The 56,332-nt window shown below is 68.0% G+C and carries 50 protein-coding genes and 10 pseudogenes; 25 read left to right on the forward strand and 35 right to left on the reverse strand.

Going from position 1 to position 56,332, the window contains the following annotated elements:
- Positions 1–232: 232 nt before the first annotated feature.
- Positions 233–509, forward strand: a pseudogene (locus ACZ7M2_RS50115) (heterodisulfide reductase-related iron-sulfur binding cluster); the annotation flags it as partial.
- 121 nt (positions 510–630) lie between these two features.
- On the opposite strand, the gene ACZ7M2_RS50120 reads toward ACZ7M2_RS50115, so the two are convergent.
- From ACZ7M2_RS50120 to ACZ7M2_RS50130, 3 genes are all read right to left on the reverse strand, one after another.
- The gene (locus ACZ7M2_RS50120; protein ID WP_471600995.1) at positions 631–2,046 is read right to left on the reverse strand and encodes an amidase; all 1,416 of its coding nucleotides are present in this window, start codon (positions 2,044–2,046) and stop codon (positions 631–633) included.
- 126 nt (positions 2,047–2,172) lie between these two features.
- Positions 2,173–3,891: a CocE/NonD family hydrolase gene (locus ACZ7M2_RS50125; protein ID WP_471600996.1), complete on the reverse strand. Its 1,719-nt coding sequence runs from the start codon at positions 3,889–3,891 to the stop codon at positions 2,173–2,175.
- 101 nt (positions 3,892–3,992) lie between these two features.
- Positions 3,993–5,687: a CocE/NonD family hydrolase gene (locus ACZ7M2_RS50130; RefSeq protein ID WP_471600997.1), complete on the reverse strand. Its 1,695-nt coding sequence runs from the start codon at positions 5,685–5,687 to the stop codon at positions 3,993–3,995.
- A 92-nt stretch (positions 5,688–5,779) separates the two neighbouring features.
- On the opposite strand from ACZ7M2_RS50130, the gene ACZ7M2_RS50135 reads away from it, so the two are divergent.
- Complete coding sequence (locus ACZ7M2_RS50135) at positions 5,780–6,403, forward strand: TetR/AcrR family transcriptional regulator (RefSeq protein WP_471600998.1); 624 nt, start codon at positions 5,780–5,782, stop codon at positions 6,401–6,403.
- A gap of 25 nt (positions 6,404–6,428) precedes the next feature.
- Here ACZ7M2_RS50135 and ACZ7M2_RS50140 read toward each other — a convergent pair whose 3' ends face one another.
- The 12 genes from ACZ7M2_RS50140 to ACZ7M2_RS50195 form a co-directional block, all read right to left on the reverse strand.
- On the reverse strand, positions 6,429–7,988 hold the full coding sequence (locus tag ACZ7M2_RS50140) for a class I adenylate-forming enzyme family protein (RefSeq protein WP_471600999.1): 1,560 nt from the start codon (positions 7,986–7,988) through the stop codon (positions 6,429–6,431).
- Between the two features lie 23 nt (positions 7,989–8,011).
- Positions 8,012–8,488 (reverse strand): hotdog family protein, encoded by a 477-nt coding sequence (locus ACZ7M2_RS50145; protein ID WP_471601000.1) that lies wholly within the window; start codon positions 8,486–8,488, stop codon positions 8,012–8,014.
- A 73-nt stretch (positions 8,489–8,561) separates the two neighbouring features.
- A complete protein-coding gene (locus tag ACZ7M2_RS50150; RefSeq protein WP_471601001.1) occupies positions 8,562–9,365 on the reverse strand; it encodes an ABC transporter ATP-binding protein in 804 nt (267 codons plus the stop codon).
- Positions 9,362–10,357: an ABC transporter ATP-binding protein gene (locus ACZ7M2_RS50155; protein ID WP_471601002.1), complete on the reverse strand. Its 996-nt coding sequence runs from the start codon at positions 10,355–10,357 to the stop codon at positions 9,362–9,364. The genes ACZ7M2_RS50150 and ACZ7M2_RS50155 overlap by 4 nt, the downstream gene beginning before the upstream one ends.
- A complete protein-coding gene (locus tag ACZ7M2_RS50160; RefSeq protein WP_471601003.1) occupies positions 10,354–11,208 on the reverse strand; it encodes an ABC transporter permease in 855 nt (284 codons plus the stop codon). Before ACZ7M2_RS50160 ends, ACZ7M2_RS50155 begins: the two co-directional genes overlap by 4 nt.
- A gap of 3 nt (positions 11,209–11,211) precedes the next feature.
- Positions 11,212–12,207, reverse strand: coding sequence for an ABC transporter permease (locus ACZ7M2_RS50165; protein ID WP_471601004.1), 996 nt, complete (start codon positions 12,205–12,207; stop codon positions 11,212–11,214).
- A gap of 9 nt (positions 12,208–12,216) precedes the next feature.
- A complete protein-coding gene (locus ACZ7M2_RS50170; protein WP_471601005.1) occupies positions 12,217–13,851 on the reverse strand; it encodes an ABC transporter substrate-binding protein in 1,635 nt (544 codons plus the stop codon).
- 1,217 nt (positions 13,852–15,068) lie between these two features.
- Positions 15,069–15,650: a hypothetical protein gene (locus ACZ7M2_RS50175; protein ID WP_471601006.1), complete on the reverse strand. Its 582-nt coding sequence runs from the start codon at positions 15,648–15,650 to the stop codon at positions 15,069–15,071.
- A 129-nt stretch (positions 15,651–15,779) separates the two neighbouring features.
- On the reverse strand, positions 15,780–16,559 hold the full coding sequence (locus ACZ7M2_RS50180) for an oxidoreductase (RefSeq protein ID WP_471601007.1): 780 nt from the start codon (positions 16,557–16,559) through the stop codon (positions 15,780–15,782).
- Between the two features lie 267 nt (positions 16,560–16,826).
- Positions 16,827–17,606, reverse strand: a complete 780-nt coding sequence (locus ACZ7M2_RS50185) for an SDR family oxidoreductase (RefSeq protein WP_471601008.1) — start codon at positions 17,604–17,606, stop codon at positions 16,827–16,829.
- Positions 17,607–17,712: 106 nt separating this feature from the next.
- On the reverse strand, positions 17,713–18,720 hold the full coding sequence (locus ACZ7M2_RS50190; protein ID WP_471601009.1) for an aldo/keto reductase: 1,008 nt from the start codon (positions 18,718–18,720) through the stop codon (positions 17,713–17,715).
- 197 nt (positions 18,721–18,917) lie between these two features.
- Positions 18,918–19,688 carry an SDR family NAD(P)-dependent oxidoreductase gene (locus ACZ7M2_RS50195; protein ID WP_471601010.1) on the reverse strand — a complete coding sequence of 257 codons (771 nt, stop codon included), beginning with the start codon at positions 19,686–19,688 and terminating at the stop codon, positions 18,918–18,920.
- Positions 19,689–19,872: 184 nt separating this feature from the next.
- Here ACZ7M2_RS50195 and ACZ7M2_RS50200 point away from each other — a divergent pair, with 184 nt between their 5' ends.
- On the forward strand, positions 19,873–20,517 hold the full coding sequence (locus tag ACZ7M2_RS50200; RefSeq protein ID WP_471601011.1) for a TetR/AcrR family transcriptional regulator: 645 nt from the start codon (positions 19,873–19,875) through the stop codon (positions 20,515–20,517).
- A gap of 456 nt (positions 20,518–20,973) precedes the next feature.
- Positions 20,974–21,309, forward strand: a complete 336-nt coding sequence (locus tag ACZ7M2_RS50205) for a hypothetical protein (protein ID WP_471601012.1) — start codon at positions 20,974–20,976, stop codon at positions 21,307–21,309.
- Between the two features lie 34 nt (positions 21,310–21,343).
- On the opposite strand, the gene ACZ7M2_RS50210 is transcribed toward ACZ7M2_RS50205, so the two are convergent.
- The 3 genes from ACZ7M2_RS50210 to ACZ7M2_RS50220 all read right to left on the reverse strand — a co-directional run bounded on the left by ACZ7M2_RS50210 (position 21,344) and on the right by ACZ7M2_RS50220 (position 23,069).
- The gene (locus ACZ7M2_RS50210) at positions 21,344–22,306 is read right to left on the reverse strand and encodes a hypothetical protein (protein ID WP_471601013.1); all 963 of its coding nucleotides are present in this window, start codon (positions 22,304–22,306) and stop codon (positions 21,344–21,346) included.
- A complete protein-coding gene (locus ACZ7M2_RS50215; protein WP_471601014.1) occupies positions 22,307–22,483 on the reverse strand; it encodes a hypothetical protein in 177 nt (58 codons plus the stop codon). It abuts the gene before it with no gap.
- Positions 22,484–22,568: 85 nt separating this feature from the next.
- Positions 22,569–23,069 (reverse strand): hypothetical protein, encoded by a 501-nt coding sequence (locus ACZ7M2_RS50220; RefSeq protein ID WP_471601015.1) that lies wholly within the window; start codon positions 23,067–23,069, stop codon positions 22,569–22,571.
- Between the two features lie 45 nt (positions 23,070–23,114).
- Here ACZ7M2_RS50220 and ACZ7M2_RS50225 point away from each other — a divergent pair, with 45 nt between their 5' ends.
- The 4 genes from ACZ7M2_RS50225 to ACZ7M2_RS50240 all read left to right on the forward strand — a co-directional run bounded on the left by ACZ7M2_RS50225 (position 23,115) and on the right by ACZ7M2_RS50240 (position 26,042).
- On the forward strand, positions 23,115–23,630 hold the full coding sequence (locus tag ACZ7M2_RS50225; protein ID WP_471601016.1) for a hypothetical protein: 516 nt from the start codon (positions 23,115–23,117) through the stop codon (positions 23,628–23,630).
- Between the two features lie 4 nt (positions 23,631–23,634).
- On the forward strand, positions 23,635–24,654 hold the full coding sequence (locus tag ACZ7M2_RS50230; protein WP_471601017.1) for a COG1470 family protein: 1,020 nt from the start codon (positions 23,635–23,637) through the stop codon (positions 24,652–24,654).
- 350 nt (positions 24,655–25,004) lie between these two features.
- Entirely contained in the window at positions 25,005–25,733 is a 729-nt protein-coding gene (locus tag ACZ7M2_RS50235) for a hypothetical protein (protein ID WP_471601018.1), read from the forward strand.
- A gap of 102 nt (positions 25,734–25,835) precedes the next feature.
- The gene (locus ACZ7M2_RS50240) at positions 25,836–26,042 is read left to right on the forward strand and encodes a hypothetical protein (protein WP_471601019.1); all 207 of its coding nucleotides are present in this window, start codon (positions 25,836–25,838) and stop codon (positions 26,040–26,042) included.
- A gap of 289 nt (positions 26,043–26,331) precedes the next feature.
- On the opposite strand, the gene ACZ7M2_RS50245 is transcribed toward ACZ7M2_RS50240, so the two are convergent.
- Complete coding sequence (locus tag ACZ7M2_RS50245; protein ID WP_471601020.1) at positions 26,332–27,546, reverse strand: PP2C family protein-serine/threonine phosphatase; 1,215 nt, start codon at positions 27,544–27,546, stop codon at positions 26,332–26,334.
- A 202-nt stretch (positions 27,547–27,748) separates the two neighbouring features.
- Between ACZ7M2_RS50245 and ACZ7M2_RS50250 the strand changes: the two genes are divergently transcribed.
- A complete protein-coding gene (locus tag ACZ7M2_RS50250; RefSeq protein WP_471601021.1) occupies positions 27,749–27,889 on the forward strand; it encodes a hypothetical protein in 141 nt (46 codons plus the stop codon).
- A gap of 187 nt (positions 27,890–28,076) precedes the next feature.
- Here the strand turns inward: ACZ7M2_RS50250 and ACZ7M2_RS50255 are convergent, their stop codons facing one another.
- Positions 28,077–28,448, reverse strand: a complete 372-nt coding sequence (locus ACZ7M2_RS50255) for a hypothetical protein (RefSeq protein WP_471601022.1) — start codon at positions 28,446–28,448, stop codon at positions 28,077–28,079.
- Between the two features lie 372 nt (positions 28,449–28,820).
- Here ACZ7M2_RS50255 and ACZ7M2_RS50260 point away from each other — a divergent pair.
- Positions 28,821–29,919 (forward strand): annotated as a pseudogene (locus tag ACZ7M2_RS50260) (integrase core domain-containing protein).
- A gap of 98 nt (positions 29,920–30,017) precedes the next feature.
- Positions 30,018–30,722 carry a TetR/AcrR family transcriptional regulator gene (locus tag ACZ7M2_RS50265; protein ID WP_471601023.1) on the forward strand — a complete coding sequence of 235 codons (705 nt, stop codon included), beginning with the start codon at positions 30,018–30,020 and terminating at the stop codon, positions 30,720–30,722.
- Positions 30,723–30,863: 141 nt separating this feature from the next.
- Here ACZ7M2_RS50265 and ACZ7M2_RS50270 read toward each other — a convergent pair whose 3' ends face one another.
- Both ACZ7M2_RS50270 and ACZ7M2_RS50275 read right to left on the reverse strand, forming a co-directional pair.
- Positions 30,864–31,268 carry an SsgA family sporulation/cell division regulator gene (locus tag ACZ7M2_RS50270; RefSeq protein WP_471601024.1) on the reverse strand — a complete coding sequence of 135 codons (405 nt, stop codon included), beginning with the start codon at positions 31,266–31,268 and terminating at the stop codon, positions 30,864–30,866.
- A 298-nt stretch (positions 31,269–31,566) separates the two neighbouring features.
- Positions 31,567–32,058: a hypothetical protein gene (locus tag ACZ7M2_RS50275; protein WP_471601025.1), complete on the reverse strand. Its 492-nt coding sequence runs from the start codon at positions 32,056–32,058 to the stop codon at positions 31,567–31,569.
- Positions 32,059–32,473: 415 nt separating this feature from the next.
- On the opposite strand from ACZ7M2_RS50275, the pseudogene ACZ7M2_RS50280 reads away from it, so the two are divergent.
- Positions 32,474–33,571, forward strand: a pseudogene (locus tag ACZ7M2_RS50280) (integrase core domain-containing protein).
- Between the two features lie 481 nt (positions 33,572–34,052).
- Here the strand turns inward: ACZ7M2_RS50280 and ACZ7M2_RS50285 are convergent.
- Complete coding sequence (locus ACZ7M2_RS50285) at positions 34,053–34,901, reverse strand: hypothetical protein (protein WP_471601026.1); 849 nt, start codon at positions 34,899–34,901, stop codon at positions 34,053–34,055.
- A 266-nt stretch (positions 34,902–35,167) separates the two neighbouring features.
- Here ACZ7M2_RS50285 and ACZ7M2_RS50290 point away from each other — a divergent pair, with 266 nt between their 5' ends.
- The 3 genes and pseudogenes from ACZ7M2_RS50290 to ACZ7M2_RS50300 form a co-directional block, all read left to right on the forward strand.
- On the forward strand, positions 35,168–36,610 hold the full coding sequence (locus tag ACZ7M2_RS50290; RefSeq protein ID WP_471601043.1) for an NF041680 family putative transposase: 1,443 nt from the start codon (positions 35,168–35,170) through the stop codon (positions 36,608–36,610).
- A gap of 148 nt (positions 36,611–36,758) precedes the next feature.
- Positions 36,759–38,234: pseudogene (locus ACZ7M2_RS50295) on the forward strand (NF041680 family putative transposase).
- 246 nt (positions 38,235–38,480) lie between these two features.
- Positions 38,481–38,701: pseudogene (locus tag ACZ7M2_RS50300) on the forward strand (transposase); the annotation flags it as partial.
- 8 nt (positions 38,702–38,709) lie between these two features.
- On the opposite strand, the gene ACZ7M2_RS50305 reads toward ACZ7M2_RS50300, so the two are convergent.
- The 6 genes and pseudogenes from ACZ7M2_RS50305 to ACZ7M2_RS50330 all read right to left on the reverse strand — a co-directional run bounded on the left by ACZ7M2_RS50305 (position 38,710) and on the right by ACZ7M2_RS50330 (position 42,604).
- Positions 38,710–39,198, reverse strand: coding sequence for a hypothetical protein (locus ACZ7M2_RS50305; RefSeq protein ID WP_471601027.1), 489 nt, complete (start codon positions 39,196–39,198; stop codon positions 38,710–38,712).
- A gap of 58 nt (positions 39,199–39,256) precedes the next feature.
- Complete coding sequence (locus tag ACZ7M2_RS50310) at positions 39,257–39,451, reverse strand: hypothetical protein (protein WP_471601028.1); 195 nt, start codon at positions 39,449–39,451, stop codon at positions 39,257–39,259.
- 45 nt (positions 39,452–39,496) lie between these two features.
- Positions 39,497–39,691, reverse strand: coding sequence for a hypothetical protein (locus tag ACZ7M2_RS50315; RefSeq protein WP_471601029.1), 195 nt, complete (start codon positions 39,689–39,691; stop codon positions 39,497–39,499).
- A 47-nt stretch (positions 39,692–39,738) separates the two neighbouring features.
- Positions 39,739–40,263, reverse strand: a pseudogene (locus ACZ7M2_RS50320) (transposase family protein); the annotation flags it as partial.
- A 221-nt stretch (positions 40,264–40,484) separates the two neighbouring features.
- The gene (locus tag ACZ7M2_RS50325; RefSeq protein ID WP_471601030.1) at positions 40,485–41,336 is read right to left on the reverse strand and encodes a class I SAM-dependent methyltransferase; all 852 of its coding nucleotides are present in this window, start codon (positions 41,334–41,336) and stop codon (positions 40,485–40,487) included.
- A 374-nt stretch (positions 41,337–41,710) separates the two neighbouring features.
- Positions 41,711–42,604, reverse strand: coding sequence for a LysR family transcriptional regulator (locus tag ACZ7M2_RS50330; RefSeq protein WP_471601031.1), 894 nt, complete (start codon positions 42,602–42,604; stop codon positions 41,711–41,713).
- A 102-nt stretch (positions 42,605–42,706) separates the two neighbouring features.
- Here ACZ7M2_RS50330 and ACZ7M2_RS50335 point away from each other — a divergent pair, with 102 nt between their 5' ends.
- Positions 42,707–43,795 carry an alcohol dehydrogenase catalytic domain-containing protein gene (locus tag ACZ7M2_RS50335; RefSeq protein ID WP_471601032.1) on the forward strand — a complete coding sequence of 363 codons (1,089 nt, stop codon included), beginning with the start codon at positions 42,707–42,709 and terminating at the stop codon, positions 43,793–43,795.
- A gap of 1,055 nt (positions 43,796–44,850) precedes the next feature.
- Here ACZ7M2_RS50335 and ACZ7M2_RS50340 read toward each other — a convergent pair.
- Positions 44,851–45,459, reverse strand: a complete 609-nt coding sequence (locus tag ACZ7M2_RS50340) for a hypothetical protein (protein WP_471601033.1) — start codon at positions 45,457–45,459, stop codon at positions 44,851–44,853.
- An 831-nt stretch (positions 45,460–46,290) separates the two neighbouring features.
- On the opposite strand from ACZ7M2_RS50340, the gene ACZ7M2_RS50345 reads away from it, so the two are divergent.
- Complete coding sequence (locus ACZ7M2_RS50345) at positions 46,291–46,863, forward strand: DUF4097 family beta strand repeat-containing protein (protein ID WP_471601034.1); 573 nt, start codon at positions 46,291–46,293, stop codon at positions 46,861–46,863.
- Positions 46,864–46,936: 73 nt separating this feature from the next.
- Positions 46,937–47,325: pseudogene (locus tag ACZ7M2_RS50350) on the forward strand (transposase); the annotation flags it as partial.
- A gap of 141 nt (positions 47,326–47,466) precedes the next feature.
- Here the strand turns inward: ACZ7M2_RS50350 and ACZ7M2_RS50355 are convergent.
- The 4 genes from ACZ7M2_RS50355 to ACZ7M2_RS50370 all read right to left on the reverse strand — a co-directional run bounded on the left by ACZ7M2_RS50355 (position 47,467) and on the right by ACZ7M2_RS50370 (position 49,743).
- Positions 47,467–47,832 carry a nitrile hydratase accessory protein gene (locus ACZ7M2_RS50355; RefSeq protein ID WP_471601035.1) on the reverse strand — a complete coding sequence of 122 codons (366 nt, stop codon included), beginning with the start codon at positions 47,830–47,832 and terminating at the stop codon, positions 47,467–47,469.
- Positions 47,829–48,428, reverse strand: a complete 600-nt coding sequence (nthA, locus tag ACZ7M2_RS50360) for a nitrile hydratase subunit alpha (RefSeq protein ID WP_471601036.1) — start codon at positions 48,426–48,428, stop codon at positions 47,829–47,831. The genes ACZ7M2_RS50355 and nthA overlap by 4 nt, the downstream gene beginning before the upstream one ends.
- On the reverse strand, positions 48,425–49,090 hold the full coding sequence (gene nthB, locus ACZ7M2_RS50365) for a nitrile hydratase subunit beta (RefSeq protein WP_471601037.1): 666 nt from the start codon (positions 49,088–49,090) through the stop codon (positions 48,425–48,427). The genes nthA and nthB overlap by 4 nt, the downstream gene beginning before the upstream one ends.
- Positions 49,091–49,422: 332 nt before the next feature.
- Complete coding sequence (locus ACZ7M2_RS50370) at positions 49,423–49,743, reverse strand: hypothetical protein (protein WP_471601038.1); 321 nt, start codon at positions 49,741–49,743, stop codon at positions 49,423–49,425.
- Between ACZ7M2_RS50370 and ACZ7M2_RS50375 the strand changes: the two genes are divergently transcribed.
- The 6 genes and pseudogenes from ACZ7M2_RS50375 to ACZ7M2_RS50400 all read left to right on the forward strand — a co-directional run.
- A complete protein-coding gene (locus ACZ7M2_RS50375; protein WP_471601039.1) occupies positions 49,700–50,227 on the forward strand; it encodes a WD40 repeat domain-containing protein in 528 nt (175 codons plus the stop codon). The two genes, ACZ7M2_RS50370 and ACZ7M2_RS50375, sit on opposite strands and share 44 nt — an antisense overlap.
- Positions 50,228–50,255: 28 nt before the next feature.
- A pseudogene (locus ACZ7M2_RS50380) lies at positions 50,256–50,464 on the forward strand (transposase); the annotation flags it as partial.
- A 21-nt stretch (positions 50,465–50,485) separates the two neighbouring features.
- A complete protein-coding gene (locus ACZ7M2_RS50385; RefSeq protein WP_471601040.1) occupies positions 50,486–50,923 on the forward strand; it encodes a cytidine/deoxycytidylate deaminase family protein in 438 nt (145 codons plus the stop codon).
- 91 nt (positions 50,924–51,014) lie between these two features.
- Positions 51,015–52,928: a hypothetical protein gene (locus tag ACZ7M2_RS50390; RefSeq protein WP_471601041.1), complete on the forward strand. Its 1,914-nt coding sequence runs from the start codon at positions 51,015–51,017 to the stop codon at positions 52,926–52,928.
- A gap of 382 nt (positions 52,929–53,310) precedes the next feature.
- The gene (locus ACZ7M2_RS50395) at positions 53,311–53,529 is read left to right on the forward strand and encodes a hypothetical protein (RefSeq protein ID WP_471601042.1); all 219 of its coding nucleotides are present in this window, start codon (positions 53,311–53,313) and stop codon (positions 53,527–53,529) included.
- 32 nt (positions 53,530–53,561) lie between these two features.
- A pseudogene (locus ACZ7M2_RS50400) lies at positions 53,562–54,401 on the forward strand (IS5 family transposase); the annotation flags it as partial.
- Positions 54,402–54,533: 132 nt separating this feature from the next.
- Here ACZ7M2_RS50400 and ACZ7M2_RS50405 read toward each other — a convergent pair.
- On the reverse strand, positions 54,534–54,806 hold the full coding sequence (locus ACZ7M2_RS50405; RefSeq protein ID WP_352053710.1) for a hypothetical protein: 273 nt from the start codon (positions 54,804–54,806) through the stop codon (positions 54,534–54,536).
- Between the two features lie 858 nt (positions 54,807–55,664).
- On the opposite strand from ACZ7M2_RS50405, the pseudogene ACZ7M2_RS50410 reads away from it, so the two are divergent.
- Positions 55,665–55,832: pseudogene (locus tag ACZ7M2_RS50410) on the forward strand (IS5/IS1182 family transposase); the annotation flags it as partial.
- Positions 55,833–56,332: the final 500 nt, after the last annotated feature.

The following is a 56,332-nucleotide window of genomic DNA, read 5'->3' on the forward strand; positions in this document are numbered from 1 at the left end:
CCGAATACCGAGCCGAGATGACCGTCCGCTTCATGATCTGGGAACAGGTCACCGGAGTCGCCGGCCTGCCCACCAAGGCCTGAACATCGCCCGGAACCGGACTTCACCACGCCCCGATGCACCGTCAGACACCCAACACCCAACAACGTGACAACGCCCGCCAGAAGGCTGGCGATCGAGGGCGCCGTGTCGGCGAGCGCCGTTCATCCGGCCGGCGGCGCCGACGGCGCCCCGGATGTGGATGGAGGAGCGCATCGGCAAGCGCATCAACAACAAGCGCGTCGACGAGGCCCTCTCCCTCAACCCGGACATCGTCTCCACCGCCTGCCCGTTCTGCCTCGTCATGCTCACCGACGCCGTGAACGGCAAGAAGAACGACGGCAAGGCCAAGGAGTCCATCCAGGTCGTGGACGTCGCCCAACTCCTCCTCGACTCGGTGAAGACCCCGGTCGACCCGGCCGGCGAAACGGAGAGCGGAGAGCGAACCGGAGGCGGAATCAGTCAACTAACCCGGACATAGGCTCACTTGAGCCGGAAGCGAGCACGCCGAGCTACCAAGGATGGACACAGTGGCCCGCCGAACGGATGGGCGGGCCACTGGAGCGCCGAAATCGGCGGGGAAGGCGGGACTCACAGTTCAGGGTGTCGGGTGTGCCAGTCGGTCGCGCGCTGGTAGCGGGCGGCTACCGAAATCACGTCGGCGTCGGCCCACAGGTGGCCGATGAACTGGAGGCCGATCGGCAGCCCCTGGGTATCGAAGCCCCCGGGCACGGTGATCGCGGGGAGCCCCGCGTGGCTGGGAGGCTCGGTCATCTGGTGGATCAGCAAGCCCAGCGGCAGGGTCGCCTGGCCGTCGACCAGGCGGGTAGGCCCGTAGTCGCCGCCGTGCGGGAACGCCGGGACGGGGGTGGTCGGGGTCACTAGCACGTCAGCGCCGGTCATCGCTGCGCGGAAGGCGTTGTAGATGTCGGTCTTCCCCTGCCGGAAGGCGGCGCTGACCTGCCGCCCGGTGACGCTCTTGGCGCGTTCGGCCAGCTCCAGGACCATAGGCCACAGCTCCACGCCCCCGGCCTGCATCTCCTCGGCGAACTCCAGGTACTCGCATGCGTTCAGGTGGTCGAAGAACAGCATCGTGTCCGGCAGCTGGATGTCGACCTCCTCGACAGTGGCGCCGGCGGCGCGCATGTCGTCCAAGGCCTGGGCGAAGAGCCTGCGCACATCGGGGTCGAGGACCTTCTGCCCCAGGTCGTAGCACGCGGCGACGCGCACCCCGGTCAGGTCTCCTGGCGTGAGAGCCGCCTCGATGTAGCTACCGGCGTCCCGAGGCACCGAGAACCGGTCCGAGGGGTGGTGGCCTGCGGTCGCCTCGAACACCATCGCCGCGTCCAGCACCGTGCGGGCGACCGGGCCGTCGGTGGAGTCACCGTCGGTGCTGGTGGCGGTGGGGATCCGGCCGATGGACGGCTTGATCCCCACTGCGCCGCACAGCGATGACGGCACGCGGATGGAGCCGCCGCCGTCGGAGCCCCAGGCGACCGGACCGACTCCCGCGACGACGGCAGCGGCTGCGCCGCCGCTGGAGCCGCCCGCGTTGTAGCCCGGCCGCCAGGGAGTGCTGGTTGAGCCGGTGAGCTTGCTCTCTGTGACTCCGATCAGTCCGAACTCGGGCGTGGTCGTCTTTCCCAGCAGGATGACGCCCTGCTCCTTGAGCCGCGCCCAGCCGATCGCGTCCACCTCCGGCACGTTCTCAGCGAAGGCCGTGCATCCGTAGGTGGTCCGCACCCCGGCGGTCTCGGCGAGGTCCTTCACCGTCATCGGGACCCCGAACAGCGGCGGTAGTTCCCCTCCTGCCCGCAGGCGCCGCTCGGCCTCTTTGGCATCCGCCCGTGCCTGGTCGGCGGTCACGGTGACCATGATGTTCAGAGCCGGATCCACCTGGTCCATCCGGTCGAGTGCGGCGTCGACCGCCTCGACCGGGGAGAGCTCGCGGCGCCGATACAGCTCGCCGAGTTCTGCGGCCGTCTTCCAGTAAAGGTCGTCCGACATGTTGCCTCCTGGGCGGTAAACAAGTTTTTCCTGGCAGGGCTGCGCTGCTCTGCTAGCGGCTTGCTGAGAATCAACGTGCAGGTCGCCGAAGATCTAGCTCAAGGGGCTGACCCAGGTCGCCACTGATCACGACTCGATGCGCGCCCCAGGTGCGATCGCCCTACTGACGTCGGTCGTCTCGCTGCCGTGCAGCACTGTGAGCGTGAGCTGTGCCGGTGTCGCGGGCGAGGTGTGCAGGGTCTGCGTGGAGTGGTTGCGTTCGGCCGCGGTCCAGGGGTTGCGGTCGTCGCCGGTGCTGGGGACGTACTCCGGGTAGTCGCTGCTTGCCAGCTGCAGGCGCAGGCGGTGGCCGCGCTGGAGTCGCAGGCCGATGTGGCCCATCTCGATGCGGACCTCGGCGTCCGGTGCGGGGCACAGCAGGGTTCCCTGTCCGCGGACGATCTGGGTGGCCCGGCCGTCGGGGGCGACGTCGAGGAACTTGGCGAAGACGTCGGTCCGTTCGGCGGTGGAGTCCACCGCCACCCACAGGTCGACGGGCCCGGCGAGGTCCATTTCCTGGTCCACTGGGGGCAGGTCGAAGCGCAGGACGTCGGGCCGCTCTCCCACCGGGGCCTCATCAGGGCTGACTCCAAGGAGTGACCAGGAGTCGACGTCGCCCGAGGGTACGAGGTCCTCGGGATCGTATGCCCAGCTGACGTGCTGATCAGCAGCCGGAACGACGTAGGTGAGGATGCCACCCTCTTCCGCGGCACGGTCAAGGGCGTCCAGATAGAGCTTGGTCGTGCGGGCCTGCTCCGGCGGCCAGGTGGCGGCGGTGCGGTAGCCGTCGTGGCCGTGATGCCATCGGACGCGGGGGTGCTGCTGCGCGTCGGAGGATTCCCGGACGAACACGTCGAAGAAGTCGATGGCCGGCTCGATGTACCGGTCAAGGAGGGTGTCCATGACCTTCGGGTCCATCGTGGCGTGATCGTTCTCGGACCGTGAGCTGACGTGATCCAGGTGGTAGTTCTCGTGGTCGATCGAGTCGGCGAACAGATATTGCAGCGGACCCCAGGCGGGGTCGGCGGCGAACCGGGCGTAGGACCGCAGGGAAGCGATGGCGAGGTTGTCGTACCACCCGACGGTGTGCAGGACGGGGATCGGGCGGGCGTCGATCGGGTCACCGAACGGGAAGACCGGGGCCCTCAGCGGCCCGTGGACGAACTGGTCGAACCAAGGTGAGCGGGCGCCGAGTTCCTGGAAGACGGCTTCGAAGGCATCGGCGAGTGGGCGGTCCCCGAAGTCGATGGTCCGCTCGTTGAGGCCGCCGTCCACCCAGCACTGCTGGAGGTAGGTGCCGAAGGTGAGCCACGGCGGGTCGACGACGGTCGGTTCGGGCTGGTGGGGGAGGCCGGCGAAGTCGTGGGTCGTGACCCGGGGCACGATCGCGCGCAGGGCGGGGTGGGAGGTGCTGGCAGCGGCCCACTGCGTGAACCCGTAGTAAGAGTCTCCGAACATGCCGACGCGCCCGTCCGACCAGGGCTGCCCGATGATCCAATCGAGGGTGTCGTTGCCGTCGGATGCCTCGCTGAGCAGGCCGAAGGTCTCGCCTTCGGAGTCGAACTTGCCGCGGACGTCCTGCACGACGCACGCGTAGCCGCGGGCCACCAGCCGATGGGCGATCAGGCCCGGGAAGCAGTAGTCGCTGGTCTTCCCGTACGGCAGCCGGATCAGGATCGAGGGAAGGGCACCGTCATGTGCTTCCGGAAGGTAGATGTCGGTGGCGAGGCAGACTCCATCCCGCATCGTCACGTGCTGGGTTCGAGCGTCGTGCGGTACGGCGCGAATGGTCCCGGTCCAGGCCATGGTCGGCTTGTTCCTTTCAGGAGAGGAGGGTGGGATCACGGTGGGCGGTGACGTGCTTCCTCACCGGCGTGTTCTGCGACCTCAGCGACACACTCGGCGGTTTACTGAGCCCCCTCGTCCGGGTGCTCGGCAATGGTGATGGCCGGGAGGACGAGCTGCGCACCGTAGACGCCCCCGACGACGAGGCTCTGTGTGCTCGGGAGCCGCCTCGTCGTGAGCCACGGGTTCTCGGCGGTGCCCGGATGGACGGCGGAGTGAGGGAAGTCGCTGGACTGGATCTGCAACTGCAGGCAGTGGCCCCTGCGCAGCCGGTACGCGTTGTCGTCCAGGGTCAGTGTGACGGCGTCTCCCGCCTGCTCGGACAGGACGGCGCGGCCCCATGAGATCGGGTGGGTCGTGCCGTCGGGGTAGACGTCCTGCAGTTTGGCGAAGACGTGTGTGGAGGGGGCCGAGAACGAGATGCGCCCCATGAGGACCGGTTGTCCCGCGAAGTCGACGTGCTCGCTCAGTGGTTCGGTTCGGAAGGTCAGCACGTCGGCCCTCTCCGCGAGGTCACGCTCGTCGGGGTACGCCGCCAGCAGGTACCAGATCGCCTCGATGTCGGTGCTCGACGGGACGGGGTGTTCCGGGTCGTGCGTCCACCTCAGCGACGTCGTCTCCTCGTCCCGGTCGCGGCTCAGGCCGTACACCTCCGAGCCATGGGCCGAGAGGTGGAAGGTCAGGGGTTCGCTCGGCGGCGGGTACTCGTGCGAGAACTGCCACCCGACGTGTCCGACGTGCCAGCGAGCTCTCGGGCGGGACTTCACCGGCCGTACCCCGTTGAGGTGTTCGTCGAAGAAGTCCGCCACCTCGCCGCACTCGGTCTCGATCTTTTTGGCGAGGGCGGCTTCGCTGAGGTACGGGTTGCGCTCGTCGCCGAACCCCACGTCCTGCAGCAGGTAACCCGAGTGGTCGGCCGATCCGACATGGAGGAAGTGCAGGTCGCGTTGGCCTGCCAGGGACCGAAAGTGGCGCCAGTCGCGCAGCCCGAGGGGAGCCAGGCCGGGGTCGTACCAGTTCTGCCAGTGCAGGATCGGGATGGACGTGGTGTGGTACGGGTGCCGGTCGCCGTACGGGTTGTACCAGCCCTGGTCCACGGAGCGCCCCAGCATGTCCGTGGCCGCCCGGCACTCACCGATCCGTGTGCGGGCCGCGGCGATGATGTTCTCGACGGAGTCCGCGCTCCAGTCGATCTCGGCGAGGTAGCCGTTGTTGTCGGTCCAGATCTGCAGGAGGTCGTTGAGTCCCGCGAGGTACGGGACCTGCTGGCTCCACTGTGCTCCCACGTGCCCGGCGCCCATGTCGATGCCTGTCACCTGCGGGACGGCCGCCCTGATGGCAGGGTGGCCGCTCGCCACGGCGGCCCAGGTCGTGAAGCCGTAGTACGACTGTCCGGTCACGCCGACGCGGCCGTTGGACCACGGCTGCCGCGTGATCCAGTCGACCGTGTCGTAGCCGTCGGCGACGTCGTAGGCGTAGGGGAGCGTCTCGCCGCCCGACCGGAACTTGCCCCGCACGTCCTGGGTCACGAACGCGAAGCCGCGTGAGCGGTAGTACTCGGCCTCGAACGTCAGGGCGGTGTACCGGCTCGACTTGTCGTAGCAGGTCCGCGCGAGAATGGCGGAGTGCGCGGTCGCGTCGTCCGGCAGATAGACGTCCGTGGCGAGTTCGACACCGTCGCGCATCGCGACCATGCGTTCCCGGGCGTGTTCGGATGGTGGCTCGGGCGTCATGATTTCGGCGATGGTGAAACTCATGGCTTGCCTCCGAGATATATTACGCTCGTTATATAACGGCATAGGGAAGTCGTGCCAGGCAACGGCCGGGCGCGAAGGGCAAGGAGGTCGCGGTGCCGCGGTATGTGGATCCGGAAGAGCGTGTTCGCGACATCGTCATGGCCTCGTTGCAGGCTTTGAGCGAGGGGGGACTCGCCGAGCTGACGCTGCGGAAGATCGCGAAGCGGATGGGCGGGTCCATCACGCTGATCACGCACTACTTCGCCAACCGCGAGGCCCTGTTCGACGCTGTCCTGGAGCATGTGCTGGCCGATGCCGACGCCGCCCTCGACGAACTGGAGCAGATTCCGGACCCCGAAGAACGGCTGCGGATCGCCCTGGGATGGTTCCTGCCGGACACCGAGGAGGCGCTGACGCAGGAGCGCGCGCGGGTGGCGTTGCTGACGCACCAGGGTGCGGAGCCCGTCATCCGCCGGCACCTGCAGCGCATGGAGCCGGCGATGCGAGCGATCCTGGCACGGGCCGTCCGGGACCTGGTCCCGGCCGAGGAGTTGGACGGGACGGTCGACATGGTGCGTGTCTGGGTGTCCGGCATAGCGCTGTCCGTGGTCGAGCACCCGGAGATCTGGACGCCCGAGCGTCAGCGGGCCGCGCTGGATCGCTTCCTCGACGTGTTGTTCGCAGCGGGACTCTCGTCCGGCCGACCGGAAGGAGTGAGGGAGCGGACCGGCCGGTGACTGCCGGTCGATCCGCTGCCCCGGTTCAGGAAGCACGAAGGTCCACGACGCGGTCACTGTGCGGTTCCGCACGGAGTTCCGCCTTCGCGATCTTGCCGCTTGCGGTGTACGGCAGGCTGTCGCGGAACTCGACGTAGCGAGGCACCTTGAAGCGGGCGAGCCCCTGAAGGCACCACGCCTCGATCTCCTGGGCGGTCAGGCTCGCCCCCGGCTTGAGCACGACGACCGCCTTGACCTCTTCGTCGCGCTCGGGGTCGGGGACCGGTATGACGCCGACCTCGTCCACCTCCGGCAGGGCCATGATCTGCAGTTCGACCTCGGCGGCGGCGATGTTCTCGCCGCTGCGGCGGATGACGTCGCGGACACGGCCCTCGTAGTAGTGCTGTCCGTCGGCGTCCTTGCGGACGATGTCGCCGGTGCGGAACCAGCCGCCCGGCAGGAAGAGTTCGGCGTTGGCTTCGGGGCGGTTGTGGTAGCCGAGCATCATGCCGGGGCCCCGCAGGCACAGTTCGCCGGAACGGCCCGGCTCGACCTCGTCGCCGCTCCCGTCGATGACCTTCGATTCGCGCTGCGGGAAGCACCAGCCCATGGAGCCGGTGCCGACGGTGTCGGTGCGGTCGTAGGGGACGTAGGTGCCGTTACCGACCTCCGTGCTGGCGTACACCTCGCGGGCCCGCAGGCCGAAGCGCCGCTCCAGGGGCTTGTGCAGGGAGGGCGGCAGGGCGGCCACCGGTGCTTTCTTCAGGGCGAGTTGCCGGTCGGCCTCGCTCTCGGGAAGGTCGAGCATGCCCTCGTCGATCCACGCCATGTCGATGCGGTGGTCGACCAGCCAGTTCATGAACTTGCGTCGGCTCAGCCCAGCGGTGACGTAAATGCCTCCTCCGCCGGCCAGTGCCATCATCAGATAGGCCTGGTTCTGCATGTAGTAGAAGGGATGGTCCGCCAGGATCCGCTGCGTGTCGCCGATCGCCGAGCCGTAGACGCCGATCTGGATCCAGTAGGTGTGGGTGAGCAGGCATCCCTTGGGCAGTCCGGTGGTGCCGGACGTGAACTGGATGTTGACCACCTCCGCGGGATCGGCCCGGTGGGTGCGCGGCGTCGGCTCCTGTGCGGTGAGCGTCGCGAAGTCGTGCACGCCCTCGACCGGTTCGCCGACCGCGATGATCCGCTCGCTCGGCACGGGGCCGACGCGCCCCTCGCCGAGTGCACCGGTGACGACCTCGTCGGCGGCGACGAGCCAGCGGGCGCCCGCGTCGCTCAGGACGAAGTCGATCTCCCGTGGCGTGTACTTGGGGTTCATCGGCACGGCGACCGCGCCCGCCTCGATGACCGCGAGCCAGGTCAGCGGGAATTCCACCTGGTTGCGCAGCATGATGCCGACCTTCTCGCCCGGCACGACGCCGAGGCGTTCGAGCCCGGTGCGCACCCGGCTGATCCGCTCGCGCAGGTCCGCCCACGTCAGCGTGGGGCCTCCGCCCTCGATGTGGGTGAGCGCGACGTTGTCCGGCCACTGCTCGGCGGCGTAGTCCAGTGCCTCGGGGATGGTCTTGTCCCCGAGGTGCTGCTGGTGTGCGTTCAGTTCCATGCTTTCTGCCTCTCTACGGCAATTCAGACGGTGGACCACAGGGCGCGCTGCGTGGCGACGAAACCGGGCCGCTCCCGGCCCCTGACCTCAGCGCGCAGGTCGGTGACGACGAGGTGGCCCTGTTCCCCGCGGTCGATGACCTCGCGGACGTGGCCGTGGACACGGAAGGGGTCGGTGGTGCGGATCACCGAGACGAAGCGGATGTTGTCCAGCCCGTAGTTCCAGGCGATCCACGGGCCTTCGGACCACACGGAGTGGTTGCACAGCACGTCCAGCAGGCTGAGCAGGTGGAAGCCCTCCACCAGGTCCTCGCCGTACCCGGCCTCGCCCTCGTAGGCGTGCGGGTACTCGTCGTGGTACGACGCCTTCTCGAAGTCCTTCGTGCGGTCGTCGTCGACGACGAACCAGGGTGTGGTGAACGTCCCGTCCAGCAGGGCCGGTGCCTGGGAGGGATGGGGGACGGTCAGGGTTGTGGCTCCCTCGGTGGAGAGGATGCCCATGATCGGCTCCTTTGTGTAGCGGATGCTTTATTACGAGGGCGTGCGTCCGCCCGGTGCGGGCGGACCGTGGATGTCAGGCGCTTCGGCGCCGGGGCTGCCAGCCGGGCCTGGGAACGGCCTCCAGCAGTCCCCGGGTATACGGGTCCTGGGGGTGGTCCAGCACGTCGGCGGTGCGCCCCCGTTCGACCACACGGCCGTTGCGCATGACCAGGCAGTGGTCGGTGACCTGGCGGACCACCGCCAGGTCGTGCGAGACGAACAGGAATGCCACCGAGGTGCGTTCGCGGATGTCGCAGAGCAGATTCAGCACCTGTGCCTGCACGCTGACGTCCAGGGCGGCGACCGCCTCGTCGAGGATGAGGATCTCCGGTTCCAGGGCCAGGGCCCGGGCGATGGCCACGCGTTGCCGCTGCCCGCCGGACAGGTCGCGCGGAAGCCGCTGCGCGTGCTGCTCGTCGAGCCCGACCTCGGTCAGCAGACCCACCGCCCGTTCCAGGGCCGCGGCGCGCCCGAGACCGAAGCGCACGCGCAGCAGTTCCGTCAGACCGGCGCCGATGCGCTGGCGCGGATCGAGGGAGGCGAAGGGATCCTGGAAGACCATCTGCACGGGGCGTGTGCTGCCCTTCCCGCCGCCGGCGACGGTGACGGTCCCGCTGGTGGCCCGCTCCAGCCCGGCGACGATGCGCGCGGTGGTGGTCTTACCCGAGCCGGACTCGCCCACGACGGCCAGCGAGCCACCGCGTTCCAGAGAGAAACCGACGTCGTCGACGGCGACGAGAGCCTCGCCGTCACGGGAGCGGACGGGGAACTCCTTGCGCAGGTGCTCCACGACGAGCGCGGGGCCGGTGTCCCGGTTCGGGACGGCTTCCAGGGTCATGAGAGCACCGCCTGGGGAAGCTCGGCGCCGATCTCTTCCACTCGGTGACAGGCGACCAACCGGTCCTCCACGGTGCGCAGTTGTGGCCGGTCCTGCCGGCATTCCTCAGCGGCGAAACGGCAGCGCGCGGCGAACGCGCACCCCGATCCCGCCTCGTACGCCGAGATCGGCCGCCCCGGGATCGGCTCCAGCCGTGTCACGGCGGTGGCGCTGGGACGACAGGCGAGCAGGCCTGCCGTGTACGGGTGCAGGGGGCGGGAGTGGACCTTTGCCGTGGCTCCCCGTTCGACGACCGTCCCGGCGTACATGACGGCCAGGGAGTCGGTCACGGCGGCGGCCAGGTCCAGGTCGTGGGAGATGAACAGCAGCCCGAGGTTACGATCCCGGATCTGTTCCTGGAGGATCGCCATGACCTCCGACTGCACGGTCACGTCCAGGGCCGTGGTGGGCTCGTCCGCGAAGACCAGTTTGGGGGAGGGCAACAGTGCCGCGACGATCATCATGCGTTGCAGCAGGCCGCCGGAGAGCTGGTGCGGGTACTGGGCCAGGCGGTGCTCGGGATCGGTGATGCCGATGCTCGCCATGATCTCGCAGGCGCGTTGCCGGGCCTCCCGCGGTCCGAGCAGCTTGCCCGCCACGACGCCTTCGACCAGGAAGTCGCCGATCGTCCGCAGAGGGTTGGTGTGGGCGCGTGGGTCCTGGTGGATGAGGGCGACCTCGCGCGAGCGGTAGGCGGCGAGCTCGCGGCGTGAGAAGCGGAGCACCGACCGCCCCTCGAAGTCGATCCGCCCGGACGTCTCAGCGTGCCGGGGAAGCAGCCGCATCGCGGACTTGACCAGCATCGACTTGCCAGAGCCGGATTCGCCCACCAGCCCCATGGTCTCGCCCGCCGCCACCGTCAGGTCCACGTCACGGACCAGCGTGCGCCGGTTTGCCCGGTCCCCGGCTGTGACGCCGACGTCCCGCATCTCCAGCAGCGGTGCCCTGTTCATCGGGTCCCTCCGAACCTCTGGGTGAGACGCTCGCCCAGCATGTTGAACGCCACCACGGAGACGACGATGCACAGCCCCGCCGCCATGCTCTGCTGCACGGCGCCATCCAGTACCTCGGAACGGCCATCGGCCACCATCACTCCCCATTCCGCCGTGGGCGGTTGGATGCCGAGCCCTAGGAACGACACCGCTCCGAAGTCCATCAGAGCCGATCCGAAGCCGATCGTCGCTTGCGCCAGCACGATCGGCGCCACGTTGGGCAGCAGGTGCCGCCCGCAGATACGCCAGGTCGGCAGGTCGGCCAGTTGCAGTGCCTCGATGTAGGGCAATTGGCGCTGCCGTACCGCGACGCTGCGCACCACCCGGGCCACATAAGGCGTGTAGACGATGGTCAGGGCCAGGACCGGTGCCCAGAAGCCGGCGCCGAAGATGGCGGCGGCGACGACGGCCACCAGCACTCCGGGAATCGCGAACAGCAGGGTCAGCACCCGGTTCAGCAGCCGGTCGACCCAGCCGCCGTACCAGGCCATCGCGAGCGCAAGCAGGGTGCCCAGGCCGCTGCTGCCCAGCACGATGATGCCCGGTCCCGCGAAGCTCAGCCGGGCTCCGGTCAGTGCCCGGGAGAAGATGTCGCGGCCCAGGGAGTCGGTGCCGAACAGATGCGCGCCGCTCGGACCCTGGCTCGCGGCGAGGACGTCGGTGGCCGCCGGGTCGTACGGGGCGATCCAGGGGCCGATCACCGCGAGGATCACCAGGCCGGTGGCCACTGCCGCCGAGACCAGGAACAGTGGGTCACCGAAACGCGCGCGGCCGGTGCTGCGCAGACGGAGGGTGGCTGTGATTGTGGCCATCGGTCAGCGTCCTTTCCTCAGCCGGGGGTCCAGCAGGTGCTGACCTGCGTCCAGCAGCGTGGTGACGACGACGAACACGGTGACGATCAGGACACTGACTCCCGTCACCACGGGATAGTCCTTGGCGGAGACGCTTCTGATCAGCAGAGAGCCGATGCCGTCGATGCCGAAGGCGGGCTCGACGACCACCGCGCCGGCCACCAGACCGGCCACGGTCAGGCCGGACGCTGTCAGGATGGGGAGTGCGGCGTTGCGCAGGATGTGCCGCCGGAAGATCCAGGAGCGGGGCAGTCCCCGGCCGCGGCCGGTCACGACGTGTTCGGCTTCGGCCTCCTCGCCGATCGCGCTGGAGGTCAGCTGCGCCAGGTAGGCGGCGTAGCCGATGGACAGGGCGACCGCGGGGAGGGTGAGGTGCCACAGCCGGTCGGTGAAGCCGCCACCCGCCCCGCTGGTCGGGAACCATCCGAGGTTCACCGCGAACACACTGATCAGAAGCGTGGTGGCGACGAAGGCCGGAACGGCGATGCCCAGGCCGGACAGAGCGTTGACCAGCGGGCGCCATCGCGGGCTCGTCCCGCCGAGCCCGCCGAGGAGCAGGCCCGCGGCCAGGATGAGGACCGCGGACATGCCCACGAGTAGAAACGTGGTGAGCAGCCGGGGCGCGAGGAGATCGGAGACCGGCTGCCGGTAGGTCAGCGAGGTCCCGAGGTCTCCGTGCAGAGCGCCGGTCAGCCAGTGCCAGTAGCGCTCCGGCATCGGGTCGTCCAGGCCGAGCCTGGTTCGCATCGCGGCGCGCGCGGAATCCGAGGCGTGCGGTCCCAGCAGTTGGGCCACAGGGTCGCCGGGAGCCCAGGCGAGGACGGCGAACAGGAGGAAGGAGGCGCACAGGACGGTGGCCACCGGGCCGATAACGTACGTCACCGCCAAGGACAGGGCGGGGTGGCGCCAGGAGGCGCGAACCCGGGCCGGGGGACCGGCCACGGAGGTGGACACGGACATGTCTCGCTCCTACTTGTGTGCGGCGCCGACGTACGCCATCTGCGGCATGGACCAGTAGGCGAACGAGGTGATCGCCCCGGTCAGCCGGTTGTTGAGGAAGGTCGTGGTGTTCGTGGAAACCAGCGGGATGATCGCGTCGGCCTTCTCGTACAGGGCCTGCAGCTTGACGACCGTCTGAGCCCGGCGTGTCGCGTCGAAGGTGCTGCGTGCCTCGTCGAAGAGCTTGGTGACCTGAGGGTTGTCGTAGTTGGAGTAGTTGTAGGTCTGCTTGGGCAGGTAGCAGAACCCGATCGTCTCCAGGGGGTCGGGCGCGGCGCTGAAGTTCGACGACAGCATCAGGTCGACGCCCTTTCGCTTGGAGGCGTCGTAGCCCGCCTGTGCGTAGACCAGCGGCTGCATGCTCTGGATCTTGATGTTCAGACCTGCCTGCTTGCCCTGCTGCTGCAGCAACTGCGCGGTACGCGACTGTGTGTCATCGCCGGCGGAGATCGCCAGGACGATCTGCTGTCCCTTGTAGGAGGAGGACTTGACCAGCTTCTTTGCCGCGTCCATGTCGTAGGACCGTGTCGTCTCGAAGACCTTGTACGCCTTCTCGTACACCACGCGCTGGGCGTTGGGCCAGGTCGCCGGGGCCGTCATGGTGTACATCGGGGTGGCGGCCCCGTGGAACACGGCCTTCGCCATGGCACCGCGGTCGATCATCCGCTCCAGGGCGGTACGCAGTTTGCCGTCGGCCATCACGCCGTCCGGGCGGGAGACGTAGATGCCCACCGACTGAGGAGAGGGCCCGAAGACCAGCCGTCCCTTCTTGGACCTCTGAAGAGCGGGCACCGAAGAGGCGGTCAGTTCGTAGGCGCCGTCGATCTCCCCGGCGTCCAGCGACTGGGCCAGGGACGTGGCGTCGGTGACGAAGGTGAACTTGACCGACTTGGCGAACGGACGCCGGTCGCGGTTCCAGTAGGCGTCGTTGCGGCTCATCGTGATGCTGTCGCCGCTGACCCATTTGTCGAGCTTGAACGGACCACTGCACATCAGGCCACCAGCCGGCGTCCCGAGCTTGGAACCGGCCTTCTCGGCGAACGCCTTCTTCATGACCGCCACGTTGGCCAGTTCGCTGGTGAACATCTCGTCCGGCTGTTTGAACGTGACGGTGACCTTGTCGGCGGCAGTCGCCTTGATGGAGTCGACGTTGGCGAAGAGATAGCTGCTGATCTTCGACGGATCGGCGTCCCACCGCAGGCTGAAGGCGACGTCCTCCGCGGTGACGGTGGATCCGTCCCAGAACTTGACGTTCGGGCGGATCGTGAGCACGAGCCTGGTCGGCGACTGCTGCCGGTAGCTCGCGAGGTTGGGCTTGATATTGAACTTCGCGTCCAGGGTCAGCAGGGAGTCGCAGAGATTACGGACTACCTGACCGCTCTGCGTGGTCGCCGCGTTTCCTGGATCCAGCGTTTCCGGCTCGCCGCCGGTGAGGTTCCAGGCGATCTGGTCGACGTCTCCCTTCGCGGTGGGGAGTGAGGAGACCAGGTCGTCGGCGGAGACCGGCTTCTGCTCGCCCGACGTGCCGCCGGAACACGCGGTGAGTGTGGACGCGGCCAGTATGAGGCTGAGTGCCGCGGCCCTTGGGATGTGTCGTGTAGCCATCGGGACGCCCCTTCGTCGCAGCCTGCGGCCGCTTCCGAGCCAAGTTGACGGCGAATGTATAGCGAGTGATGTACAACGAGCAATACTCATCCCTTGGCTTTTCCAGGTCGTAACTTTCGTCCGGGACGGGCCTTGACGTCGCGGTAGCGGGCGGGGCGGATGCCAACTAAGCCTTGCGGGGTCGCACCGCCATCGGTCGAGGTGGTGGAGGCCGCGCTGGTGCGCATCGCTGGCTCATCGTCGTCGCGGGGGCCTGTTCCGCGCCCGTGTCTACTCACTCTTCCGCTCTGGAGTGCAGTGGTTCGCGACGATGTGGCACGTGCTACAGGAATCGGGGATGCGGCCGGCCAAGGTTTGAGCCCGACTGGACGGCAAACGAGGAGGGGACCCGGATGGAGGCCTCACCGTCGGAACCCCAGGTCGCTGGCGCGATGCCGGCGACGGTCGAAGCCTCGACTCTTCCGCTGGAGCGACGGCCGCACAAGCGGGTCCCGCGGAGCGCCGGTGGTGCCGGTCGGCTTGCTTTGGGTGACGCCGAGGAACCCGGACTCGGAAGTCGTGGTCCAGTTCGACTGGATCGTCACGGAGTCCTTGAAGCGGGACCAGGTGCCGGCATCCTCGTCGGGCACGTGATCGGCATAGGTGACACAGCCATAGGCGGTGCGCGCATCGACCGTCTGTGAGGTCGTCGTTATGTCGTTCAGCCGGGGGGTACGCCTGCTCCAAGCGGTCCAACGCCGCGCCGACCGCCGTCACTGGTGACAATGGCCGGCTTCGATACAACTGCACGAGTCCATGTGCGCTGAGCCGCGTGAGGCCGTTGGCCACGGCGGAACTCCCTCACCCCGTACCTGGAAGAAGGCACGCCTCAGGTGCGCGGCCGATGTTGGGCGTGTCAGCCGCCGGGGCTACGGCGTGTGCCGGTGCGCCGGTGCGGGCCACCAGGGCCCACAGGAGTGGCTTGGTCAGGATGGTCATCTCGGTCGGCGTTCGCGGGCATCCGCGCTGGAGCCAGTCTGCGGCCACGCCGATGAGTGCGCCGGCGACGAACGCCGCAGGCACGTCGTGCGTGTCCACGGCGTCCGGCGGCGGGAAGCTGCCCGCAGGAGTGGGTGGCCGTCGTGGTGCGTGCCTGCCCTTTCCTGGCCGAGCTTGACGGGTCTCGCGGCTGTCGTTGGCCGGCGCGGCCGAGGTCAACCACTGCGAGCACGTGTCGTTCAGATCGGGAGGAACCGGAGCTGTTCGACGACCTTGCCGTCCTCCCGCCGGGTGAAGGTGGCCGAACGCTTGCCCACCTCGTTGCCGCGGACGACGACACTCCAGCCGGGCCGTACGTCGACCGACACCTGGAGCAGGTGGCTGTCGGGGCTGGTGATCGTGATGAACGGCTCCTCGTGAGCGTACGGGTCCGGCTCGTCCTCGGTCAGTTGCCGACCGAACCAGTACTCCTCGACCATCTGCCCCCCGCGGTGACGGTGGACAGCGGCCGTGGACGTGGCCTCGGGGCCGAAGCCGGCCTGGTGGACGACCGCCGCGGTCCATTCCCCCTCCGCGACCAGCGAGTTCTCCTGCTGGATCAGCATGTCGGGGTATTCCTTGATCACGTCCCGCATGTCGGAGATGTGCTTCTCGGCGCCGGTGGTCGCCACTCCCATCATCTCCACGTAGACATCGGACGAGTGGTAGTGCTCCTGCATGTCCCACTTGCGGTTGTTCCAGCCGAGGAAGTCTGCCATGAGGAACTGGACGCAGTTGTCCCGCTCCAGTTCGTACCCGTCGTCCTCAGTCCGCCGGTCCATCGATTCCATGATCCTCTTGCCTTTGCTCGGGAAACCACGTCGTGTGGCGGGAGGCACTCGCGCCCCGGTGGTCCGCCGTGCGGAGCCCACCCGGCCACGAGATCCCGTGGACAGCTTCGCCAGTCGAATTCAGGCGGTCTTGATGAAGCCGCCGTCGATGAGGTAATCGACGCCGGTGATGTTTCCGGCCGCGTCGGACAGGAGGAAGGCGATCAGGGCCGCCACTTCCTCGGGCTCGGCCATGCGGCCGGTCGTGACGTTCTGGCTCTTCGCCATCTGCTGGACGAATTCGGTGAGGCTCATGCCGGCCGCGGCGGCCCACTGTGCGACCGCGCCGTTGGGGTCCTGGTAGACGGAGGTGTAGACCAGGCCGGGGGAAATGGTGTTCACGCGCACGCCCTGGGGACCGAACTCCTCGGACAAGGACTTGCCGAGCGCGGTGAGCGCCGCCTTGGCCGAGCTGTAGGTGGTCGGGTAACCGCCGGGTGTCAGGGCGACAATGGACGAGATATTGACGATCGCTCCCCGGCGCTCGATGAGACTGGGCAGGGCTGCACGCGTGGCTCGGACGGCGCTGAGCAGGTTGAGGTCGAACATGTCGGCCCACTCGGTGTCCTCGATTTCGAGGAAGTTCGTGGTGGGGTTCTCTCCGCCGCCCACGTTGTTCACCAGCAGATCGATGCCGCCCAGCTCGGTCAGGGCGGTGTCGATGAGAGCGGAGACCCCTTCCGCGGTGCTCAGGTCCGCCGACACCGCGTGCGCGCCGGTCTCCTTCAACTCGGGCGTGATGGTGCGGGCGGCGCCCACGACCCGGACGCCCTCGTCGATCAGGGTGCCGACGGTGGCCAGCCCGATGCCCTTGCTGGCACCGGTGACGACCGCTGTCTTGGCGGTGGGATTGAGATTCACGGCATTCCAATTCTCGAACTGTGGGATGCGAATTCGGTTACAAAAAGCGTGCGGCAATTCGCGGCTGCGGGACGGGCGACCGAGACAGTGCACATGCCGATGCACACCATCAACAACCGCCGGCTGCGGACGCGGCTTACGTCGAGCCGGTTCGGGCGCGCTGATCAAGCAGACGGCGTGACCACTCGTCGGAGTCCGGGACGCCGCTCCCGGTCCGAGCGGGCCCGGTCTCCTTGCCGGGCCCGCTCGGACCGGCGTGCTTCCGGTTCAGACAGCCTTGATGGTCCCGCCGTCGATGACGTAGTTGACGCCGGTGATGTTTCCGGCCACGTCGGACAGCAGGAAGGCGATCAGGGCCGCGACTTCCTCGGGCTCGGTCATGCGGCCGGTCGTGACGTTCTGGCCCTTCACCATCTGCTGGCGGAACTCGGCAAGGGGCATGCCGGACGCGGCGGCCCACTGGGCGACCGCGCCGTTGGGGTCCGAGTAGACGGAGGTGTTGACCAGGCCGGGGGAAATGGTGTTCACCCGTACACCCTGAGGGCCGAACTCCTCGGACAGCGCCTTGCCGATCGCGGTGACCGCCGCCTTGGCCGAGCTGATGGCGGGCGGGAAGCCCCCGGGCATCAGGGCCATGATGGACGAGATGTTGACGATCGCTCCCCGGCGCTCGATGAGGCTGGGCAGCGCCGCACGAGTGGCACGCACAGTGCTGAGCACATTCATGTCGAACGCGCTCGCCCACTCGGACTCGGCGACGTCGAGGAAGCCGACGGTCGCCCCGTCCCCACCGCCCACGTTGTTCACCAGCAGATCGATGCCGCCCAGTTCCGCGAGCGCGGTGTCGAACAGGGCGGAGACCCCTTCCGCGGTGCTCAGATCGGCCGACACCGCGTGCGCGCCGGTCTCCTTCAGCTCCGGAGTGACGGTACGGGCGGCACCCACGACCCGGACGCCCTCGCCGATCAGGGTCTGGACGGTGGCCAGCCCGATGCCCTTGCTGGCACCCGTGACGACGGCGGTCTTGTTGGTGAGGTTGAGGTTCATGACACTCCAATTCCTTGAACTGCAGGTATGCGGATGGCGGGCATGTGGGTCGGGGCGGTGCCCCGGGCCGCGCTCAGGCATCGACCGGGCGCGCCGGACCGGGTGGCTATGCGCCCCGGCGGCGCTGTTGGGGGTCGGTGATCGAGGGCGGGGTGGCGTTGTAGGTGTCGGCGGGGTTGACGTCGGTGCCGGGCGGCACGATGGCGTCCAGGACGTCGTTGCCGAGCACGATGTCGGTCGCCGCGATCGAGCCCTGGAGCTGTTGCGGTGTGCGCGGGCCGATGATCACGGAGGTGACGGCCGGGTGGGCGCGGACGAACGCGTGAGCCAACTGAGGCAGGGCGAGGCCGGCCTGGTCGGCCACCTTGGCCAGGGCTTCGACGATCTCGACACGGCGGGCGTTGGCCGGGTTGGTGGTGTCGAACATCGGGGGGTTGAGCCTGGCGCGGTGGGCGTCGGCGGCCTCCCGGCCGCTGAGCCAGCCGTGGGCCAGCGGACTGTAGCTGAGCACACCCATGCCGTAGCGCTGCACGGTGGGCAGGACCGCGGTCTCCACGGCGCGGTTGACGATGGAGTGCGGCGGCTGCTCGGTCAGGAACCGGGCGTGGCCGCGCCGCTCGGCGACGCACTGCGCTTCGACGATCTTCTCGGCGGGGAAGGTGGAGTGCCCGAACGCCCGTATGAGGCCCGCTTGTTGCAGGTCGGTCAGGGCGCCGAGGGTTTCGTCGAGTCCGGTGTTCCAGTCGTAGCGGTGCAGCTGGTAGAGGTCGATGTGGTTGGTGCCCAGTCGGCGCAGGCTGGCTTCCAGCGCGCGGCGGATCCAACGCGGTGATGCGCCACGGTGGTTGGGCTCCTCGGCGCCGGGCAGACCGAACTTCGTGGCCAGGACGACCTGGTCGCGGCGCCCCTGCAGCGCCTCGCCGAGGATCTCCTCGCTCTCGCCGGCGCCGTAGACGTCGGCGGTGTCGATGAAGTTGATCCCGGCGTCGACCGCGTCGCGGATCATGCGGACGGTCTCGGCGCGGTCGGTGTTGCCCCAGCCGCCGAAGTTCATGGTCCCCAGGGCGAGGGCGCTGACCGACATACCGGTCGCACCCATATACCTGCGTTGCATGGATGCTCCTTGAGGTGAAGCCGGTCATGCCGGGGATCGTCGGTTGCGGATGCCCCGGCACGGGTGATGAGGGCGCCGCAGGGGTGGCCGGTCTCGGCGCCATTCGCCGTGCCCGTCAATTGGGGCGCGGACCGTTCGGACGGTGTCGTCGACCGGCCTGCCCGCCATTGCGACGGCAACCTGTCGGCCGGGGTGTTTCAGTCGCGGATGGTCATGCCGCCGTCGAGCGACCAGGCCTGTCCGTTGACCCATTCCGCGTCGTCGGACAGCAGGAAGGCGGCGGCCGCGGCCACATCCGCGGGCTTGCCCAGCCGCGGACCGCGGGTGGTTGCCAGGATCCTGGCCTGCCATTCGGCGTCCATCTGCTCCTGCGCGATTTCGGTCATGGTCACGCCGACGCCGAGGGTGTTGGCGCGGATGTTCTGCTTGCCCCAGGCGGAGGCGACGTGCCGGGCCAGCGAGTTGATGGCGGCCTTGGACGCACCGTAGGCCGGGCGCTCGGCCTCGCCGATCCAGGCCGCGGCCGCCGAGGTGTTGACGATGGCTCCGCCGCCCGCGGTGAGCAGGTGGGGGATGACCTCACGGATGGCGATGGCGTAGCCGAACAGGTTCACCTCGAAGGTGCGCCGCCACACGGCCACGTCCGTGTCCAGCAGGTTCTTGTCTCTGGCCAGGTGCTGGGCGGAGAGTTCGGCGCCGACGTTGAACAGGCCGTCGATCCCGCCGAACTCGGTGGCGGCGCTGTCGATGAGCGCCTTGATCGAGTCCTCGTCGGCCAGGTCGAACTTCACCGCGATCGCCTTGCCGCCGGCCGCGTTCAGCCGCTTGGCCAATACCTGCCCGGCATCGAGGTTGCGGCCCCCGATGACGACCGAGGCTCCCTCCTCCGAGAGCCGCTCGGCCGTGGCCGCGCCGATCCCGGCGGTAGCCCCGGTGATCACGATTCGCTTGCCCTGCAGTCCCCTCATGTCCCTCTCCCTTACCTGGGTGCGCTGAACGCCGCTTCCTGTCCGGATCACGCCGCGGAGGATGCCGTTGCCCGCAGCAGCGACCGTTCCGAGTTCACCGTAACCCACACTTGTCGGTTTTCCACCATGAGTCGGTAATCAGACATCTGTTGTTTAGGTAGGCAATCGAAGGTAGGCTCCGGAGATGACCACGACAAACACCAGCAGCAGCGCTCCGCCGGGCGATCGACGCGTGCGACGCACCCGGGCTGCCCTTCAGCGCGCCCTGATCGATCTCGTGGAGGAGAGGGACCTCGCGCAGATCAGCGTCGCCGACGTCGTGGAGCGAGCCGAGGTGAACCGCTCGACGTTCTACGCGCACTACCAGGACGTGCACGAACTGGCCGAGGCCGCCTGCACCGCGATGATCGACGACCTGATCGGGGTCGTCCTCGCCCTCGACCCCGCCCGCGCGGACCCGTCGGATTCCCAGGAGGACCCCGACCCGCCACTGACCGCCTTCTTCGCGCACTTCGCCGAGCACGCGGGCCTGTACCGCAGTCTGCTCGGACCGACGGGAAGCGCCCGCGTCATCGAGCACGTACGCCGCCGCACCATGGCAGCCGCTCACTCCTCCGGGCAGCTTCCCGCGACGGACGACACCACGACGCCCGACTCCCCAGTCGTTCCGCACGACGTCCCCGCCGCGTTCGTCGCCGGTGCACTCATGGGCGTGGCCACCGACTGGCTCCAGCGCGGATGCCCGCGAACCCCGATGGAGATGACCAGCCTGACCAAACCGCTCCTGAGGTCCCTGGCAGCCGGCACCGACGCACCGTCCGCCTCGTAGCCCGAGGAGTGGGGCCGCGCACCGGCCGCATGCGCCCCCCAGCGCCCTGGGTCAGACGCGCGCACTGAGCTGTTGAGTCTGCTCGAGTGCAGCCCGGCCATCCTGCGCGCGGTGCGGGCGACCGAGGCCGTCCAGCAGGGGCGACGCTGGCGCCCGGGACGGCAGCCTGCGAGTCGGCGTCACCCCCGCCCACGTCCTGCTCCTCGTGGGCGGCATCGCCTATTCCGCGCGGCACCAGTGAGCAGGCCCGCCGACTCACCGATCTCCGCATGGACGCGCTGGCCAAGGACTCGACCGCGAGCTGATCCCACGCTGCCGGACCGGCAGGTCGAACGCACGCGCAGGTACGACCACGCCCGACCGACGCGCTCGGTTTGTCGTCAGTCAGCCTCGCTCTCAACCTCGACGGGCGAGAGGTAGTGGGACGACGGCGCCGGAGCGTTTGGTGAGTTGCTCGTGGAGGGCGACGTTCTCGGCGAGAAGGGTGGCGATGACGGTCGCTGCGGCGTCAACCTGCTGCTGAAGTCGTTGGCGCTCTTGCCGGTTGCCCCTCAACTGTCGGCGGAGGCGGGTGATGTCCTCCTGCTGATATTGGTCGCGCAGGCTGGCGGAGCTTCCACCGACGCGGTTGTCCCACTCCGTGAGGACGGCGATCGCGCGGTTCATGGCGGCTCGGCTTACGCCGGCCTCTCGCCAGAGGCTGTTCTTGGTCAGCTTGCCGTCGGTGCGGGTGGGCTAGCCGTTGAACAGTCGCTCCATCGCCTCGCGCAGAGCCTGCTCAGTCTTGGCTGACACTGTTGGATGGGTCATGGGGTGGCTTTTTGGATTACGCGGTCGACGTCCTGGAGTTGTTCGGTGAGCAGTGCCCGGCGGTTGGGCGGGAGCTTGGGGGTGGTGAGCAGGTCGGTGAGCGAGGCTCGTTCGGCAGTCCAGATGGGCAGGTGAGCGGGGGGCGATGACGCTGTTCGCACAGCGGGAGGGCCGGCAGCGGTCGATGAGCGGGCCTTGGTGGCCTTCGGGGATGATCGCGTCTTCCAGGCATTTGGCGCCGACTGGGTTGGCGTCGTCCATGGTGCAGTGGTTGAGCTTGCCGAAACGGACGGACAGGCGCGTGCGGCGCAGAAGGTCGAGTTCGACCCGGAGGTCGCCGCGCTGCGCGTGGGTGGTCGCTCTCATCTCGGTGGCCTTGGCCCGGATGGCGGCGAAGGTCTCGCGCAGGCGGTCGGCGCCCGGTCCGTAGCCGATCTGCTCGCCGGCGGCTGTCGGCGGCGGCCAGCCGCTCGAAGCGGCGCTCGCTGATGGCGGTCCGCAGGTGCTGGGCCCAGGCGGGCGAGGGCTCGGTGTAGCCCTGGGTAGTGGCGTTCGCGAGCGCCCTGGTGGCGACGTGCTTGAGCTGCATCCCGACGGCGATTTCCGAACCGGGGAACTTCCGGGGGAGCATCGCCATGGTGCGGCGGAACATGTGCGGGGCCAGCTCCTGCTCGGGGATCTGCGGAAGCCCGGTGACATGCCGGTTGCTGTTGGCGTGCCGGGCGAAGCTGTTGATCGCGTCGCCGCTGTCGAAGTGGTTGATGGGCGACTTGGCCTGCACGGACGCGAAGGCGTACTCGTCATCGACCGACAGCTCGGCCGCCGTGGTAATCGCCTTGGCCACTGGCTCGATGATCCACCAGTGCCGGATCGGCAGGTCCGGGTCCAGCTTGTGCTTGGTCGCCTTCACGGCGGGGCTGCCGTAGTACTCAACGACCGAGTCCTTGAGGATGTCGCGGACCTCAATGTTGCGCATCATTTACAGCCCCACCACCAGCACGAACGCCGCATTTCGCAGCGCGGTGTACTCGATCCGCAGGGCGGGCGGGTGCAGCGAGTGGCACCAGGGGCCGCGGGTGCCGTCGGGGCGTTCGACCTCGGCCAGGTCGGGCAGGAGCCCCGGCTGCGTACGGCCGACGGCGACCAGCTCGATCACGCGGTCGCGAGCCAGGCGGCCTGCGGGCGTACCGAAGGCGAACGGATTCGACGACTTAGCGAGACCGAGTGACCTGCCCCACCTCTCAGGTTCCAGTTTGACCTGAACTGGCTTGCCCCGTGGGGCGGGTGGGAAGGATGTCGCTGTGCCCAAGCCTTATCCGGAAGAGTTCCGTCAGGATGTCGTACGGGTCGCGAGGAACCGCGGCCCGGGCATGACGGTCGAGCAGGTGGCCGCCGACTTCGGAGTCCACGCGATGACACTGTGGAAATGAATGCGCCGCGTCGGCGTTGGTCCACAGCGTGCTGATCGGGGCCAGACTCTTGCGCAGGTTCTCCTGGGCGTCCTCGACAGCCCCCGGGAAGTCGAGGGCGAGGCCGTCGACCGCGTCGAGGATCATGTTGAGCTGGTCGCGGGTCGGTTTGCGATTCCGTTCGCTGCTGTCCTTCGTCGTCGCGGCCAGGCGATCTGGGGGTGCCGGCGAGGCGGGCTGGGCTTCGCTCCGGCTGAAACGTGGTCCTTCGTGTGGCGGAATGCGGCGCGCATCGGCTTGTGTGAACAGGCCGCGCCCGATTGTCTGCGTCACGTCAGCCGGCATCTCCGCTGGCGGCCGGCTACTTCGGGAGTTATCGTGCGTGCTCGAAGCCTATCTGTCGCGGCCGCAGCCGCTGCTCTCGTCCTGGTCCAGCCGGGCCTCGCCGTCGCGGCGGACGACCCCAGCACCACAGTCACGTACGCCGTCACGTCCGGCGCATTGACGCTGTCGGTACCGGCCAGCGCCAGCCTCGGCTCGGGAGCGCCCGGCACCGCGATCAGCGCGCCGATCGGCCCCGTGACCGTCACCGACGATCGCGCCCTCCTCTCGGCCTCCTGGACGGTAACCGCGGCGGAGACGGACTTCACGAGCGGTGGGTCGACGATCCCCGCCACCAGAGCTGCCTACGATCCCGGGTCGATTACGACGACCGGTACCATTACCGCCACCGGAACGCCGGTGACGCTGAGTAACTCCGGGCAGACGGTAGTCACCGGGAGCGCCGGTGTCGGAGACAACACAGCGTCTTGGAACCCGACAGTCACCGTTAACGTGCCCGCCGGCGCCGTCGGCGGGACCTACACCGGAACGCTGACCCAGTCCGTTGCCTGACGGAATGAAGGGTGCTCGCCGGTACTGGGTTCTGCTGCTGGTGCTGGCCTCCGTGCAGGCGGCCGGGGTGATGCCGGCGGCGGGGCACGGGGTGCCCGGGGTGTCCTCCCTCCAGGGCCCGGTTGCGGGCAGGACCATCAGTATCAAGCTGCTCGACGCTCCGGAAAGCCGCCGTGCCGATCCCAGGGCGCATGCCTACATCGTCGACCATGTCGCGCCCGGCTCGACCATCGAGCGGCGGGTGGAGGTCACCAACGAGTCGTCCACACCGATGCACGTCGACGTCTACGCTGCGGCGGCCACCATCGCGAAGGGTGAGTTCACCTTCGCGCCGCAGCGCACCCCCAACGAGCTGACCGGCTGGACGTCACTCGATACGGCGGACCTTGAGCTGGCGGCCTCCGAAACGGCGCGGGTACGCACCACCATCCGGGTGCCCAGGGATGCCGCCGCCGGGGAGCGATACGGCGTCGTCTGGGCGCAGACGGGCACCACCACGGACCGCTCGCACAATATGACGATGCTGGGCCGGGTGGGCGTCCGCATGTACATCGACGTCGGTCCCGGCGGTGAGCCACCCTCGGACTTCAAGATCGAGCGGCTCTATCCGAACCGAGCCCGCGACGGGCGTGGGGAGGTCCGCGCCCGGATCCACAACACCGGGGGCCGTGCCCTGGACATCAGCGGGGCACTCTCCCTCTTCGACGGGCCGGGCGGACTGCGCGCTGGACCGTTCTTGGCCAAGACGGGCACCACACTGGCTCCGGGCGACCTTGCGGAGGCGGTCGTCCCGCTGGACGCACGGCTGCCGGACGGCCCGTGGACCGTGGCGCTCACGCTCAAAAGCGGCCTGGTCGAGCGCACCACGCGCGCCACCGTCACCTTCCCGACGAGTTACGGTAGCGCCGGAGCGGTCGCCGCGGCGGCCGCCCAGCAAGGGCACTTCCCCACCCCTGTGGTCGCCGGGCTTTCAGCCCTCGTCCTCACCGCTCTGCTCTCCAAGTTCCTCCGGCGCCACCGGTGACCGCTCCGGTCGAGCCTCGCCCCCGCAGCCGGCTGATCTGCTCCATGGGCGTCCGTGGGCGACGCATGACGGTCGTCATCGCGCGCGTCACCGCTCCTTTGCGCCGGCGCCATCCTCGCCGGCGCTCTGACCTCGGCGCACCACTCGCCCCCCGCTTGTCGAGTCTCGTGTGCTCGCCGCGATCACCGTCGTGTCGTATCCGCGAGCCCACTCTCGGAAGCATAAAATGACATTCATGTCACGGTGAGTATCTATGGCTTGTTGTCGACGGTCTGGAAGCGGAGATGTCGGTGTTCAGGCATGGGAGAGGGCGGGCTGGAGCAAGCCGCGGCACGGGAGGTACGGGCGGCATGTTTCGATTGCGGCTGAGGGTGCGGGCCCGCACGACGGGAGCGGTCATGATGGCCGGGCTGGCCGTCCTGACGATCGTCCTGGCCGCAGCCTGGACCGCCACGGTTCAGCGCGCCTACGTCGCCCAGGCCAACGACGGGACGGTACCGGTGATCGACACCTTCACCACCACCGGCCTCACCGAACCCAGCGGCACCGCCACTACTGGGCCTGGCGGCGCCGACAGCACCGCCAACACCGGCAATACCGGCCTCACATTTACGGTCATCCCAGTCGACCACCCCACCCTGACCATCGCCAAGAGTCACGCGGACACCTTCATCCGGGGCGAGGACGGCGTTTACACCATCACTGTGGGTAACGCTACTGCGGCCGGCCCGACCAATGGCACCACGGTCACCGTTCACGACATCCTCCCCGCAGGTCTTCGGGCCGACAGGATCACCGGCAGGGGATGGCACTGCACTCTGGCCACCCTCACCTGCACCCGCAGCGACGTCTTGTCTGCCGGGCACAGCTACCCGCCCGTCACCCTGAAGGTCGACGTCTCCTGCAACGCCCGTGCACGGGTCACCAACACCGCTACCGTCACTGGAGGCGGTGACGCCACCACCCACACCGCCACCGACACCACCACGATCAAGTACCACGAGCACCACGGGTACGACGGCGACGGGCACGACGGCCACGACGGGCGTCATGACCACTGCGATCGCCACGACCACTGACACCTCTCCCTGAAGCTGGATCCGGGCCTGTTCGACCACCTCGGCTGGGACCGGCTCGGCGCTCCTGTCAGGATCTTCCCCCTGCTGACCGAGGAAGCCGCCGTGGAGGCCTGGGGCGCGCTTCTCCCCAGCGTGTTGCTCCGCTACGGCGACCCCGCTGGCAGCGAACCGACCGACCTGCCTACTTCCTTGCTCGGCCTCGACCAGGAGCACCTTCCGAAGGAGATCGTGCGGATGATTGGGACCGGGGAGTCGGCTCACCTCGACCGTCTTGACCGGTTCCTGCTGTTTCCCGAGGGGGAGCGTTGACTCAGGGGCACGGGAGGGGATGCTCACCCGGTAGCCGTTCTCTTCCATCGCGCTTCTGGAGGCCGACCTGCGCAGCGAACTGTTCAATCGTGGCTGTCGATCTGCTCGGGGGGCTTGTCATCTGGAGGGGGCGGTGGTGGCGAGGCGAAGAGAAGGTCTTCAAAGACGTCCAGCGCCAGCATCAGGAGTAGGAGCATTGCCGGTACGAGCAGAGCTAGGTGTCTGGACGGAGGAGGCCACACCACAGCCAGTGGTGCCCTACCTCCAAGCCCGGTCGTTTACAGCCGGGTCAAGTTGACTCGAGGACTGGGTGATGGTCGGCGGCCCCTCCTCGCCATTCGATCATGAAGAGGGTGGCATCGTCGCTGGTGCGCCCGCCCCGTTCCTTCTTCAGCGTGTGGGAGAGCCGGCGCAGATCCGCGCGCATTCCGTCTGACGGCTCCTGGCCGAGGCGGTTGACGCAGTGGATGAGGCGTTCCTCACCGAAGGTCTCCCCGCCGTCGATGCGCTCCTCGATGATGCCGTCGGTGTAGCAGAGCACCCGGTCGCCCTGCTGGAGTGTGTGCTCTCTGATGCGGGGCACTTCACCTCCGAAGCCGACGGGGAGCGTCGTCGCGCTCTCCAGCTGCCGCACGACCTGGCCATCGCGGATCAGCAGCGGCGCGGGGTGGCCCGCGTTGACCAGCTCCAGCTCACCGGTAGCGACGTTGACGTGCATCAGCTGCGCGGTGACGAAGTGGTCGTCCCCGAACTGCCGTGAGATGGCATGGTCCATGAACGCGTACTTCTCGGCCAGGCTGACGAACACGCGCCGGGCATGGCGGTAGGCGCCGATGGCGATGGTCGCCATCGCGGCGGCGTCCAGGTTGTGGCCCATCGCGTCGATCACGGCCATGTGCAGGATGTTGTCGTTGAGGGCGTAGTCGAAGCTGTCACCGGCGACGCGGTAGGCGGGCTCCAGGATGCCTGCCACCTGAACCTGGGGCACGGTCATCGTCAGCGGCGGCAGCAGGCCCCACTGGATCTCCGCGGACACGCTCATCGGCTCCCGGCGCCGGGCCAGGAAGAACTGGTCGGTGTAGGCGTTCTTGGTGACCAGCATGTCGGCGACCAGTCCGGAGAGCCGGCGCAGCAGGCGCCGGTCATCGTCGTCGACGGTGTCCAGCGTCAGGGCCATGACGCCCACCTGGTCGCTTCCGTCCAGCAGGGGCAGATACATCCGCACGCCGCCGGGCTGTGGTACCTCGACGACGTCCCCGCGCAGGAAGGCCCGGCCGGCGGGGGAGTCGGCCATCGGCTCGGGCTGGCCGACGTGTAGCTTCCTGCCCGGAAGCGGCACCAGCAGCTCCTGGGCGTAGTCCTGGAGCAGGATGGACACCTCACGGCCGCCGATCCCGGCCACCTCCTCCGCGATCAGCGGGGCGATCAGCTGCGGCGGCAAGAGCCGCGCACGATCCAGCAGCACACCGAGCAGCCGTTCGCCGAAACCCTCCGACCGGTCCATGCTCTCCTCGCTCATGGCCCGGTTCGCCACCGCCTTCCTGTCCTGCGCGCCGGTCACTGCCTGTGCACAACGTGACCTGGTCAAGCAGCCGAAGCGGCTCATTAGGCCATGCGCGGCATGTCGGCCCGCGCGGTCCGCAGTTTCGCGATCTCCTTGTCCCGGGATCCGACGTCGAGGGCCACAACGCCGCGCGGCGGCGACCATGGGCGAGCTGCGCAGCGCCGTACGCGCCTTCACCGCCGCAGACCAGCGGTCCGCCGAAGTGACGGCTGGAATCAACCGGCTGCTGCTCGACCGCGGCCCGTGCCGACTCGCCGGCTGCTGCTACGCCCTGCTCAACTGATGCCCCGCCGGAAGCGATCACCGGCTACGAAAATCTTGGAAGACCCTGAATCCTGATACATCCCTGCACGGACGAGTTTTTTGGGGGCGCAGGGTTCGGGGTGATCTGCTCAGGTGTCTTGCGGTGTTCGGTAAGGGCTGCTGAGATTCATGGGGGTGTGTGTGGTTTCGCGGGCGTCTTGGGGGAATTATGAGCCAGCGGTGTAGAAGCGGGCGCGGGTGCGGCCGACCGGTTGGAGGATGTGGGCGGCGGTGAGGTCGCGCAGGTCGCGCTGGGCCTGCTGGAGGCTGAGGGCTTCGGCGTGCTGGTAGCGGGAGCGGCGTACGCGTCCGGCCATGGCGACGTCGTGCAGGGCGGTGACGGTGCGTTCGTCGAGGTGGGTGACGTCGGCGAATTCGGCGAGGGTGCTCCACACGCGGCCGGAGCGAATCAGGCGGCCCTGGACGGTTTGTGCCTGTTGGCGGTAGGCGGTCAGGTTGAAACGGATCCAACTGGAGACGTCCTGCTCGGGTTGGTAGTGGGTGCCGCGGTCGTTGAGTTGCGGACGGTCCTTGGACATTGGCCAGCGACTGGCGCCTGATCACACTGGGCTGCCAGTGCGGGTTGGTGACCCACGAGCACGGCCTCACCTTCTCCGAAGTCTGGCTCCGCCTGCCGGACTCGTAAGCGAGCGTCGCCATCAACCTGCCCGAGCAAACCCAAGGCGTTTCACGTGGTCGATCGAACGCTCGCCGGTTGAAGCGCTCAGCCACAGCACGGGCACTGGTGGCTCACTGGAAAATGCGTCACTCAGCGTGCCTAACGTTGCCCTTGCCGATAGCCTCATCCGGCCTGGTCAGAGCCTGTGTGCCGTGATCTTCGTTCCGTCGGATGCTGAGGCCGGCGCAGTGCTTTGGCGGAGATGACGATCACCTCGGCATGATGGTCGCTCGTGTTGTTGAAACTCGCCTACCTGAGCGTGACCAACATGTTCGCGATGCTACGACTGCTGCCGGTGAGCACCCGGGACAAGGATGTAGAGATCCTGGCTCTACGCCATCAGATCACCGTGCTGCAACGGCATCTGAACGGGCAGCGAGTCCAGTTCGCGCCGGGGGATCGGGCGTTCCTGGCGGCGCTGCTGCATGACCTCCCGAAAGAGGCGCTGCTCCGTGTGCGGTTGCTGGTGCGGCCGGACACGATCCTGCGTTGGCACCGTGACCTGGTCGCCCGCCGGCATGCCGCCTGATCCCGGCGGCCACCGCGGGGGCCGACTGCGCACCGTCCGCTCCATCCGGGCTCTCGTACTGCGCCTGGTACGTGAGAACCCGAGCTGGGTGTAGCGGCGCGTGCACGGCGAACTGCTGGTACTCGGAGTGAAGGTAGCCGCGTCCACGGTCTGGGAGATCCTCCAGGACGTCGGCATCCCGCCGGCCCCCGAACGGGCGTCGAGCACCTGGTCGGACCTTCTGCGCTCCGAAGCGGACGTCCTTCTGGCGTGTGATTTCTTCGAGACCGTCACCTTGTCCGGGGCGCGGTTGTACGTCTTCGCGGTGATCGAGCGCGCCAACGGGCAAATCCGGGTCCTGGGCGCCACTGCGCTTCCCGCCGCGGCCTGGGTGACCCAGGCGGCGAAGAACCTCGTCATGGACCTCGAAGACGCCGGCTGCCGGGCAAGGTTCATGATCCGGGACTGGGACGGGAAGTTCCCCGCACTGTTCGACACCATCCTCACCCACGCCGGCATCGAGGCAGTCCTCAGCGGCGTGCGAATACCGCGCATGAACTCGATCACGGAACGGTGGGTGCAGACCTGCCGCCACGAACTCCTGGACCGCACCCTCATCTGGAACCATCACCACCTGCTCCGCGCGCTGAGGGAGTTCGAGCAGTTCTACAACGGGCATCGACCGCATCAGGGCATCGCCAACGCCCGCCCACTACATCCGTTGCTCCCACCGGTCACCGATCCGGGGCAGATCGCCCGCCTCGACATACGAAAACGCGACCGACTCGGCGGCATCCTCCACGCGTACCAACATGCCGTGTGACCTGTACGGACGAAGTTTTCGGCAAGGACAACGTTCCGTCCGCACCATGAGCAAGATCACAATCTAATTCGAGGGGCCCCTCATGTTAGTCTGGATGCATGAGTCACCAGCACGTCCTGTCCGCGCCCCAGGTGCCGGTCAAACCGTTGCGCCGCGACGCGCAGCGCAACAGGGACGCGATCGTGGCCGCTGCCCGCAAGGCTTTCGCCGAGCAGGGGCTGGACGCTTCCCTGGAGGGTGTTGCCCGCGAGGCGGGTGTCGCGATCGGCACGGTCTACCGGCACTTTCCGCGCCGGCTCGACCTTGTCGAGGAGCTCTTCACCGCGAAGTTCACGGATCTGCTCGCTGCAGCCGAAGAGGCCGCGGCCATGGACGACGCCTGGGAGGGGTTCTGCTACTACCTGGAAAGGCTCTGTGAACTGCAGGCCTGTGACCGGGCCTTCAACGACCTGGTCTCGGCCCGCCTGCCCGTCCACGCGCTCGGCAGGGGAATGTTCGAGCGCACGAAGGAACGGGTCGCTCAGATCTTCCGGAACGCCCAGGAGCAGGGCGTCCTGCGTGACGATGTCACTCCGGACGACATCGCATTCGTGATCTGGTCCCAGGTCGGGATCATCCAGGCCACCCGTGCCGTCGCTCCCAACGCCTGGCGCCGCCATCTCCACCTGCTGCTCGACGCCTTCCGCGCCGAGTGCGCCCACGAGCTGCCCGAACCCCCGCTGACCCCTCAGCAGTTCGCGCAGACCCTCACCACTCTCGAGTGCCCCGAAGAGGAATGCCGCGAGTGCCGTGAGGAGGCATGAGCCGCGGCTGACGACATCGTGCAACACGACATACGACGTCGTGCAACACGGCATACAGCGGGACATACGGCGGGCCCGGTGCCGCCGTCGGCATCCGGGCCCTCAGCCTCACGGGGGCGGCGCCATCCAGGGGGATGGCGTTCAGTTTTCCGCCAGCAGCTGTGCCAGTTCGGCATCCAGGTCGAACCGGCTGGATTCGGTCCCCGGCGGCACCGCGGGCCATGTTTCGCGCAGGAAGGATTCCACGCCCTGCGCGGGGAACTCGAGCAGGGCCGATCCCGCAGGCGAACGAAGAGCCATGCACACCGCATCGCGTCCCGAGTCACTGGTCGGCCACATGCGTACGTCTCCGTGCCCGGTGTGCTCGCTCAGAGCCTGAGCCAGCATGTCGCGGCTGAGGAACCACTCGACCGTTCCGCTCTGGTCCAGGGTGTGGAAGACGGCACGCACGGCATAGGGATCATCCGCGTCGTACTGCAGTGCTGCATGTATCGACACCCACAGGTCGTGCGACAAGACGAGCCGCACGGGCAGCTCGTGTGCCACGGTTCTGACCGATCTCACTGTCCCTCACTTCCATGTCCCCGCTCGCCCGGCACTGCGATGGCTCCCCGTGTGCTTCGAGGCGCGGGGGTGGCGGTACCGCCGGCGCAACCAGTAGCGCCGGTGGACGGGAGCAGCTCACGCGGTTCCCGTGTGTTGTCCCTGTCCGCCCGGGGGGCGATTTCACCGGCTCGCGCTCGATGTCGGCTCGGCGAGCGGTCGGTTTGACGAGTCGCAACGGCGCACCCCAAAGCCGCGTCGTTGCGGCCGGTGAAACCGACCGTGCTGGCCTGCGGCCGCATCAGCGCTGGTCCGCGTACCACGCGACCTGGTCCAGCTGCCAGCGCTCGGCGCTGACGCGGTACGTCGTCGCCTCGTCCCAGCGGTACCCGTCCCAGACGTACAGGTGGCTACCGTTCCAGCGCTCTTCCCCGTAGTGGCCCTGGCGGCCGTCGTTCGTGTACCAGCCGCGGGGTGCGCCCCAGCTGTCGTCCTGTGCGTCGTGGTGATTGCTCTGGTATCCGTTCGCGCGCTCGCCGCCGGTGGTGAAGGCGGTGATCGCGGACTGCGTGTGCTCCCCGGGTGCCGAGGATGTCGCTGCCGACGCCGTACCGCTGACTCCGAGAAGGGCTCCGCCTGTCAGCGCCGTAGAAGCGACAGCGGTCGAGACGCGCTTGATCCACTTGTTCATGGTCATCTCCTTGTGATGTGCCGCGGCTCCGTTGACCGGGCGGCTGTCCTGTCCGTGATCCAGGGAATCCGGATCGGCCGGGTGCTGAACCGTGAGGGTCATCCTGAGGGGGTCCTCATGTTCGACGTCGCCCAGCGTACTCGAGGGGGTCCTCATGTTTGCGGTGAGGCTCATCACAGCACGTCGGAGGGGTCGAATGTCACGAGCAGGGCGACGGTGGCCGAGGCGGCGGGCGCCGGGTCTGACCTGTGCAAGAACGGGCATCCGGGACCCGGGGCGCCGACGCCAGGCTCGCACTGGGAGCCGCCGGGATCAGGCGCCGCCTGCACCGCGACCTGCGCATCGGGGATGTCGTCCAACATCACCGCTCGGCTCTCCCGCGGCCGACGCTGCCCTTGCCGAAAACCTCATCCGCTCAGGTTGAAGTTCGGTGTGCGGGATGCGCGGGGTCTCGGGCGCGAACGCTCGGATTGGTACTCTCGCGCGGTTGACGATCACCCCGGCATGCTGGCCGATCGTGCTGCTGCGACTGGCTCACCTGACCGAGGCGAATGCGTTCGCCGCGCTGTGCCTGCTGCCCATGAGCGATCGGGGCAAGCACACAGAGATCCTCGCCACGCGCCATCAGATCACGGTGCTGGAGCGCCAACCCGCTGGCGAGAGGATTTGGTTCCCTCCAAGCGATGGCGCGTTCCTGGCAGCGTTGCCGCACCGCCTGCCCTCACGGGTACTGCGCAGGATTCGGCTGGTGGTGCGTCCGGACATGGTGCTGCGCCGGCACCGCGATCTGGTCGCGCGCCGCCACGCTGCGCGCTCCCGGCCCAAGCGCCCGGGGAGACCGCGGACCGTGCGCTTTGTCCGGCTGCTGGTGCTGCGGCTCGCCCGCGAGAACTCCAACTGGGGATATCGCCGCATCCACGGCGAACTCCTCGTTCTGGGCGTCAGGGTGGCAGCCTCCACCGTCTGGGAGATCGTCCAGGAAGCCGGGATCGATCCGGCATCCGAGCGTGTTACGAGCATGTGGGCGGACTGCGTGCGCTCTCAGGCCGACGCCCTGCTGGCGTGTGACTTCCTGGAAACGGTCACCTTGTCCGGGGCGCGCATGTATGTGTTCGCGGTGATCGAGCGCGCCGCCGCCGGATCCGGATTCTCGGCGCCACCACGCACCCCACCGTCAGGTGGGTGACGCAAGCCGCGAAGAACCTTTTCATGGACCTCGAAGACGCCTGCTGCCGGGCCAGGTTGCTGATCCGGGACCGGGACGGGAAGTTTCCCGCCCTGTTCGACGCCGTCCTCAACGATGCGGGGATCGAGGCAGTACTCAGCGGAGTACGGATGCCTCGCATGAACTCGATCACGGAACGGTGGGTGCAGACCTGCCGGCGTGAGCTGTTGGACCGCATCCTGATCCAGAACCAGCACCACCTGCTCCACGCGCTACGCGAGTTCGAGAGGTTCTACAACGAGCACAGGCCGCACCAGGCACTCGCCAACGCCCGCCCCCTCCAACCGCTGCCCGCCCCGATTGAGGGACTCGAACCGGATCGCCCATCTGGACATTCGACGACGAGCGCGGCTTGGTGACACGCTCCACGAATACCGGCATGCTGCCTGACCAGTATGGATGAGGTATTCGGCAAGGGCAGGGTCTGGGAGCGGAACGTGAGTGAGGAGACGGCCCTTGGCCTCGTTGCACAGGCTGAGACGGTACTGCGGACCTCCTGGCCGACGGCCGTCCCCACATCGAGGGCGGGGGAGACCGGAGTTCAGCCGCGGGCCGGCTCCTCAACCTGGAACTCGCCCTGGTGGCCACCAAGTCCCTTGTAGTCGAGTTGTTTGCCGACGACGGAGACCAGTCCTGCTTCCGCCCTGTCCCCACACGGTGACACCGGCCGGATGCACCACGGGCCCCGGGGAGTGAGGACATCCCCGGGGGCCCGGCGTATGGAGTCGTGCGGTTCAGCGACCCCGTCATCGCGAGGTCACATGTGCGCGATTGGTCTTGCGTTCGCCGGGGATCGGGGCGACTTTGCGGCGCCGACTTGTTGAGTTCGGCGCCGCTGTGGTTGGGCCTGAGTGGTTCGGCGTTGGGGTGCTTACCTGACGTCGACGAAGTCGCCGGGTGCTGTCGAGGCGGCTGTGGTGGCGGTGCCGGCGAAGAGGTAGCGGTAGTACCCGTCGCCTGTGGCCTTGGTGGTGGTCTTCAGGACGCCGGTGCTGCTGGTCTTGACGGTCTTGAGGGTGGTGTAGGTGCTGCTGCCCCTCTTGCGGAACTGCAGCTTCGCGGGCTGGGAGGCGTAGCCGGCGTACTTGCCCGTCGACCAGTTCGCGCGGGCAAGCTTGCCCGTGACCATGATGGTCTTGCCCTTCTTGACGGGCTCGGGTGTGGCATCGGCGGTCAGCGTGGAGAGCTTTTTGATCGCGCCGGTGGCGACGTCGTCGTTGTAGCCGGCGTTCGCGTACAGGTCCCACGCGCCCAGGAACAGCTTCCAGGTCCCGGCCACGCCGTTGTCCTTCATGTCGGTGGCCGGGTGGATGTTGAAGACGGCCTTGCAGTTGTAGACGCCCTGGGTCGCGGTCTCCGTGCAGCTGGGGTCGTCGTCCGTCCCCAGGCCGCCGGTGATACCGGACGTGGTCGAGCTGTCGGTGCCCTGCCACAGGAAGGCCTCGGTGAGGGCGACGCCGTTCTGGTCGGTGGCGGTGTACGTGACGGTGACGGACTTCTTGCCGGCGGTGCCGAGGACGATGTCCTTGCCACCGTTGATGACCGCGTGCGAAAACTTGGTGTTGCCCAGCGAGTCGTTCGGACGAACGGTCTTCGAAGCGAAGGAGCTGAGCTTCGCCGACGCACCCGCACGCTCCGACGCCTGAGCGGCAACCGGAAGAGCGAGCGCGGACAGAACGACGGCACCGGAAACTACGGCGGCCGCGACGCGTATACGCATGAATCCCCCACGGGAACCTGAGGGGCCCGCCGAAGTCTCCCTCTGGCCGGGCCTGTTGATCTTCGTATCATATGAACTCGGGTCGGAAATGGTGAAGATCCCTTGTGCAATAAGTGCGTAACGGGTTAGCTTGTCTTTTATCTTCCGGCCTCGAACGGTGTCTCGAACTGGGTCGCTCACCTGGGGATTCGCCGGACGTGGAGGCGGCCTTCGTCTGATCCTGTGCTCCGACCAAGGTGCACGTGACCAAGACGAAGGCCGTGAGGGTGAGTCTGCTGCCTGATGCTGTCCGGAGGGAGGCGTTCGCGGAAGCGTCACGCTTCCGGGGCGATTTCTACGAGTGTCTGACCGCTCGGCGCGATGAGTTGTTCGAGCTGGCGGACGCGATGTTGTGTGCGGACGGTGCGGTGAAGTCCCCTGTGGACTTGACGCTGCTGCCTGAGCATCGTCGTGGGCCCGGAGCGATGTACGGCGGTCTCAACCACGGCCGGATCGACATGGATCGGCTGCGGGCCGTGTTGGCCGGGCTGTCGCTGCCGCGTTTCGCCGGCGGGCGCCTGGTCCTGGCGGTCGATGTGTCGCCGTGGCTGCGTTCGGACGCGCCATGCTCGGCCGAGCGGCTGTTCTGTCACGTCTACGGCCGTGCGAAGACGGCGTCGCAGTTCATCCCGGGCTGGCCCTACTCCTTCGTGGCCGTGCTGGAGCCGGGCGCCACGTCCTGGACCGCGATTCTGGACGCGGTGCGGCTCGGCCCGGCGCACGACGCGACCGCGATCACCGCTGACCAGCTCCGAGGAGTCGTTGAGCGGCTCATCACCGCGGGCCAGTGGCAGGCCGGGGACCCGCATATCGTGATCGTCAGCGACGCCGGCTACGACGTCACCCGCCTGGCCTGGGTCCTGCGCGACCTTCCCGTCGAACTGGTCGGCAGGGTCCGCTCCGACCGCGTGATGCGTCTGCCAAAACCACCCAGGACGCACGGCGTCAACGGCCGGCCGCCCAAACACGGACCGGAATTCCGCTTCACCAGGCCGGAGACCTGGCCAGAGCCCGCGATCACCACCGTCACCGACACCACCAACTACGGCAAGGCAAAAACCCAGGCCTGGGACCGCGTCCACCCCCGACTCACCCACCGCTCCTCATGGCTCGACCACGACGGTGAACTACCCTTTGTCGAAGGCACGTTGGTCCGTTTGGAGGTCGAGCACCTGTCGAAGGAACGGGACGCTCCGCCGGTGTGGTTGTGGTCTTCGAAGACCGGCGCCACCCCCGATGATGTGGACCGTTTCTGGCAGGCATTTCTCCGCCGCTTCGACCTGGAGCACACCTTCCGCTTCGCGAAGCAGACCCTCGGCTGGACCACTCCGAAACTCCGAACCCCGGAGGCGGCGGACCGCTGGACCTGGATCCTGATCGTCGCTCACACTCAGCTCCGGCTCGCCCGTCCCCTCGCCATGGATCTACGCCGGCCCTGGGAGAAACCCACCACCTCCGGCCGGCTCACCCCGGCCCGGGTCCGCCGGGGGTTCAGGAACATCCGCGCCCACCTTGCCTGCCCGACCCGTGTTCCCAAACCCCGAGGTGTTGGCCCCGGACGGCCACCCGGCGCCAAGAACAAACACCGGGCACCCCGCTACGACGTTGGCAAGACCGTCAAACGCCCTGACACCCTCAAGGCCATCGGCAGACCCGGCAGATCCTGGTAGATAAACGCCAAGCTGAGCTTGACGTTTATGGTCCGGCGTCGAACGCGACTCGAACTTGATCAGCGTTTTCGCAGTTCAGCGGACACGAAGGCGGCCTTCGTCTGATCCTTTGCTCCGTCACAGAGTGGATCAGCGCGAAGGCCGTGTCGTGAGTCTGGTGCATCAGGGTGTCCTTCGGGATGCGTTCGCGGAAGTGTCATGCTTCCGGACGGAGTTGTACGCGTGTCTGACCGCGCGGGGCGACGCGCTGTTCGAGTTGTGCGACGCGTTGCTGTGCACGGACGGGCCGGTGCGGACGCTGGCCGACCTGGCACTTGCGCCGGAACACCGCCGTGGGCACGGGGCTCTCTACGGTGGCCTCAACCAGGGGCGGATCGACGTGGCCTGGCTGCGCCGCGCACTGGCCTCGGTGCCGCTGCCGCGGGCGGCGAACGGCCGGCTCGTGTTGGCCGCGGACGTCTCGCCGTGGCTGCGGCCGGACGCCAACACCTGCCCTGACCGGGCTTTTTGCCACACGTACGGCCGCGGAGGAGCGAAGCACCAGATGATCCCGGGCTGGCCCTACTCGGTCGTGGTCGCGCTGGAAACCGGCCGGACCTCATGGACGGCGGTACTGGACGCGGTCCGCCTGGACCCCGGCGCCGACGTCGCCGCGGTGACCACGGTCCAGCTCCGCGAGGTCGTCGTACGGCTCGTCGCCGCCGGCCAGTGGAAGCAGGGAGACCCCAACGTCCTGGTCGTGCTGGACGCCGGATACGACGCGCCCCGCATCGCCCACCTGCTGGGCGACCTGCCCGTCGAGGTCCTGGGCCGGCTGCGGTCGGACCGGGTGATGCGCCGGCCGACGCCCTCGCTCAAGGACTACGCCCTGTCCTATCCCCAAAGCGGGCGACCGCCGAAGCACGGCGGTGAGTTCGTCTTCGGCGATCCAGCCACGTGGGGCGCCGAGCAGGCCGTGACGGTCACCGACACACGCCGCTACGGGAAGGCGACAGCCCAGGCCTGGGACCGGCTCCATCCGCAGCTGACCCGGCGGGCCGCCTGGCTCGATCACGAAGGGCGACTGCCCATCATCGAGGGCACCGTCATCCGCCTGGCCGTGGAGAAGCTGCCCAGCGGCGGGGTGAACAAGCCGCTCTGGCTGTGGTGGTCAGGCACCGCCGCCACCACGACGGACCTCGACCGCTGCTGGCAGTCCTTCCTGTGACGCTTCGACATCGAGCACATGTTTCGCCTGTTCAAGCAGACGCTCGGATGGACCCGGCCCCGGCTCCGCAGCCCGGAGGGGGCAGACCGGTGGACATGGCTTGTGATCGCCGCCTACACCCAGCTCCGGCTCGCCCGCCCGCTCGCCGCCGATCTACGGCGTCCCTGGGAGAAGCCGGCCGAGCCGAACAGACTGACGCCCGCCCGAGTCCGGCGGGGGTTCAGGAACCTGCGAGCGAAGACCGGCTCTCCAGCCGGTGCACCGAAACCGTCAACACCCGGACCAGGAAGGCCACTTGGTTCGAAGAACCGCCACACAGCCGCCCGTCATGACGTGGGCAGAGTCCTCGTGACCGGCGAGGCATACAGCCGACCCGCCCACCGCAAGGTTGGCACGAAACCCCGCCGCACTGGATAGACGTCAAGCCGAGAGGTCGTTTTCATCTATTTTGGTGCTTTATGGACTGATTCCCGGAGGGTGGAGTGGCGGTGTGGAAGAGGTGGCAGGTGTGGCTGGGGTTGGTGGGTCTGGAGGGGGGAGGGGTGGGGCGGGGTGCTGCTCGTTCCTGTCTCATTCCAGGATGTCCGGCTTTCAGGGCTGCGTGCTTCCGTCGTCATCGCTGTGCGCCTGGGTGCACTCGGTCCGCGGCGATGCATTACGAGCATGGCGAAGCGGCGTCCGTATCCGAGTGATCTGTCCGATGCCCGCTGGGAGTTGATCGAGCTCGTGCTCTCGGCCTGGCGCTTCGTGCGCCGCGGCAGGGCCCTGGACTTCGGCCGGCCGAGCACGACCTGTGCGACATCATGGACGCGGTCTTGTACGTGGACCGGACCGGCGTTCAGTGGCGTTACCTCCCGCGCGATTTTCCACACTTTCTGTGGAATCAAAGGTGTCAAGCGGTGTGCTTATGGATCACGCCGAGGTAGTGGCGTTCACGATGAGGCATGTGATCGTCACGGCGAGGCGTGAAGAACACCGCGCAGACGTTCGCCGGATGGGTAAGGACGCTGGATTGGTCTCCGAACGTGAGACGGTCGTTGACGTCGTGGCGGCAATCGATCGCGTCAAGGCTGGCGATCAGGTCTTCTCGGGGCTCGGTGGACGAGTACGACTCTGAGTCTGGCAAGATCAAGGGCGGCAAGTTGGTCGTCGGGCCCGGCCGGAGCCTGATGCAGATTCCGCTCACGGTGCGTTGGGTGACGACGAGCTCTAGGCCGTTCCAGGCGTAGGGGTAGCCGTCAATGTCCGGTCTCATCCGGATGGCGGGGTGTGGGCGTCCTGGACCCAGGAGATCCTCTGCCTCGGTCAGCGGCATGCCGCAGTGAAGCGGGCCGACGCGGCCGGTCCGTGCGAAGTCGACGAGCACGTTCATCAAGGTCACGGCAGTGACTCTGGCATCTTCTCGTGCTGGCCCACACCTGGATAATGCTCGAGGGGTCTCAGCACAGGTCACCGGGCCGGCACGCCCGCCGGGTGCGGTCGATGACCGGCAGCAGAGTCGCGGTTGCGGGGGCGCCGATCTGGCTCGGTGTCGGCCCTGCGGGCGTAGGAACATCGGCGAGTCGTTCGAGGAGCTTGTCGAGGGCGCCGACGGGGGCGCGTTCAGCATCGGTGAGCGGGATATTGGTCAGCATCTTCTGCAGGTTGTCTTTCGCCTCCAGCAGTTGGCCTTTGCTGGATTACTTCGGAGTGTAGAAGTCGCAGCGTGCGCAGGCCATGCGGTGCTGGCACTGCTCGAAGAAGCTGTAGGTGCACCAGCCGTGGCCGAGGTCGTAGTACTGCCACGGTTCGCCGCTGGCGGCGGCGCCGGAGGCGACCGCGTCGCGGTCGACGAGGACTTCGATGGTGCGGATGTTGCGGGCGAGAGATGCCATCGGTCGGCGACCTGGAGGGCCTGCGGGGCGCCGCGGGTGGCACCTTCGGCGAAGAAGGGCGCCCGGTCAAGGCAGAGGATCTCGATGCCAGGCCGCTCGGCGAGCCAGGCCGCGAATGTGTCCGCATCCCGATCGGGAAGGAGGTCGACCGGGCGACGTATCTCGACGTCGACGAGCACGGTTCCGTAGACACGGCCCTTGCGCTGCGCGTACTCGTCCACGCCGACCACGCGGGGAACTGCGGTGGCGGGGTCCGGAAGCGAGACGATCAGCCTCAGCAGGGTGTTCCAGCTGACCGGAACCTTGAGGGCGTCCGTCATCCGGGCGCCGGCCCGGCCCGCGAGCGCAAGACCGACCGACACCAGCGTCGACCGCAGCCGCTCGGTCCGTCGCCCGAACCTGCGAGTGAGACCGGGTACTTGCTCGGCGAAGGTCATGCGCTCGCAAGATCCCTCCTCGCAGACGAACCTCCGCACCCGCAACGACACCACGACGATCTTGCCCGCCGTCGGCAGATCACGAGGAAATTGCAGGTAGGAGCCGTGTATTCGCCCCGACCAGCACCCGCACCCCGGGCAGGCCGCCCGCCCTGCAGTCGTACGGGCCTAGACCCGGACGACCGTGTCGATCACCTCGACCGATTCCACCAACACGCCCTCGACCGAGGAAAACAGCAGCTCGTTCAACTGCGACAACACTTCGCTCACGGCGAAGGACTGTCGACCACACCACCGTCCAGCCAGGCGATTTTCGGGCGGACTTCAGTGGGATCATCTAGGGACCGGGAGTCGCTCTACCGGCGGACCGCCGAGATCAGTCCGCCGGGCCGCTCCTCGCGTTGCGGCGGAGTGCTGATCGGGCGGCCGTAGGCGGCAGCGCACTCGCGCAGGGTGTGGCTGTCGGCCTCCCAGCCGTGCCCGGCCAGCCAGCCCACCGGGTCGTCGGGCATCTCCGAGACCCACATGGACGCCGCCGATCCCGGCACGGCGTCCGCGCCGAAGCGCTCGATCACCCCGCGCGAGCCCAACGTCAGGCCCAGCCGACTGCCCGCCGCCGACTGCGTGCTGATCCGGGCCATCAGTAGCTCCACCGCGTCCTCGGGCAGATAGATCAGTAGTCCTTCGGCGATCCACGCGGTCGGCACGGCCGGGTCGTGCCCCGCGGCGGCCAGCGCGCCTGGCCAGTCCTCACGCAGATCCACCGCGACGGTGATCCGCTCGCAGCGCGCGACGGCCCGCTCCTGGCGCAGCACCGAAGCTTTGAAGCCCAGTGGGGCGGCGGTGTCGACTTCGAACAGCCGGGTGCCCTCGGGCCAGTCCATCCGGAAGGCCCGGCTGTCCATGCCGGCGCCGAGCAGCACGACCTGCCGGACCCCGGACGCGGAGGCCTGCCGCAACAGGTCGTCGAGGAACTTCGTCCTGATGACGATGGAGAACGACACGGCCAGCCGGCGGCGTCGCGCGGCCTCGTCATCGGGCAGCGGCGGCGAGGAGGGCCACAGGCCGCCGGCGGCGGCGAAGGCCTGTGCCAGTGGGTCGCGGAACAGTGCGTTCTCCCGCTCGGTCTCCAGCGCCCGCACCCGGGCCACCCCCACCGCCGTGGCCCACACTCCCGACGGCTGCACCCTCTCCTGCTCATCAGTCACCGCGCCAGCCTAGATGATCGATCCCAGGGGACCTGATGAGTGGAGCTAGCTTCATGCGCAGCCAGCCGGTCATGCGCGCACTGACCGCCTACGACCACTAAAACCACCATTAGGCGAAGATCAACAGTCACCCTGCGTACGGGACCACACGAAGTGGACCAGAGCCCGAGTATTGAAGTCAGTTGTTCACGGGCCTGGGAGGTCCCCAGATCTACGGCCTGGTTATGTTCACGATTTTTGACGTCACTGGGTACTTGCGCGGGCAGCAGCGGGGTGCTCGTGCTGAAAGGGCCCTGGCCAATGCCGAGGTACACGTGATGGTGTGCGCCCTCGGCGGGCTACGGCACCGAATCTGACGGTCTCGGCGGCACGCATCAGGTGGTCGAGCAAATCGCTCGGGTGACGGCCGTGACCGCCGGGGTGGGGCGGCCGGGGAGTCGCGCCACGAGAACCCGGCGGATCTCGGGAGGTGCGCCTTCGACGTGCAGCAGGCTCACCCCGGGCGGCAGCACCGGCGAGAGCCCCGAGGGCACCGTTGTCACCCCGAAGCCACCGGCGACCAGATGAAGCTTCGTCAGCCAGTCGCGCGCGCAGTGGACGATGTCCGGCCGTCCGGGCAGGCCGGGCCAGACGCCGAGCAATGGCTCGGCGTCCGACGCCGGGGTGGCGATCCACGGGGCGTCGACCAGTTCGTCGACGTGCACCGCGGTGCGGCCGGCGAACTCTCCGGTCGAAGGCACCGCCACGACCAGTTCGGTGTCCGCAACGGTCTCGACGTGCAGGCGCGGCGACTCGCCGTCCAATGGCCGGTGGGGCGGGCGGGACGTCAGCACGGCGAGGTCGATCGAGCCCGCGCGCAGTGCCCGGATCAGGGAGGGCGTGGTGCCCTCGGTAGTCGTGACCGTGATCTGCGGGTCGGTCGCCGCGAGGCGGGTGAGTGAGAGAGGCAGGATGGCCGCGCCCGCGCTCAGGAACAGCCCGAGCCGCACCAGTTCGGTATGCGAGACGGTGCCGGTGAGGTCGCGCTCGGCCGCCGTCAGACAGTCCAGGATCGTGCGAGCGTGGCGCAACAGAGTCAGACCCGCGGGGGTGAGCCGCACTCCGTCGGGGCGGCGTTCGAACAGGGCGGTGCCCGCGCTTCGTTCGAGGGAGGCGGCCTGGCGTGAGACCGCCGACTGGGTGTAGCCGAGCCGGGTGGCTGCTGCGGTGAAGCTGCCGGACTCGGCGATCTGCCGCAGGACCCGTAGCCCTGTGCTGGAGATGTCCATGCGGCGTACGCATACCACAGATGCTGGATCGTCGCTTCCCGCATGCCCGCCGGGTTCCTAGTGTCGATCCCGACGAACACGGACGAACACGGAGGTCATCACGTGCGAGCAGCAGTTCTGACGCAGTTCGGTGCCCCGCTCACGGTGCGGGAGGTTGCCGACCCCGAGGTCGGCGGCGGCGAGGTGGTGGTCGAGGTCCTCGCCGCCAGCGTGGCGCCCTACGCGGCCGAGGTCTTCAGCGGCGAGCGGAACTACCCCCTGGTCCCTCCTGTCGTGCCCGGGATCGGCGGCGTGGGACGGGTCGTCCACGTGGGCCGGGACGCCACCCGGCTGCGCCCCGGCAACCTGGTGTGGTGCGACTCCACGGTGCGCTCGCGGGACGACGCCCTGACGCCCGACATCACGCTCCAGGGCTGGAGCTCCCGCGGCGAGGGCGGCGCGCGCCTCGCCCGGTACCTGCACGACGGATCGTTCGCCGAGCTCATGCGGGTCCCGACGGAGAACGTCTTCCCGCTGCCCGCAGCGGCGGGGGACGACCCGGCCCGCTGGGCCGCGCTCGGCGTGCACGTCATCCCCTACGGCGGGCTGCTGGCCGGCGGGCTCGCAGCCGGTGAGACGCTGCTCGTCAGCGGGGCCACCGGCAACCTCGGCAGCAGTGCGGTCGCGGTCGCGCTCGCCATGGGAGCGGGCCGCGTGGTCGCCCCAGGCCGCAGCCGGGCCGCGCTCGACCTCCTCGCCGACCGGTTCGGTCCGCGTGTGCGCCCGGTCCCGCTCACCGGGGACGAGGCCGGCGACCGCGCGGCGATGTTCGCGGCGGCCGACGGCCCGATCGACATGGTGATCGACCTGCTACCGCCGAGCGCACCCAGCCCGGCAGCGCGCATGGCGGCCATGACCGTGCGCGAGTACGGCCGTGTCGTTCTCATGGGCGGCGTCGGCATGCTCGGTGGCGACGACCTCGCACTCCCGTACCCATGGATCATGCGCAACTCGATCACCGTGCGCGGCCAGTGGATGTACCCGCGTACAGCGAACGTCGGCATCATCCGGCTGATCGCCTCGGGCACCCTGGACCTCGCCCCCGAACGGGTCCGGTCGTTCGGCCTCAACGCCGTCAACGACGCCGTCACGTACGCCGCCTCGCATGGTGGCCCGTTCGACCGCACCGCCCTCACCCCACCGGCTCGCTGACAAGACCCGACTGATCCCTACATGTCAGCGCCATGCCCCCCGCCCTCACGAGCGCAGGCCGACATACTGCTGTGTCAGCGGCCAGTTGAGATTCCCCACTCGCGGTCATCTGATGGTGAGTCATATGGCCGCGAGTGGGGGATTACTGTGAGTAGCGATTCGTTGAGGGGTATCCGATGTGGGCATCCCCTGAACCGCCGTCCCCGGCCCACGGTCGAGCCCGACCTCAAGGCCCGCAGTTGGCTGTTCGGCGTTGGTCGGCATCTCAGAACGGCCGGACTCGGGCTTCGGCGGCAGAGGCTAGTCCCCGGCCAGCTCCATCAGCACGCGGCCGGAGATGCGCCGTTCCTGCATGCCGAGGCCCTGATTCAGATCCTTGCAGTGGGCCTGTGCAGCACCATGACGCTGACGCCGAAGACGGCCAGCCCGGCCAGCGCCGCGCTGGCTGCGGGCCCGCCGCCGAGGACGGTCAGGCCGCCGGCGACCAGTCCGCCACGGGAGCAACGCGGCCGTCACGAGATTCGCCGCCGGTCACGCAGCGTTGCCAACATCGTTTGGGTGGGAGCACAGATGGCCGCCGTTGGGGACCGCCAGTGGGGAGTTGCCGTCCGTACCCGGGGAGATGTTCTTGGCCACTGACACTGCTGCTATTTCTCGTGAACAACCATGAGCCTCAAGATCACCAACTGCTGCCCGAACGGACGAACAATCGCTGCTATTTGAAATGAACGAAGCCAAACGTGCAATGCCAGTGTCTCGATGGTGCTTTTCAAGCTGTGAGGCCGGGCGGAGTGGTGCAGACGCTGGAACGGAGAGTCCTCGGCGTTGCTGATGTCTCATGAGACATGCAGAACGTGTAGATCGCACGTTCGGTGATCCCGGAGGAGTCGATCAACACCTCCGATGGTGCGTTCCCCGACGCAGTGGCCTACAGCCCAGTCGGGGCGGCAGCGTATCCGGACGCAGAGAAACGATTCCCAGCAGCCGATCAGGGGTCCTCGGCGATGACGTATCTACGGGGCAGCTGATGAGCAAGGCACGCGTCGGGTGGGGCATCAGCTTTGGGTATCGGCGCGAGGGGCGAGGGTCTTCCAGCGGCGCTCAAAGTCGTGGGCTTGTCTCGTGATGTCGGTGGCAGTGAGGGGGTTGTTGTACTGGGCGGTGATCCCGCGGGTTGCGCAGTCCTGCGCAACGGCGTCGGCCAAGGGGGCCTCATGGCGCATCCGGTGCTCGGCCCAGACGTTGTACGCACGGAAGGGCAGGAGGTATCTGCGCAGTGTGGACGGGCTGATCGGCTTCCCACTGCGGCCTTTCACACCCTTCGCGGCGAGGTAGGCGGACAGTTGCTTGTCAGTGGGCTCGGCGCCGTGCTGTTTCTGGTGCTCCACCCATGCGAGGTAGTAGCGGTCGACGGTGGTGAGGTCGCCTTCGTTGTTCGCCTCCGCGGGCGCGGTTTCCCTATCGGTGATAGCGGCGTTTACCCGGAGGCCTTGCTTTCCCTCTGTGACCTGTGCTCCCACGATGGCGGGTGTCTGCTGGGCATCAGTCTCGGCAGAGGCGGGTGCTGGAGGTGTCGGTGCGTCGGCTTCATGGTCCGCCTCTTCGCCCTGCGATTCACTGTCGCCGAACTCGCGCTCCTGGGGGAGGGGCTGGTAGGTCCGCACTGGCCTCCTCCGGGAAGCGCGCAGCCCCGGAGGTTGCCGGGACCGTCTGGGGTTGGGTCTCCGGAAAGCGTTGGCACTCGCGCGACGTCCGGGGCCGCTGTCCGTCCGATGGGCACGCGGCGAGAAAGTCGGTCTGTTGCTCCCGCCTTGCGGGAGGGCACACCGCTCGGCCTGTTTGATCAGGTCAGGACCGTGTGGCGTGGCCTTCATGACGGATATCGCGAAGATCATCACTGTTCAGATGCGCCAGTACTACCTGCGCTGGGTCATCCTTGGTGGCGGCCGCTCCCGGCCCGAAAACCGCTGCGGGTCGCCCAGGTGGAGGCTGGTGTCCCGGCCGGGAGATGCGGCACCAGGCGCTACTCGCGCATGCACAGCGACGGAGGGTGTCGCACCCAGGTGCGGCACCCTCCAGTTTCAGGAGAGTGAAAGAGCGTAGTCCGTCGGAATCAGCATGCAGCGGATCGTACGGTGCGTCTCCGGGTGAGTTCGCGTAGTCGGTCGTAGCGGTCCCTTCTGGTGGAGGCCTTGGGAGTATCCCTCCACGGCGGCCCTGAAGGACGGCCTAGTACTGGCCCTGGGGGTTTCCCAGTGGCGGCGGGAAAGCGGTTGCGTAGGATCGGGGTGACTGATTCACCGATTCAACTCGCTTTGCACGGGGGGACTTTCATGCAATGTCCACAAGCGCGCACTCTTACAGTGGCGGCTCTGGCTGCTCTCACAGTCAGCGGGCTGTCCTCGTGCTCGTCCCTCAGCCAGAAGACCTTCGAGGACGACGCCAAGGAGCCTCAGAGAATCACCTCAATCCGTCTTGACAGCGGGAACGGAGATGTGAAGGTAGACGCTTCGGCCGACACTTCCACGTTCTCCGTGCATCGCAAGGTCAACTACCGCGGTGACAAGCCGAGTGGCACGTCCTTCCGCGTCGCGGACGGCGTCTTGGTGCTGTCCGGCTGCGGCAAGAACTGCGGCGTCGACTACATCGTCAAAGTGCCTGCCGGTCTTCCGGTGACGGGAGGCACGTCCAACGGTGGCCTCACACTGACCGATGTGGGCGCGGTCGATGTGCACACAAGCAACGGTGAGATCGCGGTGACCAACGCCACGGGCCCCGTGAAGCTACGCACGTCCAACGGTGACGTCGACGTCGAGGACGTCAAGGGCGGCGGCATCGACACGCAGACATCGAACGGCGAGGTGACGATCCAGACGGCCACCCCGCAGGACATCAAGGCTCGCACGACCAGCGGCAACCTCACGGTCACCGCACCGCCTGCCAAGTACCAGATCTCAGCGAACGACTCCCACGGTGACAAGAACGTGGCGTTCAAGAACGACCCGTCAGGCACGTACCGCCTGGATCTGTCGACAACGAGCGGTGACTTGACCGTGAAGTCGGCTTGAGGTCGTTTGTCCGAGGCTTGATCGCAAGCGCGAGAAGCACTCCCGGCCTCGAACGGTTGGACTTGTCGAGGGCCTGGATCGCGGCACGGAAAGGAGCACTGCTCAGGTAAAACAGCGTAGCGAGTCGTATCCGCGTGTCCGTGTCGAGGGCGGCGGTCGCGCAGTGGTCTCACAAGCTGGGGCCGTGCTTCTGGTGGAGACGGTCCGCAAGACGGGCCTGGACGCCGATATCGGCGGGGCTGGCGCCATGGCGCAAATTCCGGGCGGTGCACGATCGGGGCAAGATCCTGTTGGATGTCGCGCTCATGGTCGCCCTCGGCGGGCACTGTCTGGCTGATGTCGGGATGCTGCGGGCCGAGCCGGCCGTGTTCGGCGGTGGCCTCCGACTCGACGGTCTTCCGGCCGATCGACACCCTTGCCGTGGGCGGGAAGCATGCCCTGGCCGCGATCCGCACGGTCCAGCTGCTGGTCGGGCAGGTGGCCCGACAGTCGCAGCGCAGCGGTGATCAGAGCGTCGACCAGCCCTTGTGTTCACTCGCCCGGGGGGTTCCCTAGGAGGGCGCCGACAAGTCGGCAGGGGAGAGTGCCAGGCGAGCGTTGGGGTCAGTGCGGGTGGTCGTGGTGGTCGTCGTGGTCACGGTGGTCGTGGCCCGGGGGGCGTTGCGCCAGGGCTCGGGCGCGTGCGGTGACCTCGTCCGTGGACACGGCGCACAGGCCGGCGAGAACGTCCTCGAGAGCAGCCAGCCACAGCTGGTAGTAGTTGTAGGGCTCGTGCTGCGCCGCCGTGTTCTCCCAGGCTTTGATCCGGGCGATCAGTGCGCCCTGGAATTCCGGCCAGGTGAACGTACCTGCCTCGTAGAGGCTGACGGCCATACCGAAAGCGCGACTCTCCCACGGCTCGGCGAAGACCAGCTCGCCGTTGGAGCGAGGCGGTGCGGCGGGGCCCTCGATGTCCAGCGGCATGGTCATGATGCCTCCACCTTGGCTACGCCGACCATCGCGTCCCGAGTCACCAGCGGCACGAGTTCCTCCTCGGACAGGTGCTCGGTGCCGCCGGGACGCTCAGGCAGCACCAGCCAGCGCACCTCGCTGGTGGAGTCGCGGACGGTGATTTGTACATCGTCGGCCAGCTCCAGTCCCATCTCGGACAGCACCGCACGCGGTTCCTTCACCACCCGCGCGCGATATGCGGGATCCTTGTACCAGCTCGGCGGCAGGCCGAGCACCGGCCAGGGGTAGCACGAGCACAGCGTGCAAACCACCACGTTGTGAGTGGTCGCGGTGTTCTCCACAACGACGATGTGCTCGCCCTGGAACCCTCCGAAGCCCAGCTCCTTGATGGCGGCCGTGCCGTCCTCGAGCAACCGGCGACGGTAGTCGGGGTCCGTCCAGGCCCTGGCGACGACCTTCGCGCCGTTGAGCGGACCCACGTTGGTCTCATAGGTGGCGATGAGCCCGTTCATCATCTTCGGGTCGATCAGGCCCCGCTCGGTGAGCAATTGCTGGAGCGCCTCGGTACGCAGGGCCACGGAAAGATGCTCGGCCGATCCGTTGGTGGTGGTCATGAGGCGGTCTCCAGGTAGCTCTCGAACAGCTCGATGGTGAGCTCGAAGGGTTCGGCGTCGGCGCCCCACAGGTCGTGCGAGTCGAACCGAACCGAGTAGACGTACTGCGGGTTCTCGCCCAGGAAGTGCGCGTTGGTGTCCGGCAGCACGCCGGCGGGCTGAATGATGTCAACAACGCCAACATGCCCGCGCACATAGTGCGGCAGCCTGGTGTGTCCGGCGGGCGACATGTCCTTGGTGCGTACGCGCTCGCCGACGGCGAACACGGGTGCGGCGTCGATGGAGCGCAGGCTGCCCTCGGCGGTGGGCGCGTAGTCGGGCTTGGCCGGTTCCGGGATCGGGGGTTCCTCCACGTGCTCGCCGCGGAGGTTGCGCGCGCGGGCGTCGATCGCGCCCGGCGCCAGGATGGCACTGTCGATGAGCCTCAGCTCTCCGGCGTTGAGCCAGCGCCCGTAGTAGCCGTCGTCGATGTAGTGCGCTCGGTCCAGGCGTTCCAGCGCGTGTCGGAAGGAGTCCAGGTTTCCCCCCGATACCCGGTTCGCGAGGATCGCGAGCGCGAATGCTCGACCCTCCCAGGACTCCTTGAAAACAGGTTCATCCTGTCTCGGCGGATACATGGAGCCCCATCCTGGGGTTCCTCCCATATCGGCGATACCATCCATGGCATAACCTCTCAGATATCCGCAATAACAGACATATCCACTCGAATCTTATTCGATTGGCGCCCCGGGTGTCGCGGTGTAGGCCGCCCGAATCCATCGGTGATGGCAGATGTGCCGGCATGTTGTCGGCGCCAGGATGCAGCTGTCGGCATGACATCCTGGACTCGGACGTACGCCGCCCTCGATGTCCACGCAAGAGACGACCGCACTACCGGCCGGCCGCGGACCCCAAGGATTTACAAGATGTCCCGGATGTGTCCTGGTGTGGCACCCGCTTCTGGCCTGGGTGGTGCCGTTGTCGGGTGACTCGAGGTTTTGGTCTGGGGGAATTCCTACTTCGTCAGGGTGCCAGCCAGCTGGCTGTCGTGGACGTGCGTCGAGTTGTCGAGCAGTTGGGCGACGCGGATCGGCTTGTCTGCCGCGTGCTTGTGGCTGGGGTCGCCGTAGTAGGTCATGGCGTACGGGTGGGCGAAGTTTGCGGTGGAGCCGCCAGCGCGGTTCAGGACGGTCGGCTGTCCCGCCGTCGCTACGCCGTGGGAAACGGTCTCGACAGAGCCGGGGTTGGCGGCCGTGCCGAACTTGGCGCTGAAGATCTCCAGGCGGGCGAAGGTGGAGGCGCTGGCGGTCAGCCCGGACGGAACGTGGCTCGCCACCGCTGGCGGCCTGTACGAGAGTAACGGCGAAGGGATCGTGCGCATGTGGGACCGGACTTCCGGCACCTGCACGGCCACCCCCACCGGACACCGCGGCCGAGTGGGGGCGCTCACGAGCAGCCCGGACAGCACCTGGCTCGCCATCACCAGCGGCAGCAAGTACGGCGACGGCGCGACGGAACGCTGCGAATCTGGAACACCACGACACGCAGCCTTGCGGCCCTCACACGAGCCGAATCGGCGCTCTACTCGTGCGCTTGTGGACCCACGCACGACCTTGCAGTGGGAGGTGCGCTGGGGCTGTACCTCTTTTTTCAACTGCAGGTTCAACCCGGGCTTCCGCCTCCACGGTCACAACATCGCCGAGGTCGCACGGGGTACATCACACCGTTGCGACGCCGGATGTCAGTCCGCTGGTTGCGTAGAGACGTTGGTTATGCTGCCCAGCCCTCCTGATCGGTCCGGGCTCGCGCTTCCTGGATGAACCGTTCGAACTTGACGGGCGGTTTCCCGTCGAGATCGCCCGCTCCCCGACCAACTCCTCATGGCTCAACCGCATCGAGGCCAGGATCACCGCCCTGCGTCACTTCACCCTCGACGGCACCGACCACCCCACCCACAGGCCCAGAGCAGCATGATCCGCCGCTACATCATCTGGCGGAAGAAGCACATCACCGATATTCGCTTGCGCACCATCGTCACTCGCGCCAACGTCGCCTGACACCGCACGAAGGCAGAGAAGATGACCACACATCCCCACCCCGTCGACCACGAACTCATCCAGGCCGCGGCCCATGTCGCGCGCACTCGTTGCCAGGGCGACAACCACACCATGGCGGCCGCGGCCCGCGCCCGGGACGGCCGGATCATCACCGCGGTAAACGCCTACCACTTCACCGGAGGTCCGTGCGCGGAGTTGGTCCTCATCGGCACGGCGGCTGCCCAGGGCGCCTACGAGCTGGACACGATCGTCGCCGCGGGCGACCGCGACCGGGGGGTCGTTCCCCCATGTGGCCGGTGCCGCCAAGTCCTTCTCGACTATTTCCCAGCCCTGAAGGTCATCGTCGGCGCAGGCGACCATCTCCGAACCGTCTCTATTACCGACCTGCTTCCCGAAAGCTACGTCTGGGCCGACCACCAACTCGACGCAGAGCAAACCCCGCCACTCAGCACGAGCTGACACCGCCGGGCAGCAACAGAGCCAACGGTGCCTGATACGGCACTGGACCCGGGCCCGGGCCCGGCCGGCTGACACCCCTAAGATCGCGGCCATGGACGAACGAGAGGTCGGCGTGCCCTGGCACGTACTCGAAGGCGTCCCGGCCGGGCGGGAGGAGATACCCGGCCTGTTGCGCGGTTTGACGATCCCCGGGCGTCGCCGCAGCGCATGGCGGCGGCTGGAAAAGAGGCTGGGCTGGAGCACCGCTGACCCGGTCTTCGCCCACGTGGCAGCCCGCCTGTTCGCCATGCTCCCGGAATCCGACCGCCGGCTGCGCTGCGAGGTGCTCGAACTCCTGGCCCGGCGCGCCTGGACCTGTCGGCGTCCCGTCGGCGTGCACTTCATGTCCCACACGGTGTTCGCGTCCAGTGGGCACCACGTGGTGCCCTTCGTGGCTGACCGGGCGGCTGCGGTACGGACCCGCGCGGCCTGGGTCCTGCGTGAGCTTCCCGATGACGACCCCGCGGCCCTCGACGCCCTGAGGCGCCAGGCCGCCGTGGAAAGCGACCCGACGGCTCTCGTCTCCGAACTGCTCGCGGTGGGAAGGTATGCGGGATCCGGCACCGGCACCTGGGATCCGGCGGAGGTCGCGGCGTGGCTACGGCCGTGGTTGCACCATGGGAATGCCCACGTCCGGCTGGCGGCTGCGAAGGCGGTGCTGACGGCGGGCGTCCCCGCAGCGGTGACGGGGACCGGCCGCACCGTGGCCCGGACTGTGTCCGTGGCCGGGGAGCACCCACCGGCGGATGCACCGTGGAAACCCGTCCGCCACGTCTCGGTGGCCCAGTTCGCGGACTTGATGGCCCCGTACCCGCAAGAGGCGGCGGCCCTGGTGCACGGACTGGCCCGCCACCATAGCGCGGACCTGCGGGCGAAGGCTCTGCTGGCGGCGGGCATCCAGCTTGGCCACTGGCGGAGTCCGGCGCCGGACCTGTGGGAGACGGTGGCCATGGGCCTGGAGGATGAGACGCGCGTGGCCTCCGCCGCCCTGGAAGTCCTCGCCCGGGGCGGCCGGGCCGTGGCCCCGTACGCGGACCGGGTCTTCCGCTTCGTCGAGCGCTCTGGAGTCGGCGCCCAGACGCAGGACAACGACACCGCAGTGACGGCGCTGATCGCCATGGAGGACGACCGGGCGCCGTTCCTGTACCGGGAGCGCCTCGGGAACTACCAGCTGAACGTCGACGGGCTTCCGGGGCGTTGGGCGACGGAGCTGCTCCCGGCCTTCCGCGCGCGGCTCGCCCGGGGCCCCGAGGCCAGCGGCGTCCCCGAGGTGCTGCACGTCCTCGCCCAGTGGGGTCCGGCCGCCGCCCCGGCCGTGCGCGAACTGGCGGCCCTGCTGGACACGCCGTCCGCTCGCCCGGCCGCCGAGGCGCTGGGCCAGATCGGCCCGGCCGCCGCGGGGGCGGCCGGTCAGCTCGCCCGCCTCGCCACGGGCGAAGCACGGCCGCGGCGCTTCGCCTTCGACTCCGATCGCCCGCCGAACCGCTGGCACGGCGAGCAGACCGCTGCCTGGGCCCACTGGCGGATCACCGGTGACCCGGAACTGGCTCTGCGGGTGTCCGGCGCGGCCGTACGGGCAGGGCTCGGTCGCCCGGTCCTGCGCTACCTGGCAGACCTGGGTCCCCTGGCCACGGCCTACGCCGACGCCGTCCGCCCGCTGCTCGACGGCCAAGGGGAGTGGAGCCGGATCGGGGCGGCTGAGGCCTGGTGGCGGATCACCGGTGACCCGGCCCCCGCCGTGGCGGCCTTGCTGCCGGAGCTGGCACCGCTGGCCGCCCACCGTGCACCCGGCCCGGTCCTGCGGACGGTGCGGGTACTCGGCTCGATCGGCACCCCCGCGGCCGCCGCTCTCCCCACCCTGCACGCGGTGACAGCCTCGCCCCGCCGCTACGGCGGAAGCATCCTCGTGGACGAGGAACTGTGCCGGATCGTCCGCACGGCACTGGCACGCATCGGCCAGGTGTAGTGACCCGCAGCGCTGTTGACGCGACCGATGGGTGGCTCGCCGCCGAGTGCAGTGTGGACGGTGGTGTAGGTGTGAGGGAAGTCCGCTCGCGAGCCTTCGCCGGCCCCCACCCGGTCACGAAACCGTGAAACGGCGAGCCCAAGCCCTGTACGCGCGGCGTCGGCTTCCCGTGAACAGCACGGCGGGTCCAGGATTTCGTCTGCACAGGCGCCAGCTGTCGTGCGAAGCCTCAGTGCTGTGGTCGGGAGCCTTTTGGTTGGCCAGTTGAGCGAAGCCCCGGAGAGCTGGCGCATGACACGCGATGACCTCTGCACGATGTCCACCGAGGAGACGCCGGCATGTGGCTCCGCTCGAGAGGCCCTGCTCTCCGGAGGCGCCTTCGATGTCAGGCCTCGCTGAGACGGTCGGCATCCTCGAAGCCACAGGAGACGAACTTCTTCGCATCGGCTCTATCGGGACGGCGGAGCAGACACGGACGTTCACGCTCTTTCTCAACGCCGCCGCCAATACAGTGCTGGCCTGCACTGGCGTCGACCGCACCTCGCACGAAAGGGACTGCCGGAAGCCGAACGCTCAGCTGGCCAACCAGGGCGTGTTGTGAAAGTGGATCAAGGTCGTGGACGCTCACTGGTCGTGAGGCGTGATGACCTGACGGACGGTCAGTTGGCCCAGTCGAAGCCGTGGCTGCCGCATGGCAAGAAGCCGGGCCAGCCACCGACGTGCTCGCGTAGGCGGCTGATCGACGGCATGAGGTGGCGGACCCTGGCGGGACGTGCCCGAGCGGTACGGGCCCTGGGACCGTGTCTACGACCTGTTCCGACGCCGGCAACGGGGCGGCACCTGGAAGCGGATCTTCGTGCAGCTGCAAGCCGAGGCCGATGCGAAGGGTCTGATCACATGGGATGTGAGCGTGGACTCCACGGTCGCTCGGGCTCACCAACACGCTGCCGGCGCGCGTAAAAGGGGGCACTGCGGAAGGAGCCTCCCGGCGGCGTCTTCACCAAGCCCGACGACCACGGCCTCGGGCGGTCGCGCGGCGGGCTGACCGCCGAACTGCACCTGACTGTGGAGCAGAGCCGAAGGCCTCTATCGCTGCTGATCACTGCCGGACAGCGGCATGACAGCCCGCAGTTCCAGCCGGCCCTGGAGGGCATCCGGGTGCCCCACATGGGCCCGGACCGGCCACGGACCAAGCCGGACAGGGTCCGCACGGACAAGGCGTACGGCTCCCGTGCGAACTGGACCTACCTGCGCAGACGCGGGATCGGATGCACGATCCCGGAGAAGGCCGACCAGGTCCGCAACCGCCAGAAATTCGGGACGCGCGGCGGTCGCCCGCCCAAGTTCGACAAGGACGACTACAAGGAGCGCCACGCGGTGGAATGCGGCATCAACCGGCTCAAGCGCCACCGGGCCATGGCCACGAGATACGAGAAAACTGCGGTCCGCCACGAAGCGATGGTGCTGGTCGCGGGTCGTCCACGCATGCCGGACCGGCATGCGTTGTGCGGGACGCAGGCGACGTGCACGTCACGGACGACGGGCCGCGGGCCCGGACCGCTCCTCGCGATCCGAGCCCGCGGCCCGTGTGCCACCCTGGCGTCGTCAGACCGTGGGGAGCCCGCCGGCGTTCTGCACCTCGGACAGCGCCCTCTTGACGGTGACCTTCGCGAAGTAGCCGGCGCCGAAGAATATGCACTGGACGACGTACCAGAACTTCTCCGCCCCGGTCATCTCGACCAGCCCGTACTCGCTCAGCGCCTTCTTCACCGGGACCTTCTGGAAGTAGGCGGCACCGAAGTAGATGCAACCCAGGACGTACCAGAACTTCTCCCAGGATGTGTTGGTGCCCTGACCGAGGTACTGCCGTTCTGCCATGACGTTCTCTGCCTTCCGATGACCGTGGGAATCCGGGGAAACACGCCGATCCGGACCCTTGCTGGTAGCAGTCGCGCGCAGGCGGGGACGCCTGACGGCATGCTGCAGCACGAGTCGAGATGGTTTGGGTGATGTGCACTTGGCACGGTGCCAGTCATCATGACGGCCAGCCGCCCCCCGGATGTGCATGCCGCAGCATAGGGCAAGAGACCTTGCTCGTCACCTTAGGTGCCCCAAAGTCAGAAGCGCAGCTCCGAGCTGGGCTGGGAAGCACCACCAGGGTGCCTTGAACCAGGCGACAGCGGGATGGTGACATCGGCGGTCGTCAGTCTGTCCGCGTGATCCCCACCGACGATCGTCAGCTCCCTCCGGCACCCGCCGCGGCGTTGGCGCTTGCGTTCCGCTAGACGACGGCATGGAGATCGACTTCGAACCCTTCCCGGCCCCCATGTCCACTGAGGAGCCACCGACTGGTTCCGGGCCTGGACCGGCAACGCGGAGCTGAGTTGACGATGCGGCGTCGCCCTCCTGTCTGCTGTCACGGTGTCCGGCCGAGTGCCGCATCAGCCCACGACTGATGCGGACAGGTAGGCCCTCCCAAGACGCACCGTGTCATTCACAGCGCCCAACGTGTGGCTACGCCGCCGATGAGTGTCGGGATCGTGGGACCGGCCGGAGTCTCATCGTCGTCGCACGTTCAGACGCTGTTCGACTTGAATGACTGTGGCGCCTTCCGCGTCCTTGAACCTTTTCAGCGAGGCCACTGGTCGGGTGAGGAATCGGTGTCCGCAACGGACAAGGCTCCCGTGCCGTTGAGGGAGGTGTTCGAAGTCTCAACTCACCAGTGCAGGAGCCTTGTTGGGTTTCCGCCCTGCCGCACTCGACCTGCTTCACGCGCTGGTCGAGTGGGTGACGATGCGCATCGTCACCCGGGAGCGTGACCGTCGCTGCAAGCTTCCGCCGCACCGGCGCGCGCTGGGCGGGCTGGTGTACCTGCGCCGGCATGACACCCTCACGCCGATCGCGCGCCCGGCCTCACAAGACTCACGGTGTATGTCGAGCGGGTCAATCATGGTGCAACCTCTGCTCGGCCGGAGTCACAGTTCCTGCTGGCAGATCAGCCTACCGGTGGCTGCGGCGCCGACTTTTCAGCACTCCACGAGGAACGCTCATGGGTATCCTCGCTCACTCGAATCGGCATCGCCAGTGACACATGATGGCCGTCACCGCGGCCGTGATTGCCTCAATCGCGCTCAGCGTTCCTGGTGCGACATCGGCGCGCACAACGCCCGAAGGCGCTCTGTCTGACGTTTCCTTGTCGCCTCGGGCGGTGAATCAGGCCGACCGACCGACTCTGTGGACCTATGAGTTCAATGGTCATTCGAAGCTCGGCGGCGCTAACTACACCACGAACAGCCGGGTCTTCGTTGCCGCTGAGGTTGAAAGGGTGGGGTGACAGTCGGCGTTGGCGGTGCTACATCCTCGTCATGAGGTACGCGGATAGCGGTGGTCTGACCGCCGTGGGG

The sequence above is a fragment of the Streptomyces sp. NPDC111507 genome, assembly GCF_055638955.1.

Coding starts and splice junctions, on each gene's coding strand:
- ACZ7M2_RS50120 (WP_471600995.1), bottom strand. CDS start 2,046: ATGTCGGACGACCTTTACTGGAAGACGGCCGCAGAACTCGGCGAGCTG.
- ACZ7M2_RS50125 (WP_471600996.1), bottom strand. CDS start 3,891: ATGGCCTGGACCGGGACCATTCGCGCCGTACCGCACGACGCTCGAACC.
- ACZ7M2_RS50130 (WP_471600997.1), bottom strand. CDS start 5,687: ATGAGTTTCACCATCGCCGAAATCATGACGCCCGAGCCACCATCCGAA.
- ACZ7M2_RS50140 (WP_471600999.1), bottom strand. CDS start 7,988: ATGGAACTGAACGCACACCAGCAGCACCTCGGGGACAAGACCATCCCC.
- ACZ7M2_RS50145 (WP_471601000.1), bottom strand. CDS start 8,488: ATGGGCATCCTCTCCACCGAGGGAGCCACAACCCTGACCGTCCCCCAT.
- ACZ7M2_RS50150 (WP_471601001.1), bottom strand. CDS start 9,365: ATGACCCTGGAAGCCGTCCCGAACCGGGACACCGGCCCCGCGCTCGTC.
- ACZ7M2_RS50155 (WP_471601002.1), bottom strand. CDS start 10,357: ATGAACAGGGCACCGCTGCTGGAGATGCGGGACGTCGGCGTCACAGCC.
- ACZ7M2_RS50160 (WP_471601003.1), bottom strand. CDS start 11,208: ATGGCCACAATCACAGCCACCCTCCGTCTGCGCAGCACCGGCCGCGCG.
- ACZ7M2_RS50165 (WP_471601004.1), bottom strand. CDS start 12,207: ATGTCCGTGTCCACCTCCGTGGCCGGTCCCCCGGCCCGGGTTCGCGCC.
- ACZ7M2_RS50170 (WP_471601005.1), bottom strand. CDS start 13,851: ATGGCTACACGACACATCCCAAGGGCCGCGGCACTCAGCCTCATACTG.
- ACZ7M2_RS50175 (WP_471601006.1), bottom strand. CDS start 15,650: ATGGACCGGCGGACTGAGGACGACGGGTACGAACTGGAGCGGGACAAC.
- ACZ7M2_RS50185 (WP_471601008.1), bottom strand. CDS start 17,606: ATGAACCTCAACCTCACCAACAAGACCGCCGTCGTCACGGGTGCCAGC.
- ACZ7M2_RS50190 (WP_471601009.1), bottom strand. CDS start 18,720: ATGCAACGCAGGTATATGGGTGCGACCGGTATGTCGGTCAGCGCCCTC.
- ACZ7M2_RS50195 (WP_471601010.1), bottom strand. CDS start 19,688: ATGAGGGGACTGCAGGGCAAGCGAATCGTGATCACCGGGGCTACCGCC.
- ACZ7M2_RS50200 (WP_471601011.1), top strand. CDS start 19,873: ATGACCACGACAAACACCAGCAGCAGCGCTCCGCCGGGCGATCGACGC.
- ACZ7M2_RS50210 (WP_471601013.1), bottom strand. CDS start 22,306: ATGATGCGCAACATTGAGGTCCGCGACATCCTCAAGGACTCGGTCGTT.
- ACZ7M2_RS50230 (WP_471601017.1), top strand. CDS start 23,635: ATGAAGGGTGCTCGCCGGTACTGGGTTCTGCTGCTGGTGCTGGCCTCC.
- ACZ7M2_RS50235 (WP_471601018.1), top strand. CDS start 25,005: ATGTTTCGATTGCGGCTGAGGGTGCGGGCCCGCACGACGGGAGCGGTC.
- ACZ7M2_RS50245 (WP_471601020.1), bottom strand. CDS start 27,546: ATGGACCGGTCGGAGGGTTTCGGCGAACGGCTGCTCGGTGTGCTGCTG.
- ACZ7M2_RS50250 (WP_471601021.1), top strand. CDS start 27,749: ATGGGCGAGCTGCGCAGCGCCGTACGCGCCTTCACCGCCGCAGACCAG.
- ACZ7M2_RS50255 (WP_471601022.1), bottom strand. CDS start 28,448: ATGTCCAAGGACCGTCCGCAACTCAACGACCGCGGCACCCACTACCAA.
- ACZ7M2_RS50265 (WP_471601023.1), top strand. CDS start 30,018: ATGAGTCACCAGCACGTCCTGTCCGCGCCCCAGGTGCCGGTCAAACCG.
- ACZ7M2_RS50275 (WP_471601025.1), bottom strand. CDS start 32,058: ATGACCCTCACGGTTCAGCACCCGGCCGATCCGGATTCCCTGGATCAC.
- ACZ7M2_RS50285 (WP_471601026.1), bottom strand. CDS start 34,901: ATGCGTATACGCGTCGCGGCCGCCGTAGTTTCCGGTGCCGTCGTTCTG.
- ACZ7M2_RS50310 (WP_471601028.1), bottom strand. CDS start 39,451: ATGCTGACCAATATCCCGCTCACCGATGCTGAACGCGCCCCCGTCGGC.
- ACZ7M2_RS50315 (WP_471601029.1), bottom strand. CDS start 39,691: ATGGCATCTCTCGCCCGCAACATCCGCACCATCGAAGTCCTCGTCGAC.
- ACZ7M2_RS50330 (WP_471601031.1), bottom strand. CDS start 42,604: ATGGACATCTCCAGCACAGGGCTACGGGTCCTGCGGCAGATCGCCGAG.
- ACZ7M2_RS50355 (WP_471601035.1), bottom strand. CDS start 47,832: ATGACCATGCCGCTGGACATCGAGGGCCCCGCCGCACCGCCTCGCTCC.
- nthA (WP_471601036.1), bottom strand. CDS start 48,428: ATGACCACCACCAACGGATCGGCCGAGCATCTTTCCGTGGCCCTGCGT.
- nthB (WP_471601037.1), bottom strand. CDS start 49,090: ATGGATGGTATCGCCGATATGGGAGGAACCCCAGGATGGGGCTCCATG.
- ACZ7M2_RS50385 (WP_471601040.1), top strand. CDS start 50,486: ATGACCACACATCCCCACCCCGTCGACCACGAACTCATCCAGGCCGCG.
- ACZ7M2_RS50390 (WP_471601041.1), top strand. CDS start 51,015: ATGGACGAACGAGAGGTCGGCGTGCCCTGGCACGTACTCGAAGGCGTC.
- ACZ7M2_RS50395 (WP_471601042.1), top strand. CDS start 53,311: ATGTCAGGCCTCGCTGAGACGGTCGGCATCCTCGAAGCCACAGGAGAC.
- ACZ7M2_RS50405 (WP_352053710.1), bottom strand. CDS start 54,806: ATGGCAGAACGGCAGTACCTCGGTCAGGGCACCAACACATCCTGGGAG.